Origin of the sequence: Streptococcus sp. HMSC34B10 (assembly GCF_001839505.1) — a bacterium.
Taxonomy (GTDB): Bacteria; Bacillota; Bacilli; order Lactobacillales; family Streptococcaceae; genus Streptococcus; species Streptococcus peroris.
Window position 1 is genome coordinate 56,109 of the sequence record NZ_KV841541.1, and the last position, 57,671, is coordinate 113,779.

The following is a 57,671-nucleotide window of genomic DNA, read 5'->3' on the forward strand; positions in this document are numbered from 1 at the left end:
CTTTGGTGCGTTTTGCAAACAATGCCGGAGGACTTGACAACATTACTGTTGCCTTGATTGCGATTGAGGAGGAATCAAAATGATTCAGATCGGCAAGATATTTGCCGGACGATATCGGATTATCAAACAAATTGGTCGTGGAGGCATGGCAGATGTCTACCTGGCTAAAGATTTGATTCTGGATGGGGAAGAAGTAGCAGTAAAGGTTCTAAGGACCAATTACCAGACTGACCCTATCGCTGTTGCACGTTTCCAGAGAGAAGCGCGTGCGATGGCGGACTTAGATCATCCTCATATCGTTCGAATTACGGATATCGGTGAAGAAGATGGTCAGCAGTACCTAGCTATGGAATATGTAGCGGGTCTTGACCTCAAACGCTATATCAAAGAACACTATCCTCTCTCAAACGAGGAAGCTGTTCGTATCATGGGGCAAATTCTTTTGGCTATGCGTTTGGCACATGCTAAAGGCATTGTTCACCGTGATTTAAAACCACAAAATATTCTTTTGACTCCTGATGGCACTGCAAAAGTTACAGACTTTGGGATTGCAGTGGCCTTTGCGGAAACTAGTTTGACACAGACCAACTCCATGTTAGGTTCTGTCCACTATCTATCACCTGAGCAGGCGCGTGGTTCTAAAGCGACTGTACAGAGTGATATCTATGCAATGGGAATCATTTTCTTTGAAATGTTGACGGGACATATTCCTTATGATGGAGATAGTGCCGTTACTATTGCACTTCAGCATTTCCAAAAACCTCTTCCATCTGTTATAGCTGAAAATCCTTCAGTCCCACAATCGTTGGAAAATGTAGTTATTAAAGCGACGGCTAAAAAGTTAACAGACCGTTATCAAACAGTTTCAGAGATGTATGTGGATTTATTAAGCAGTTTATCCAATAATCGTCGCAATGAGCCAAAGTTGGTATTTGATGATTCAAGTAAGGTTGATACAAAAACCTTACCAAAGATTCCTCAGTCTACTTTAACTTCAATTCCTAAGGTACAACAGCCAGTTGATCGTCCTCAGACACAAAAACCAAATAAAAAGGCAACAAGTAAAGAAGTTGCTCCAAAACCAGTCAAGAAACGTCGTTTTAGAGCAAGATACTTAGTGCTTTTAGCTAGCTTTGTACTTGTTTTAGCTTCTCTCTTCTGGATTATATCAAAGACACCAGCTACTGTTGAAATTCCAAAAGTCGCTGGTCAAACCGTCGCTGAAGCTAAGGAAAACCTTAAAAAAGCGAATTTTGAAATTGGTGAGGAAAAGACAGAAGCGAGTGATACGGTAGAAGAGGGACGAGTTATTCGAACAGATCCAGATGCTGGTTCAGCTCGCAAGGAAGGGACTAAAGTCAATCTCATCGTCTCTTCAGGTAAACAATCATTTAAGATTGGAAACTATATTGGACGCAAATCTACTGATGTTAAAGCAGAGTTGAAAGAGAAAAAAGTTCCTGAAAATCTGATTAAGATTGAGGAAGAAGAGTCCAACGAATTCGAAGTCGGTACAATCATGAAACAAAGTTTACCGGAGGGAACAACTTACGATCTCAGCAAGGCAACACAGATTGTCTTGACTGTAGCCAAAGAGAAGACGACCATGACCATGCCAAACTATGTTGGATATAGTCTTGAAGTTGCTAAAAAAGATCTTAATAGTAGGGGTATTACTAATATTGAGATAAAAGAAGTGGATACTGTACAAGAAAAGATTAGTGAAGGAGAGGTTGCGCAACAAATTCCCGCACCAAATGGTAAATTAGATATAAATAACCCGATCGTTAAATTATATATTTATAAACCTAAAACAACGACAACAAATCCTACCATCAGCAATCCTAACCGTGCAGAAACATCTCCACAGTCTAATCAAACTACCTCAAATCCATCAGGTGGACATTGAGGGGATAACTAATCAATCTTTGTCACAGTTTTTGTGACAAAGATTTTTTTTCCTCCGAATTTATGATAAAATAAAAGGGAGTTTTGAAAGGAGGGAAACATGGACGAATCTAAAAAGCTGAATGCAGTTATTGATGTCATCATGCTAGCAGGAACGATACTGCTTCGAAATGGATCTGAGATTTATCGTGTTGAAGATACCATGATTCGGATTGCTCATTCACAGGGTATCATGGATTGTAATGTTTTAGCTATGCCTGCAGCCATTTTTTTCTCCATTGAAAATACAAATATTTCTCGAATGAAGCGAGTAACCTCTTCGGCTTACAATATTGAGAAGGTTTGTGATGTCAATCAAATTTCAAGGCAACTTGTGTCAGGGCAGATTGATTTGGAAACAGCTTTTAATCAACTAAAGGAATTGAATGCCAAAGCATCTCCCTACACCAATGTTCAGTTAACTATTGCAGCAACACTCAGTGCCCCCTTCTTTTCAATTATGTTTGGTGGGAATCCCTACGATGCCATTGGAGCAGGGGTGGCGACCTTATTTGCCTTCACTTTTTCTCTCTATGTAGAAAAGTTTATTCGCATTCCTTTTATGACAGCTTTTGCAGGAGCTCTGGTCTTTGGCCTGATTGCACAATTTTGGGCGCGTTATTCTGGCTTGCCATCTACAGCTGATTTAGTCATTGCTGGTGCGGTCATGCCATTTGTACCTGGGATTGCCCTGACAAATGCTGTTCGAGATATTATGACCAATCACATTAACTCTGGTATGAGCAAGATGTTTGAATCCTTGCTGATTACCCTTGCCTTAGGGGCTGGAACATCAGTCGCCCTTGTACTCATGAACTAATATGACAGTAGCAACATTTTTATTGCAAGCTCTAGCAAGTCTGCTTGCCATTATCACTTTTTTAATCGTTTTAAATGTCCAACGTTCTATGCTTGTCCCTGGTGGAGTTTTAGGAATGTCTATCTGGCTACTCTATCTATTACTCAAGGAGCCAACTAATGTTATTTTGGCGACCTTTATTGCTGCTGTAATTGGTTCTTGTATCAGTCAGATTATGAGTATTCTCTACAAAACACCAGCCGTTGTTTTTGCTTTAGCAATACTGGCACCACTAGTACCAGGTTATCTGTCTTATCGAACGACTTCCTTCTTTGTGACAGCTGACTTTAGCCATGCTATTTCTAGTGCCATGCTAGTCATGATGTTAGCCCTTGTTATTTCCATAGGGATGGCAAGTGGAACAGTTTTATTGAAATTGTATAATTATCTTAGAAAGGGTCGAGCTAGCTAAGACTTGATTTTTTCTTGGCTCTACATTTTAGAGAGTTAGTATAGAAAAATGGGATAAGATTTTAAACACAAACTTGATTTGGGGATTCAAGTCTTTTTTCGCTCATTTGACCTTAATTGTGATAAAATAGGGTGAGCGAATTTTTACAATGAATGATAAAAATAGAGGTAAATATGACAATCGGTATTGATAAGATTGGTTTTGCAACCAGTCAATACGTTTTGAAATTACAAGATCTAGCAGAAACCCGAGGAATTGATCCTGAAAAATTGAGTAAAGGGCTACTTTTAAAAGAATTGAGTATTGCTCCTTTGACAGAGGATATTGTGACATTGGCGGCTAGTGCAGGAAATTCAATCCTGACTGAAGAAGATAAGCAAGAGATTGATATGGTTATCGTAGCGACAGAATCTGGAGTCGATCAGAGTAAAGCAGCTGCGGTTTTTGTACATGGTTTGCTTGGAATTCAACCATTTGCTCGTAGTTTTGAAATCAAGGAAGCTTGCTATGGCGCAACTGCGGCACTTCACTATGCTAAGTTACATGTAGAAAATTCTCCAAAATCAAAAGTTTTAGTACTTGCCAGTGATATTGCAAGATATGGGGTCGAAACTCCTGGGGAACCAACTCAAGGTGCAGGTTGTGTTGCTATGTTGATTAGCCAAAATCCACGTATTATGGTTTTCAATAACGATAACGTTGCGCAAACTCGTGATATTATGGATTTTTGGCGTCCAAATTATTCAACGACACCATTTGTAAATGGGGTCTACTCAACGCAACAGTATCTTGACAGCCTAAAAACGACTTGGGTAGAGTATCAAAAACGTTATGAATGTAGCCTGGATGATTTTGAAGCAGTATGTTTCCATTTACCATATCCCAAGCTGGCTCTCAAAGGATTGAAAAAAATCCTTGATAAGTCCTTGCCTCAAGAGAAGAAAGATGTGTTGCAAAAACACTTTGATGAGTCTATTATTTATAGCCAAAAAGTTGGAAATATCTATACTGGTTCACTCTTCTTAGGTTTACTATCTCTGTTGGAAAACGCAGACAGCCTTAAAGCTGGGGATAAGATTGCTCTCTACAGTTATGGTAGTGGTGCAGTATCCGAGTTCTTTAGTGTGGAATTAGTTGAAGGTTTTGAAAAGCAGTTGCAGAAAAATCGCCTAGCACTTCTAGATAGACGCCAAGCTTTGAGTGTTGCCGATTATGAACGAATGTTCTTTGAAGAAGCGAAATTGGATGATTCAGGTTCTGCGACGATGTCAGGTTATGAGGGACAAGATTTTGCCCTCGTTGAGATTGTAGATCACCAACGTCGCTACAGCAAGGTCGAAAAATAATGAAAAAAAATTGGAATGGATTTGCTAAAAAATCTACCGAAGAGCGCCTGGAGCTAGTAAAAGCTCAGGCGCTCACTTCTCTAGAAGCCCAACAAAGTTTAGAGCGAAATGAAAACCTCAGTCTAGCAGTCGCGGACCAGCTGAGTGAAAATGTAGTGGGTACCTTCTCCCTTCCTTACTCAGTAGTTCCAGAAGTTCTGGTAAACAGTCAGGAGTACACAGTCCCTTACGTGACAGAAGAACCCTCTGTTGTTGCTGCAGCTAGTTTTGCTAATAAAATTATTAAACGGGCAGGGGGCTTTACTGCTCAGGTTCACCAACGACAAATGATTGGTCAGGTTGCCCTTTACAATGTTCCAGATGAAGAGCAGGCTCGTCAAAATATTCTTGATAAAAAAGCAAGTCTCCTTGAAATGGCTAATCGAGCTTATCCCTCTATTGTAAAACGAGGCGGTGGTGCGCGTGATTTACATGTGGAGCAGATTTCTGGAGAAACAGACTTTTTAGTGGTTTATCTTCATGTGGACACCCAGGAAGCCATGGGGGCCAATATGCTCAATACCATGCTTGAAGCTTTGAAACCTAGCTTAGAAGAGTTAAGCCAAGGACAAAGTTTGATGGGGATTTTGTCAAATTACGCAACGGATTCTCTAGTGACAGCCACTTGTCGCCTTGGTTTTCGTTATCTGAGTCGTCAAAAGGATGAGGCGCGAGAGTTAGCCCAAAAAATGGTTCTCGCTAGTCAATTTGCTCAGGCTGATCCCTATCGAGCAGCCACCCATAACAAGGGAATTTTCAATGGGATTGATGCCCTCTTAATTGCTACTGGAAATGACTGGCGAGCTATCGAGGCGGGTGCTCATGCTTATGCAAGTCGCGATGGTAGCTATCGAGGTCTCAGTCGTTGGACCATAGATTTAGAAACCGAAGAGTTAGTTGGAGAAATGACACTTCCAATGCCAGTTGCAACCAAGGGCGGCTCTATTGGTCTCAACCCTCGTGTTGTGCTTAGTCATGAATTACTCGGTCATCCAACTGCTAAAGAATTAGCTCAAATCATAGTATCTATGGGGTTGGCCCAAAACTTTGCAGCTCTCAAGGCCTTGGTGAGTACAGGTATTCAGTATGGACATATGAAATTACAAGCCAAGTCCTTAGCTCTCTTAGCAGGAGCCGGAGAATCAGAAGTCTCTCAGCTAGTAGCAAAATTGATTACTGAAAAAATTTTTAATCTTGAAAAAGCACAGGAACTTTTATATGAAATACGTTCCTCCACAAAAGAAAACTCAGACAAATAAAGTCTGAGTTTTTTAATGCTATTAAATGCTTTTCCCTGGTAAGAGGGTGACGGGTAAAAAGTAACCAGTTGTTGCTACTTTTTTGCCATCAATCTTTTGTAGTAGTAACTCAACGCACAAAAAGGCGATTTCTTCTAGAGGTTGCTTAACAGTTGTTAATTGTGGGTAATAATTTTCAATAAAGTAAGTGCCATCATAGCCGATGACCTTGAGTTGGTCTGGAACAGAAATTCCAAGCTCTTTTGCGATGTTGATGATTAAAATAGCAGTCAAATCATCTGAAGCAAAAATGGCATCTGGTTTTTGCTGAGTAAGGATGTTTTTTATTTCCATTTCCTTCCTTACAGGTGAAAAGTCACTAGAAACATTGATGATAGGAGCGTCCGGTAAAATTGAAGCAAATCCAGCGTGACGGAGTCCCGTTGGAGAATTGGAGTTATCGTTTCCGGTAATCATGATGATGTCCTTAGCTCCAGTTTTGACTAGAGTCTGGGCTGCCAGGACGCCCCCTCCATAGTTATCGGAAGATACGACAGGAATATCAGGAGAAAGGTTTCGGTCAAAGGAAATGATAGGTGCTGTAACTCGGTTGTAGTCTTCGATTCCTAGGTTGTGACTTCCTGAAATAATGCCGTCGACTTGATTAGCCTCTAGCATCTCAATGTATTCTCGCTCCTTTTCAGAGTCGTGCTCGCAATTACAGATAATCGTTTTATACCCTTTTTTAAAGAGTTCATGCTCGAGTTTATCAATCAATTCCGCATAGAAAACATGACGTATATTAGGGAAGATTAAACCGATTAGTTTAGCGGATTTACCTTGAAGACTACGAGCCAGGTTATTGGGTTTATAGCCCAGCTCACGCATAGCATCATTGACCTTTTGAATAGTTTTCTCTGAAAGATAGCCCTTTTTATTAATCACACGTGAGACGGTAGTTGGGCTGACGCCTGCTAATTTTGCGACATCAGTTAGTTTTGCGACCATAATCTAATTCATAGTAAGTTCCAGTTGGATTTCCAGACTTAATCAAAATTCCATTTTGATCCTCATGTGGGAAAACACGACCAGAAAATACTTTTTCTCCTTTATTGATGAAAATTTCAAAGACAGAGTTGTCGATGAAGATAGTTACAGTAGTAGCTTGGTTGTCAATTGAACATGAGCGAGTCGTTCCAAATTCTTGAGCATATTGCTCACCTGCTTGACTGCGATCAACAATTACTTGACCATTGACAAGGTCAAAGTTGATAGAAAGTCCCTTGCCATCCTTATCAGCAAGAAGAACGATTTCACTTTGACTATTAGTTTCTAGGTTAAACTCAAGTTCGTAGGTGTTTTTGGTTTCAGAACGATTTGAAAATTCTTCTTCTGAAGCTCGGAGGTCCTGGATAGCTGCTACAGGATACTGATAGAGTTTGCCATCCTTGATTGTAAGTTCTTTGACCAATGAGAAAGTTCCCTGATGATCGAAACGATCAGATGGGTAAGAAACATCTGGTAGGCCAAGCCAACTAACAGCAAGAGCACGTCCATCAGGAGCATTAAAGGCCTGAGTAGCGTAGGCTTCAAATCCATAGTCAAGGTTGTGAAGTTCTGATACATCTACCATACGAGCATTTTCTGGGTCAAAGGAAGCACCAATTTTATACATATTTGGATAGATGTTATCATAGTCAAGAACCTTTTTATCCAAACCTTGTGGACAGTAGAGAAGGACAGGCTGTTCTCCAACAAAGACAAGATTTGGACACTCCATCATGTAGGCAGTGCGGTCATTGTTAAAGTCAAGGTCACCAACTTCTTGCCAGTTTTTATAATCATTATTGACAGCCTTATAGAGACGGACAAAGCCTTTTTTCTCCAAGTCTTGACCACCAACAATAGCGTAGTATTGACCTTTGAAGTTAAAAATTTGTGGATCGCGGAAGTGGTCAGTAGCATCAGCAGGTTGATCAATCAAGACCTTGTCAATCTTTTCAATCTTACCGTCTTTATCCATCAAGGCACCAATCTGGTAAGGGTGGCGTACCCAATTTTCATCACGGACATTTCCAGTATAAAAGAGGAACAATTGATCCCCAAACTGCATAGCAGAACCAGAGTATGCGCCATGACTATCAAGAGGTGTATCAGGCAAAAGTTTCACTCCTGTTTCCTTAAAGTGAATGAGATCATTACTTTCAAGTTGTACCCAAGATTTCAAACCATGAGCTGCACCAAAGGGGAAGTTTTGGTAAAAGACAATCCACTTACCATCAAAATAAGAAAAGCCGTTTGGGTCGTTGAGGAGACCTTCCTTTGGCTCAATGTGATAGCTGACATGCCATGGGGATTGTGCCATCTTTTCTTGGATTTCTTTTCTTTCTTCTTGTGTCCAATCTTCATAACGTCTGTAACGACGTTCAGTAGTCCATTCCATTTCTATTTCCTCCATAAATTCTACTATCTTAATAGTAAACGTTTCCTTATAAAAAAGCAAGTCTTTCACACTAAATTTAAGAAAAAAATGTCAAACGGTTGACAGAGTTCAGAAACGAAATTTTATAAAAATTGATGAAAATATGAAAGTTTTTGAAAACTTTAAAGTAAAAACCTTGAATTCAGAGGATGTTTACTGCTATGTTAATGAAAAAATAGCAAAAACAATCAAAATCGGAGAATTGACAAAATTTTTTCTGCAAAACGCTTGACATATTTTTTAAACGTGATAGAATAATATTCGTAGGGCGGATAAAATCGCTTTCAAACAAGAACAAAATTTTTTATAAGGAGATTTTTGCAAATGACGAATACAGAAATTGCAAAAAAAGTCATCGAAGCCTTGGGCGGACGTGAGAATGTTAACAGTGTAGCCCACTGTGCAACTCGCCTACGTGTTATGGTGAAAGATGAAGCGAAGATCAACAAAGATGCTATCGAGAGCTTGGAAAAAGTTCAAGGTGCTTTCTTTAACTCAGGTCAATACCAAATTATCTTTGGTACTGGTACAGTAAACAAGATGTACGATGAAGTCGTAGCTCTTGGTTTGCCAACATCATCTAAGGATGAGATGAAGGCAGAAGCTGCTAAACAAGGAAATTGGTTCCAACGTGCTATCCGTACTTTCGGTGACGTATTTGTACCAATTATTCCAGTTATCGTAGCAACGGGTCTCTTCATGGGTGTTCGTGGTCTCTTGAACGCTCTTGGAATGACGCTTCCAGAGGATGTAACAATTTATACTCAAATCTTGACTGACACAGCCTTTATCATCTTGCCAGGTTTGGTTGTTTGGTCAACCTTCCGTGTATTCGGTGGTAACCCAGCCGTTGGTATCGTTCTTGGTATGATGCTCGTTTCAGGTTCACTTCCAAATGCCTGGGCTGTTGCTTCTGGTGGAGAAGTAACTGCTATGAACTTCTTCGGATTTATCCCAGTTGTTGGTTTGCAAGGTTCAGTTCTTCCAGCCTTCATCATCGGGGTTGTCGGAGCTAAATTTGAAAAAGCTGTTCGTAAAGTGGTTCCAGATGTACTTGATCTCTTGGTAACACCATTCGTAACACTCCTCGTAATGTCAATTCTTGGTTTGTTTGTTATCGGACCAGTCTTCCACGTTGTTGAAAACTATATCCTTCTTGGAACAAAAGCTATCCTTAACTTGCCATTTGGACTTGGTGGTTTCTTGATTGGTGGAGTTCACCAATTAATCGTCGTATCAGGTGTTCACCATATCTTCAACTTGCTTGAAGTTCAATTACTTGCTGCTGACCATGCTAACCCATTCAACGCTATCATCACAGCTGCCATGACTGCTCAAGGTGCTGCGACAGTAGCCGTTGGTGTGAAAACTAAAAATCCTAAACTTAAAACACTTGCTTTCCCAGCTGCTCTTTCTGCCTTCCTTGGTATTACTGAGCCTGCTATCTTCGGGGTTAACTTACGTTACCGTAAGCCATTCTTCCTTTCATTGATTGCTGGTGCAGTCGGTGGTGGATTGGCATCTATCCTTGGACTCGCTGGTACTGGTAATGGTATCACAATCATCCCTGGTACAATGCTTTACATTGGTAACGGACAACTTGCACAATACCTTCTTATGGTAGCTGTATCATTTGCACTTGGTTTTGCACTTACTTACATGTTTGGCTACGAAGATGAAGTAGAAGAAGTTTCAGGAGCAATTTCTGAAGCTGAAACTGACCGTTTAACAGAGGAAGCAGTGACTGGTACTGTTGTTGCACCTAGCGAAGGTATCATCCAAACACCAATCGTTGGTGATGTAGTTGCCCTTTCAGATGTCAATGACCCAGTCTTCTCAAGTGGAGCTATGGGACAAGGTATCGCTGTAAAACCTAGCCAAGATGTTGTTTACGCACCAGCTGATGCTGAAGTGACAATCGTCTTTCCAACTGGGCATGCTTATGGTTTGAGAACATCTAACGGTGCTGAAATCTTGATTCACGTTGGTATCGACACTGTTTCAATGAACGGTGAAGGCTTCAACCATAAAGTTGCTCAAGGTGACAAGGTTAAAGCTGGAGATGTTCTTGGAACATTTGACTCTGCTAAGATTGCTGCTGCAGGTCTTGATAACACAACAATGGTTATCGTGACGAACACTGCTGACTTTGCTTCAGTAAATCCAGTTGCTTCTGGATCAGTTGCTAAGGGAGATGTAATCATCGAAGTTGAAGCTTAATAGATTCATAAAAACGAACGAATGTCATGTTTGTTCGTTTTTCTTGAATGGTAAAATTTACAGAAGAAAATCTGAAATATAGAGTAACTTTCATTCTGGAAAATGCTATAATAGAAAAATAAATACAAGAGGTTTGTCATGACAAAATTATATGGAAGCTTGGAAGCAGGTGGTACGAAATTTGTCTGTGCTGTCGGTGATGAAAACTTTAACGTTGTAGAAAAAGTACAATTTCCAACAACAACTCCTATCGAGACAATCGATAAAACCATCGAATTCTTTTCAAAATTCGATAATCTTGCAGGACTTGCCATTGGTTCATTTGGTCCTATAGATATCGATAAAAACTCTAAAACCTATGGTTTTATCACAACAACTCCAAAATCTCACTGGGCAAATGTTGACTTGCTTGGTGCCCTTCGTCGCGCTTTAAATGTACCAATGTACTTCACAACAGACGTAAATAGCTCTGCCTACGGTGAAGTGGTTGCTCGTAATAATGCTGGTAGTCGTATCGAAAACTTGGTTTATTACACAATCGGTACAGGTATCGGTGCTGGAGTTATCCAGCGTGGGGAATTTATTGGTGGTGTTGGCCACCCTGAGATGGGGCACTACTATGTGGCAAAACACCCAATGGATGTTGAAAAAGAATTTAACGGTGTATGTCCTTTCCATAAAGGTTGTTTGGAAGGGCTTGCAGCTGGCCCAAGCTTGGAAGCTCGCACAGGAACTCGTGGTGAAAACATTGAACTGAATAGTTCTGTTTGGGATGTTCAAGCTTACTATATTGCTCAAGCTGCAGTAAACGCAACTGTAACTTTCCGTCCAGACGTTATCGTATTTGGTGGTGGGGTTATGGCTCAACAACACATGCTTGACCGTGTCCGTGAGAAATTCACATCCTTGCTCAATGGTTACCTACCAGTTCCAGATGTGCGCGACTATATCGTGACTCCAGCTGTTGCTGGCAATGGTTCAGCTACACTAGGAAACTTCGTTCTTGCTAAGAGCATTGCAAAATAAGAATATAAAAACTCCCAACTGAGAAAGTTGGGAGTTTTGCTTTAGTCTTTTTCTATTTTTGTTTCCTGATGGAAAATATTTTGCCAAGTTTCATGACGGCGCCAGATACTGGTATGAATGGTATCGCCGACTTGGTAGCGGATGAGTTTAGTCTTTTGACTGATAGAAGTTAAATGAAGCTCCTTGATAGCAGAGGTTAATTCTTTTTCAGCCTTATAGGCATCCTTGTCCAGTTCTTGCCCGTCTTGGCGGATATAAATGAAGTCTTCAGTCAATAACTCTTCCAGTTGATTTCCTTGGTCGATTAGTTGCTCTCTCATGAGCAATTTTTTATAGACATTATCTAGAATTTCATCCTCAGGGATTGGTGCTGGTTCGATATGAATGTCTGTATCAAAGACACCAAATTGTTCTGTCAGCATAGATTCGACCTGGTCCGCAATTTCGTGACTTTCAAAAACAGACAGATCTGGGTTCATCTCAAGTGTGATGTCCAGATAAATATTGCTTCCGTAGGTACGACCGCGTTGTGATTTGACCTTGCTAATCTTAGGAATTTCCATGATAGCCTTTTGGTAATCTTCGAGCAAATGCTCATCAAAACCATCTGAAAGACTGAAGGATGACTCAATAAAAATGTCATAGGCTGTTTTGAGGATAAAGAAGGTGATGATAATCGCAACCAACTTATCCACGATTGGATAGTTAAAACTACTAGCCAGGATAGCAATAGAAGTTCCAAGAGATGTCACGGCATCTGACAGATTGTCCTTAGCTGCAGCCTTGAGGGCTTTTGATTTAGCTTGCTTACTCAGATGGGTATTGTAGAGATAAACGGCGAACATGATGAAAGCAGAGATGACTCCCAGAGTCGCACCAAGTGGGTCAATGACCGTTTGTTCTTGGCTGAGTATTTTTTGGATGGTATCACGCAGAACATCAAAGCCAACGTAAAACATAATGATGGAAGTGATGAGACTTGCCAAATCCTCTATTTTCCAGTGGCCGAAGCGATGATCTCTATCTGCCGGTTGGCGAGCCAAGCGAATCCCGATTAGGAGGGCCACGTTTCCAACAATATCTGAAACGTTGTTAAAACCATCAGCTACCAAACTGGATGAATGGAGGAGGTGTCCGGTTGCTAACTTAGCTGCTGATAAGAAAAAGTAGGTCAAAATGCTGATAATGGCACCACGCTCAGCTAATTTCAAGTTTGAAACTGATTGATTCATCTAACTCTCTTTCTAGAATTTTTGTATTCTATCATTATACTGGTTTTCCATAGAAAATTCAAATAAGATAGAGGAATAACAAGGATATAAATTAAAAAATGCTTTTTTAAAAAAAGAAAACATGATAGAATGAGAGTGGAATATTTTTTTAGAGAGAATTTTTCATGAATTACAAACTAATTCTAGATAAAGTGATTCGAGTAGGATTGCTAGTGATACCGTTTCTTATATTTTACATATATAGACTGATGAAGGGGTTTGATTATCCTGTAATCGATGATATTATGATTAATCAAACGATATTATCAGGTGAAAATATGTTGCTCCCTTATATAGGGATTTTATTATCATCTACACTAGTCTTTTTTCAGCAGTTGTTTACAACGTTGAATATTTATTTTATTTTTTTATCTATAGGTTTTTGTTTAAGTTTTAGCGTTTATTTAGAATTTTTTTTCAGAAAGAAATTTTATTTTGTACTCCCTTTGCTAGTTTTACTTCAAATGGTTTTAATGAAGTACTTCTCGTTTTCAGTAATTGCTTACTTGTTATCGACAGCAGCTATGCTTTTATTATTTGATAGAAAATATGTAACGGGAGTGCTCTTGTCTTTGATAGGGTTGTCGATTAGACCGCAAATTATAACCAGTTTATTATTGCTTTTACTCCCCTTCTTAGTTTTTGAAGTAATCAAAGGGAAAAAGAAAAAAGAATTATTCTTGTTATTTTCTGTAATTTTGCTTATTTTTGCTTCCAATAAAGTTTATACCTTAATGAGACCAGATGTTCAAGAATACCTAACTTGGAATACTCTGAGTACTAATTTGAGAGATTTCCCTGCGATTGATTATGAGAAGCATGCCAAGGAATTTCAGCAATTAGGAGTCAGTGAAAACGACTTATCTGCTTCAACCTACTGGTTGTTTGCTGAAAAAGCAGCTTTAAACAATGAGTTATTAACGAAAATTCAATCCGTACGTTCTTTCTCTGAAAAGTACTCCTTTAATGTACTTCAGATGGTGTCGGATTATTTCCAAAATATCATTTTGACAACTTTTCTTTTTGTTATGATTGGCTGGTTTCTGTTCTTCAAACCCAAGAAATTCTATGGATGGCTACTTCCTCTTGTTCCATTTGCATTGATAGGTGCTCTGTTTGTTAGGCAAAGAGTAGTAGAACGTGTCTATATCCCAATAATCATTAGCTATTTAATCTTTTTTGTCTATCAGGCGCCCTTGTTTTATACTAAGAGAAGACTGTTAGAAAAAAGAGGAATTTTTTATAGCCTCCAACTAGTAGGAATAGTGGCAAGTATGGTCTGGGTGAATAGTGTAGCAGGAGAACTCTATTGGTTTCCAGATATTCAATCATCTATGGTTTCAGAATATCATGATGTTGTGGAAAATTATTCTGATAAGTTAATTGTTTTTGGTGGATATGGAACACTTGTAAATTCTCAACCAAGTTTGGCAACTCTTAGATTTAAGCCGAATCAGTTGATTGAAAATACGACAACTTTAGGAAATTGGCAGACTTTTTCTCCACATTACTATGACTTGATGAAAAGGTATCAAGCGGTAGAACCTAGTAACCTTTTGACATCTGCTCTAGATAGGGATGATATCCTATTTTTTTGGTCACCTGCTTCAGGAAATATGGATAGTGTTAAAAAAATTATGAGTGAACATTATCATAAACATGTTCATTTTGTAGAAATTGAGAAGATAACTTCTGATATGAGCGTTTTTAAATTAGAACAGGACTAAGGAAAGTAAGATGAAAAAACGTATTGGATACATTGATATGACAAAGGGGCTAGCGATTATACTTGTTATTATAGGGCATAGCAGTTTTGTGCCTCTTCGTGCAAAAATACTTCTCTATGTTTTTCATATCCCCTTATTTTTCTTCTTGTCAGGTTTTACTTTAAATGTCACTAAATATAAAACATTTAAGGAATATTTTCTTAGCAAGGTGAAAAGTTTGGTCGTTCCCTTTTTTTGCCTGAATATTTTTGTTTTTCTCTTTCAACTCTTTGTCATGTATCCTGAACAAGTGTTTAGTTTTAATCTTATTCATTTTACTAAACAATTGTTATTGTCAGATCGGTTGCATGTTTATTTTCAGTTATGGTTTCTAAATGTCATGTTTTTAGCACATGTTTTTAGTTACTTTATTCTCAGAAGAAAATGGTCTATTGGTCTATGGCTATTGATTCTTGTATCACTCTTGCTTCTAGTCTTTTTAGGACAAAAAATCTATACTTGGAATTTTTATCTAATCTGGAATCTTGATTTGGTCCCTGTAGCCGTTGTCTTCACTCTTCTAGGTGTTGGAGTAAGGAAATATTTACCTCAGCTGGAAAAGTTTTTTGCAATATACTATCTGCCAGTTGCCTTCTTTCTAACTATATTTGTGGGCAGATTGAACTATCATTTGAGTGGAAAACAGATTGTTGATCTTTACTATCAACAGATAGGAAACCATCTCTTGTTTTACATTGCTGCAATTTCAGGTATATGGTCCACCTTCATATTCTTTAAGTCAATTCCTGAAATGACTCTCTTGAAATCAATCGGTCAAAGAACCTTGATTTACTATGGTGTCCATGCCCCAATTGTTTTAGTATTGGTAGAAAAATTAGTTTTACAACTGTCTACAAGATATACTGGTATTTTTGTGAATGGCTACGTTACAACAAGTGTTGTAACAATATTGACTTTGGTAGGGTGTGAATTGATTGTCAGAGTATTTAGAGGGACTAATTTTCCTTTTGGATTTAAAAGGTTAGGTGACAAAAATGAGTAGAAATAATCCAATTTTATATATCGTGATTCCATGTTATAACGAAGAGCAAGTGTTGCCTCATACCAATCCGATGTTTGTTGGGAAAATTGAGGAATTAGTAAAAAATCAAGAGGTTCATCCAAATAGTAAGGTCATGTATGTGAATGACGGCAGTAAGGATAAAACTTGGGAACTAATCCAAGCATATGCTTCATCGAATCCATATGTTGTAGGTATTTCTCAAAGTCGGAACCGTGGTCATCAAAGTAGTGTTTTGGCTGGGATGTACGAAGCTGCAGAATTTGCGGATATCGTGATTACCATTGACGCAGATGGTCAAGATGATATCAACTGCATGGATCAAATGGTTTCTGAATATAAGTCAGGTTCAGAGATTGTTTACGGGGTTCGAGACAATCGTGATACTGATTCAGCATTTAAGAGAATCACAGCTGAAGGATTCTATAATGTGATGCATTTATTTGGAGCAGATGTCGTTTTTAATCATGCGGACTATCGTTTAGTCTCTAAACGGTTTATTCATGAGCTTGCTAAGTTCAAAGAAGTAAACTTATTCCTTCGTGGAATTATGCCTCTTGTAGGATTTAAGTATTCCTACGTGACTTATAAACGTCATGAACGAATTGCAGGAGAAAGTCACTATCCACTCTCTAAAATGCTTGGTTTAGCAATGGATGGGATTACTAGTCTGTCTATTAAGCCCATTCGCTTGATTACTAGCTTGGGAGTTATGACTTCACTTTTTAGTTTTTTGTTGATCATCTGGGTTTTGTGGAGCAAATTTGCTGGTAATGTGGTAGCTGGATGGGCCAGTACCTACGCCATTGTAAGCTTACTTGGCGGAGTTCAGCTAATTAGTCTCGGTGTAATCGGGGAATATATTGGAAAAATCTATCTAGAAACGAAGCAACGTCCAAGATACATTATTAGTGATCGTACTTATGATGGGAATGTTGACTAACTCCACCCCAGCACTTGAAAACTTTTGAAATTCTGATATAATAGAACTACTCAAGGGAGTAGCTGGCGGTTAACCGCGATAGTGTCGTCATTACGAATTATTTCCGGCACTATATTAAACAGCGAGACTTGTTTTTTTAAAAAACAGGTCTCTTTTTTTGTAAGAAAGAGACCAAAAAGGAGGAGACTATTTTGTCTAAAGAACAAAATAAAGACTTGTTTTATACGCAAACTACAGAGGATGTCTTAAAGAAATTGGATTCATCTGTAGAAGGCTTGTCGAGTGTACAAGCTCAAGAACGCTTGGCGACTTATGGACATAATGAACTGGATGAAGGTGAAAAACGTAGTATCCTGTCTAAGTTTATTGACCAGTTTAAAGATTTGATGATTATCATCTTGCTTGCGGCAGCCGCACTTTCTGTAATTACAGAAGGGATGGATGGTTTAACAGATGCCATTATTATCTTGGCCGTTGTTGTCTTGAATGCTGCCTTCGGAGTTTACCAAGAAGGTCAGGCAGAAGCAGCCATTGAAGCTTTGAAAAATATGTCTAGCCCGATGGCTCGTGTTCGTCGTGATGGTCATGTGATTGAAATTGACTCAAAAGAATTGGTACCTGGAGACATCGTCTTGCTTGAAGCGGGAGATGTCGTGCCTGCAGATATGCGCTTGTTTGAAGCAGCTTCTCTTAAAATCGAAGAAGCAGCTCTTACAGGGGAGTCTGTCCCAGTTGAAAAAGATGTGACAGGACTTGTTGAAGCTGATGCTGGTATCGGGGATCGTGTTAACATGGGTTACCAAAACTCAAACGTAACTTACGGTCGTGGTATCGGTGTCGTAACCAATACTGGTATGTACACAGAAGTTGGTAAGATTGCCGATATGTTAGCCAACGCAGACGAAACAGAAACACCATTGAAGCAAAGCTTGGAACAATTATCTAAAGCCTTGACTTATTTGATTGTTGTGATTGCGATTATCACTTTCCTGGTTGGTGTCTTCATTCGTGGGGAACATCCATTGGAAGGATTGATGGTAGCAGTTGCCCTTGCGGTTGCTGCAATTCCAGAAGGTCTCCCTGCCATTGTTACCATCGTTCTATCTTTGGGAACTACAACTCTTGCTAAACGTAATTCGATTGTTCGTAAATTGCCAGCGGTTGAAACTCTTGGTTCAACAGAAATCATCGCATCTGATAAAACAGGTACTTTGACCATGAACCAAATGACGGTTGAAAAAGTTTATACCAACGGTCAATTGCAAAGCTCGGCATCTGAGATTGCTGCTAGCAACAATACCCTTCGTATCATGAACTTTGCCAATGATACCAAGGTGGATACATCTGGCAAATTGATTGGTGATCCAACGGAGACAGCTCTTGTACAGTTTGGTTTGGACCACAACTTTGATGTTCGTGAAGTCTTGGAAGATGAGCCACGTGTAGCTGAATTGCCATTTGACTCAGACCGTAAACTCATGTCTACCATTCATAAGGAAGCAGACGGTTCTTACTTTATCGCTGTCAAGGGTGCGCCTGATCAATTGCTCAAGCGTGTGACGCGTATTGAAGTCAATGGGCAAGTTCGCCCTATCACGGATGAAGATAAGAAAGCTATCCTTGCTACCAACAAAGATTTGGCCAAACAAGCCCTTCGTGTCTTGATGATGGCTTATAAGACAAGCCATGAAATTCCAACCTTGGAATCTGAAATTGTTGAGTCTGACCTTATCTTCTCTGGTTTGGTCGGTATGATTGACCCTGAGCGTCCAGAAGCTGCAGAAGCTGTTCGTGTCGCTAAAGAAGCAGGTATCCGTCCAATCATGATTACGGGTGACCACCAAGATACAGCAGAAGCTATTGCTAAACGTCTTAGTATTATCGATCCAAATGACACAGAAAACCATGTCTTTACGGGTGCTGAGTTGAATGAACTAACGGATGAAGAATTCCAAAAAGTCTTTAAGCAATACTCAGTTTATGCGCGTGTATCACCTGAACACAAGGTTCGGATTGTCAAAGCATGGCAAAATGAAGGTAAAGTTGTTGCCATGACAGGAGACGGGGTTAATGACGCACCATCACTTAAGACAGCGGATATTGGTATCGGTATGGGGATTACAGGTACAGAAGTTTCTAAGGGTGCTTCTGATATGGTCCTTGCTGATGATAACTTTGCAACCATTATCGTAGCGGTAGAAGAAGGACGTAAGGTCTTCTCCAATATCCAAAAATCCATTCAATATCTCTTGTCTGCCAATATGGCTGAAGTCTTCACCATCTTCTTTGCAACCCTCTTTGGTTGGGATGTATTGCAACCAGTGCACCTTCTCTGGATCAACTTGGTAACTGATACGCTTCCAGCCATCGCCCTTGGAGTTGAGCCAGCTGAACCAGGTGTCATGACCCACAAACCTCGTGGACGTAAATCTAACTTCTTTGATGGTGGTGTCTTCGGTGCCATTATGTATCAAGGAGTCTTCCAAACTTTACTCGTTCTTGGTGTTTATGGTTGGGCCTTGTTATGGCCAGAACATGCTACACGTGCGGAAATCCATGCGGATGCACTGACTATGGCCTTTGCGACTCTTGGTTTGATCCAATTGCTCCATGCCTTTAACGTCAAGTCGGTTTACCAATCCATCTTTAAAGTGGGTCTCTTCAAGAACAAAACCTTTAACTGGTCCATTCCACTTGCCTTCGTTCTTTTAATGGCAACGATTGTTGTTCCTGGATTTAATAAACTCTTCCATGTCTCTCATTTGAGTTTGACACAATGGTTAGCTGTTTTAACAGGATCCTTCTTGATTGTTGTCCTTGTCGAGATTGTGAAAGCTATTCAGCGCGCACTTGGAAAAGATAAAAATGCCATTTAGGCATAAAAAAGTCATCTTCGGATGGCTTTTTTGCTTTTATATATGGTAAACAGAGATAGATTTTATGCTATAATCAAGTTGAGAAAAAGATGGAGGAAAGAGTCTTGAAAAAGAAAATTGTAACAGATATTTTATTTCTATCGCAAGTATCCCGACCTGCTAGTCAGGAGGATTTACCTCTAGCAAAGGACTTACAGGATACCCTACAGGCCAATAAAGAGACCTGTGTCGGCCTAGCAGCTAATATGATTGGGGTGCAAAAGCGCGTGATTATCTTTAATCTTGGAATGATTCCCGTGGTTATGTTTAATCCAGTTCTCAAATCTTTTGAAAATCCATATGAGACGGAAGAGGGTTGTTTGTCTCTGACAGGTATGAGACAAACAAGGAGATATGAGAAAATTACCGTATCCTATAGAGATATTCATTGGCAAGAACAGACCATTACCTTGACAGGATTTCCGGCTCAGATTTGTCAGCATGAACTCGATCATTTGGAGGGGATTATCATTTAGGCTTAAATCCTTGGTAGTCCTAAAAAAATATGCTACACTAACACTATGAAAATTCTAATCCCAACTGCAAAAGAAATGAACACTGAAATCTCTAGTTTAGAAGCAAAACCCTTGCGTCCTGAAAGTCAGGCTATTCTGGAGGAGTTAGCAACATACTCTGTCCAAGAGCTGGAGAGTTTTTACAAGATATCATCTGAAAAAGCGCAAGAGGAGTATGAACGCATCCAGGCCTTGAAAAATGGGACTGCAAAATCATATCCAGCCTTGCAACTCTTTGATGGGCTCATGTATCGTAACATCAAACGAGAAAAACTAAGCAAGGCAGAGCAGGCCTATCTAGAGGAACATCTCCTAATTACGACTGCTTTTTATGGAGTAATTCCAGCCTTTGAACCGATTGCTCCTCACCGACTGGATTTTTTAATGAAGTTGAAGGTGGATGGTAAAAGTTTGAAGACACATTGGCAAACGGCATACAGTGAAGCTTTGGAAGGTGAGAATCTCATTTTTTCACTGTTATCCTCAGAGTTTGAGACTGTATTTCCAAAAGAAATCCGTGAAAAAATGGTGACCTTCAAGTTTATGGAAGAAAGAGATGGAAAACTAAAAATCCACTCTACCATTTCAAAGAAAGCTAGAGGGGCCTTCTTAACAGCTTTGATGGAACATCAAGTGACCTCAGTTGAAGAAATTAAAAATCTTAGCTTTTCGGGATTTAACTATCAGAGGGATTTGTCTACCCAAAATGAGTATATTTTTGTCAAATAAGAAAGGCGAAAGCTTGCGATGATACTACTAATCGTAAGCTTTTTTGTTTGCGAAGTCTTTTCGGTTGGAGTGGTAGGAATTTTCACAAAATTCTGGTATAATGTTTTTATTATAAAATTTCAAGGAGACACAGATGTCAGTTAAGATTGCATTACTTGGATTTGGTACAGTTGCGAGTGGTGTTCCTTTCCTTCTCAAGGAAAATGGAGAAAAAATAACCCAATCAGGTCGTTCAGAGATTGAAGTAGCAAAGGTTTTAGTTAAAGACGAGGAAGAAAAAAATCGTTTATTTGCTGCTGGAAATGATTTTCATTTTGTAACAAATATTGACGAAATCTTGTCAGACAAAGATATTACAATTGTTGTTGAATTAATGGGGCGTATCGAGCCAGCGAAAACCTTCATGACACGTGCTTTAGAGGCAGGAAAACATGTCGTTACTGCCAATAAGGATCTTTTAGCGATGCATGGAACTGAATTGTTAGAGATTGCTAAGAAAAATCACGTTGCTCTTTATTATGAGGCGGCAGTTGCCGGAGGAATTCCAATCCTTCGTACATTAGCGAATTCCCTAGCTTCTGATAAAATTACGCGTGTCCTTGGTGTTGTCAACGGTACTTCCAACTTTATGATGACCAAAATGGTAGAAGAAGGCTGGTCTTACGAAGATGCGCTTGCTGAAGCTCAACGTCTTGGATTTGCTGAAAGTAACCCAACCAATGACGTTGACGGGATTGATGCGGCTTATAAGATGGTCATTTTGAGCCAGTTCGCTTTTGGGATGAATGTCAAGTTTGAAGATGTTAGTCATCAAGGAATTCGCAATATCACTCCAGAAGATGTAGCAGTTGCCCAAGACCTTGGTTATGTAGTCAAACTGGTTGGCTCAATCGAAGAAACACCTTCTGGAATCGCTGCCGAGGTTACTCCAACCTTCCTTCCGAAAGCTCATCCACTTGCAAGTGTTAACGGTGTTATGAATGCGGTCTTTGTGGAATCCATCGGTATCGGTGAGTCTATGTACTATGGACCAGGTGCAGGTCAAAAACCAACTGCAACAAGCGTTGTAGCTGATATTATCCGTATCGTTCGTCGTTTGAATGACGGTACCATTGGAAAAGACTTTAATGAATACAGCCGTCCAGTAGTTTTGGCTCAGCCAGAAGATGTCAAAGCCAACTATTATTTCTCAATTTTGGCTCCTGATTCTAAAGGCCAAATCTTGAAATTGGCTGAGATTTTTAATGCAGAAGATATTTCCTTCAAACAAATCCTACAAGATGGGAAACAAGAAGGCAAGGCTCGTGTCGTTATCATCACTCATAAAATCAACAAGGCACAGCTTGAAAATATTACAGCAGCTTTGAAGGCCTTGGCTGAGTTTGAACTTCTCAATACCTTCAAGGTTTTAGGAGACTAAGATGAAGATTATTGTACCTGCTACAAGTGCCAATGTGGGTCCAGGGTTTGACTCTGTTGGTGTAGCTGTAACTAAGTATCTAGAAATTCAGGTTTGTGAAGAACGTGAAGAATGGATGATTGAACATCAACTAGGCAAATGGATTCCACGTGACGAGCGTAATCTATTACTGAAGATTGCTCTACAAATCGTTCCAGACCTTCAACCAAGACGTTTGAAAATGGTCAGTGATATTCCACTTGCACGTGGACTAGGTTCATCTAGCTCTGTCATCGTTGCAGGGATTGAACTGGCAAATCAACTTGGAAACTTGAAATTGAGCAAGCATGAAAAATTGCAATTAGCGACTAAGATTGAAGGGCATCCTGATAATGTTGCGCCTGCTATCTATGGAAATCTCGTGATTGCTAGCTCAGTCGAAGGTCAGGTTTCTGCTGTTGTGGCACCTTTCCCAGAGTGTGCCTTCCTAGCCTACATTCCAAACTATGAATTGCGTACTCGAGATAGCCGTGGTGTCTTGCCCAAGAAACTTTCTTATAAGGAAGCTGTTGCAGCAAGTTCTATCGCCAACGTAGCCATTGCAGCCCTATTGACAGGAGATATGGTCAAAGCTGGTCAAGCTATTGAGAGTGACCTCTTCCACGAGCGTTACCGTCAAGAACTGGTACGAGAATTTGCGACGATCAAGAAAGTTGCCAAGAGAAATGGCGCTTATGCGACTTACTTGTCCGGTGCTGGTCCAACTGTCATGGTATTGGCTGAGCCTGACAAGATGCCTAAGATTAAGGCAGAACTTGAAAAACAACCGTTGAAAGGCAAACTTCATGACTTGCAAGTAGATACACAAGGCGTTCGCGTCGAAGAAAAATAAAGATAGCGATAGGATGGGGAAACTCTTTAAGAGGGCTTCCTATCCTTTTTTTGAAAATGAAATAAGGAAAGTTAACTCTTTCCAAAATTTAGAGACCATTCTTGGTCAAGGAGGATTTGAAATGGCAGAAATATATTTAGCAGGTGGCTGCTTTTGGGGCTTAGAAGAATACTTTTCACGTATTTCTGGAGTACTTGAAACGACTGTTGGTTATGCCAATGGTCAGGTAGAAACTACCAATTATCAATTAATCAAAGAAACAGATCATGCAGAGACTGTGCAAGTTATCTATGATGAAAAGATAGTGTCGCTCCGTGAGATCTTGCTCTATTATTTCCGAGTCATTGATCCACTGTCTATCAATCAACAAGGAAATGACCGTGGTCGTCAATACCGCACAGGGATTTATTATCAAGACGAAGAGGATTTGCCAACTATCTATGCAGTCGTTCAAGAGCAGGAGCGTATGCTTGGACGCAAGATAGCAGTAGAAGTGGAGAAACTCCGTCACTACATCTTGGCTGAGGACTATCACCAAGACTACCTCAAGAAAAATCCTGGTGGCTATTGCCACATCGATGTGAGGGATGCAGAGAAACCACTGATAGACGCTGCTAACTACGAAAAACCGAGTCAGGCAGTTTTACGAGAAAATTTGTCAGAAGAATCCTACCGAGTTACCCAAGAGGCAGCGACGGAAGCTCCTTTTAGCAATGCCTACGACCAAACTTTTGAGGAAGGAATTTATGTCGATATCACGACTGGTGAGCCCCTCTTCTTTGCCAAGGATAAATTTGCCTCAGGCTGTGGTTGGCCAAGCTTTAGTCGTCCTATTTCCAAGGAACTCATTCATTACTACCAGGACTTGAGTCATGGTATGGAGCGAATCGAAGTCCGGTCACGTTCAGGCAATGCCCACTTGGGGCACGTCTTTACAGACGGACCTCAGGAACTGGGTGGATTGCGTTATTGTATCAATTCTGCTTCTTTACGATTCATTGCTAAGGATGAAATGGAAGAGGCTGGCTATGGCTACCTACTTCCATATTTGAACAAATAAAAAAGATGGTGGTTTTTCCACCTTCTTCATTTTGAAAATAGAAGGGACGTATGAAACAATTACTTTCTTACTTTAAACCCTACATTAAGGAGTCTTTCCTAGCGCCCTTGTTCAAGTTGCTAGAAGCCGTTTTTGAACTCTTGGTTCCCATGGTGATAGCAGGGATTGTTGACCAATCTATCCCTCACAAAAATCAGGGTCATCTGTGGCTGCAAATGGGGCTCCTCTTTTTGTTTGCAGTTATTGGTGTTTTGGTAGCTTTAGTGGCTCAGTTTTACTCAGCCAAGGCAGCAGTAGGATTTGCTAAGGAGTTGACCAATGACCTCTATCGTCATATTCTTTCCTTGCCCAAGGATAGTAGAGACCGTTTGACGACCTCGAGTTTGGTGACGCGTTTGACTTCAGATACCTATCAGATTCAGACAGGGATCAATCAATTTTTACGCCTATTTTTAAGGGCCCCTATTATTGTTTTTGGTGCCATTTTTATGGCTTATCGTCTCTCGCCTGAATTGACCTTCTGGTTTTTGGTCATGGTTGCCATTTTGTCCTTTGTCATTGTCGTGTTATCACGCTTGGTCAATCCTCTCTATAGTATTTTGAGAAAGAAAACAGACCAGCTGGTTCAGGAAACACGCCAACAGATACAAGGGATGCGTGTAATTCGTGCCTTTGGCCAAGAAAAACGAGAAATCGAGAACTTCCAAGTACTTAATCAAGTCTATACGGCTATCCAAATGAAAACAGGCTACTGGTCCAGTCTCTTGACACCCTTGACCTATTTGATCGTCAACGGAACTTTGCTGGTGATCATCTGGAATGGCTATATTTCTATCCAGGGAGGCTGGCTCAGTCAAGGTGCCTTGATTGCCTTAATCAACTATCTCCTGCAAATCTTGGTAGAGTTGATAAAACTAGCCATGCTCATTAATTCACTCAACCAGTCTTATATTTCTGCCAAGCGAATTGAAGAAGTCTTTGCAGAAAAGCCTGAAGATATACTGGCAGAAATTGCTCAAAAAGAAACTTCCTCGAACCAGTCCTTACGAGTTGAACACTTGAGCTTTACCTATCCAGATGCTGCTCAACCATCCTTGCGAAATCTTTCTTTTGCTATGCAACAAGGAAAAATTCTTGGAATCATCGGGGGGACTGGTTCTGGTAAGTCAAGTTTGGTACAGGTCCTACTTGGCCTTTATCCGGCAGATAAGGGAAGCATTTCCCTTTATCGAGATGGACGTAGTCCTCGCAATCTTTCTGAATGGCGATCTTGGATGGCCTATGTTCCTCAAAAGGTTGAACTCTTTAAGGGAACCATTCGTTCTAACTTGACTCTGGGTATGGAAGAAACAGTCTCCAACCAAGAACTATGGCAGGCCTTAGAAATTGCCCAGGCCAAGGATTTTATTAGTGACAAGGAAGGTCAGCTGGACGCAGAGGTTCAAGCAGGTGGTCGTAATTTCTCAGGTGGGCAAAAGCAACGTTTGTCTATCGCCCGAGCAGTTTTACGACAAGCTCCTTTTCTCATCCTCGATGATGCGACGTCAGCCCTTGATACCATCACTGAGTCCAATCTTCTCAAAGCTGTTCAAGATAACCTACCAAACACCAGTTTGATCTTGATTTCCCAACGAACTTCAACCTTGAAGATTGCTGATCAAATTCTCCTTTTAGAGAAAGGGGAGCAATTAGCACTTGGAAATCATGAGGAATTGATGAAGACTAGCCAAATCTATCGTGAAATCAATGTATCCCAACATGGAAAGGAGGACTAGAATGAAAGGCAAACATGCAAGCCAAGCCTTCAAACAATTAGCAAAAGATTTAGCTGGCCATCCCGTCCTTCTTTTCCTAGCTTTCTTGGGAACCATTGCTCAGGTAGCCCTATCAATCTATCTGCCAATCTTGATTGGGCAGGTGATTGACCAAGTCTTAGTGACGGACTCATCTCAGGTATTCTGGCAGATTTTCCTCCAGATGATTTTGGTGGTCATCGGAAATACGCTGGTACAGTGGGTCAATCCCCTCCTATATAATCGACTGATTTTCTCCTACACCAAAGATTTGCGCGAAAAAATCATTGAAAAGCTCCATCGTCTTCCGATTGCCCTTGTAGATAGACAAGGTAGTGGGGAAATGGTCAGCCGTGTAACGACAGATATCGAACAGTTGGCAGCGGGATTGAATATGATTTTCAACCAATTTTTCATCGGAGTTTTGATGATTTTGGTCAGCATTCTTGCTATGCTCCAAATCCATCTATTGATGACTCTCTTGGTTCTGCTCTTAACCCCTCTATCTATGGTCATTTCACGCTTTATCGCAAAGAGATCCTACCATCTCTTTCAAAAGCAGACAGAGACTAGGGGAATTCAGACTCAGTTGATAGAAGAATCGCTCACCCAGCAAAACATTATCCAGTCCTTCAATGCTCAGGAAGAATTTATCGAGAGACTTCATGAGGCAAATGACAATTACGCAGGTTATTCTCAGTCGGCTATCTTTTATTCATCGACAGTCAATCCTTCCACCCGTTTTGTCAATGCCCTCATTTATGCCCTACTAGCAGGTGTTGGAGCTTTACGCATCATGGCGGGTTCCACTTTGACGGTTGGTCGTTTAGTGACCTTTTTGAACTATGCGCAGCAGTACACTAAGCCTTTTAACGATATTTCATCAGTCTTAGCCGAGTTGCAAAGTGCCTTAGCTTGTGCAGAACGTGTCTATACTGTTTTAGAAAGTCCTGAGATTACAGAAACAGGTTTTAAAGAATTGAACAGTGACCAAGTCAAGGGAGCTATTTCCTTTAAGCAAGTTTCTTTTGGTTACAATCCTGAAAAGATCTTGATTAAGGATCTGTCTATTGATATTCCAGCTGGTAGTAAGGTTGCTATCGTTGGCCCAACGGGTGCTGGGAAGTCTACCCTTATCAATCTCCTAATGCGTTTTTACCCGATTAACTCAGGAGCTATTTTGCTAGACGGTCGCTCGATTTATGATTATACCCGAGCATCATTGAGACAGCAGTTTGGGATGGTGCTCCAAGAAACTTGGCTCAAGCAGGAAACCATTCATGACAATATTGCTTTTGGCCATCCTCAAGCAAGTCGAGACCAGGTCATTGTCGCAGCCAAGGCAGCAAATGCGGATTTCTTTATCCAACAATTGCCACAGGGTTATGATACCAAGCTTGAAAATGCAGGGGAATCTTTGTCTGTTGGTCAAGCTCAGCTTTTGACCATTGCCCGCGTCTTTCTAGCCATTCCTAAGATTCTCATCTTAGACGAAGCAACTTCATCCATCGATACCCGGACAGAGGTGCTGGTTCAGGACGCCTTTGCCAAACTCATGAAGGGACGGACAAGCTTTATCATTGCCCACCGTTTATCGACCATTCAAGATGCTGATTTGATTCTTGTCTTGGTGGATGGAGATATTGTCGAGCACGGCAATCATCAGGAACTCATGACGAGAAAAGGCAAATACTATCAAATGCAGCAAGCAGCAGCTTTTAGCCCAGAATAAATGGGAAAGCCGTTATAATGCTAATGAACAAACAAGAAAAGTTGCCTTCGGGTGACTTTTTTGTTACAATAGCTAGAAAAATTATCCAGTATGAATACTTATATAGAAAAGGAGCCTAGGGATGAAAGTCTTTCAGCATGTGAATATCGTGACTTGTGACCAAGATTTCCCTGTCTATCTAGATGGGATTTTAGCTATTAAAGAAACCCAAATCGTCTATGTCGGTCAGGAAAATCAAGAGATTCTTAAACAAGCAGATCAAATCATAGACTATCAGGGGGCTTGGATCATGCCTGGATTGGTTAACTGCCATACTCACTCTGCCATGACAGGCTTGAGAGGCATTCGTGATGATAGCAATCTCCACGAATGGCTAGAGGACTATATCTGGCCAGCAGAAGCAGAATTCACACCAGAGATGACTACAAAGGCCGTCAAAGAGGCGCTAACAGAGATGCTCCAGTCAGGGACAACAACATTTAATGATATGTACAATCCTAATGGAGTGGATATAGCTGAGATTTATGAGGTGGTTAAGGCATCCAAGATGCGTTGCTATTTTTCTCCAACCCTCTTTTCTTCAGACGTGGAGACGACGGCTGAAACTATAGCAAGAACGCGAGCTGTCATCGAGACAATCAAAGGTTATCAAGACCCAAATTTCAAGGTGATGGTGGCTCCTCACTCGCCCTACAGTTGTAGTCGAGATTTGCTGGAGGCAAGTCTTGAGCTAGCAAAAGAAGAAAACATTTCCCTTCATATCCACGTGGCAGAAACACAGGAAGAGTCAGGCATTATCCTGAAACGCTATGGCAAACGCCCATTAGCATTTCTAGATGATCTTGGCTATTTAGATCATCAGGCTGTATTTGCCCATGGTGTGGAGTTAAATGAAGCAGAAATAGAACGCTTGGCAGATTCGCAAGTCGCTATCGCCCACAATCCTATCAGCAACCTCAAACTAGCCTCAGGGATTGCACCAGTTGTCCAACTTCAGAAAGCAGGAGTACCAGTTGGTATCGCAACGGACTCAGTTGCTTCTAATAATAACCTTGATATGTTTGAGGAAGGACGCACAGCAGCCCTTTTACAGAAAATGAAAAGTGGCGATGCCAGTCAATTTCCAATCGAAACCGCCCTCAAGGCACTGACAATCGAGGGTGCTAAGGTGTTAGGAATGGAAGATGAGATTGGTAGTCTAGAAGTTGGCAAGCAAGCAGATTTTCTCGTTATCCAGCCCCAAGGAAAAATCCATCTCCAACCTCAAGAAAACATGCTATCTCACCTCGTTTATGCTGTCAAATCCAGTGATGTTGACGACGTCTACATCGCTGGTGAACAAGTCGTGAAAGACGGTCAAGTGCTGACAGTTAACTTGTAAAATTAAGTATAAATTTACGAAATCTCATGAGAAAATTCTTGTGAGATTTTCTAGTTTTTAGGTGAAATTATGGGCCTTACTTCTTGCCTAAATATTTTGATAATAAAATAAAAAAAACACCGATTAGATAAATAAGAAAAATTATGGTATAATAAAACGATACAATTAAAGGAGTATGTATGGACATTTCAGAAATCCGTCAAAAAATTGACGCAAATCGTGAAAAATTAGCTTCTTTCAGGGGGTCTCTTTGACCTCGAAGGTTTAGAGGAAGAGATTGCCATTTTGGAAAACAAAATGACAGAACCTGATTTTTGGAACGATAATATTGCGGCCCAAAAAACATCGCAAGAATTAAACGAACTAAAACATACCTATAATACCTTCCACAAGATGGATGAGTTGCAGGATGAAGTTGAGATTTTACTGGACTTTTTGGCGGAGGACGAATCCGTTAAGGATGAGTTGGTTGAAAAACTCGATGAGTTAGCTCAGATGATGACCAGCTACGAAATGACCCTTCTCTTGTCAGAACCTTATGATCACAATAATGCTATCCTTGAAATCCATCCAGGTTCAGGGGGAACAGAGGCTCAAGACTGGGGCGATATGCTCCTTCGTATGTATACTCGCTATGGAAATGCCAAAGGCTTCAAGGTTGAGGTCTTGGACTACCAAGCAGGTGATGAGGCAGGAATCAAGTCAGTAACCTTGTCTTTTGAAGGACCAAATGCTTATGGTCTTCTCAAGTCTGAGATGGGAGTTCACCGTTTGGTTCGTATCTCACCATTTGACTCTGCTAAACGTCGCCACACCTCATTTACTTCTGTAGAAGTCATGCCAGAGTTGGATGATACCATCGAAGTTGACATCCGTGAGGATGACATCAAGATGGATACCTTCCGTTCAGGAGGAGCAGGTGGACAAAACGTCAACAAGGTTTCAACAGGTGTCCGCTTGACTCACATTCCGACAGGTATCGTCGTAGCATCAACTGTTGACCGTACCCAGTATGGGAACCGTGACCGTGCTATGAAGATGCTTCAGGCAAAACTCTACCAGATGGAGCAGGAAAAGAAAGCTGCTGAGGTAGACTCGCTCAAGGGTGAGAAAAAGGAAATTACATGGGGAAGCCAAATCCGCTCCTATGTATTTACGCCTTATACAATGGTAAAAGACCATCGTACAAACTTTGAAGTAGCGCAGGTCGATAAAGTTATGGATGGAGACCTAGATGGTTTTATCGATGCTTATCTGAAATGGCGTATTAGTTAAAAGAAAGGAAGTCACATGTCAATCATTGAAATGAGAGATGTTGTCAAAAAATACGACAACGGGACAACAGCCCTACGTGGCATCACTGTAAATATCGATGCAGGAGAATTCGCCTACATTGTAGGACCTTCAGGTGCTGGTAAATCAACTTTTATCCGTGCCTTGTATCGTGAGGTCAAAATCGACAAAGGAAGTTTGCAAGTCGCAGGTTATAACCTGGTTAAGATTAAAAAGAAAGATATTCCGTTCTTGCGTAGAAATGTCGGAGTAGTCTTTCAGGATTACAAACTTTTGCCAAAGAAAACCGTTTATGAGAACATTGCATACGCAATGGAGGTTGTCGGCGAAAGCCGTCGTAACATCAAAAAACGTGTTATGGAAGTCTTGGACCTTGTCGGTTTGAAGCACAAGGTTCGTTCATTCCCAAATGAGCTTTCAGGTGGTGAGCAACAACGTATCGCCATTGCGCGTGCTATCGTAAACAATCCTAAAGTATTGATTGCCGACGAACCAACAGGGAACTTGGACCCAGATAACTCATGGGAAATCATGAACCTCTTGGAACGTATCAATCTCCAAGGGACAACTGTTTTGATGGCGACCCACAACAGCCAAATCGTAAATACCTTGCGCCACCGCGTTATTGCCATCGAAAATGGTCGCGTGGTACGTGATGAAGCGAAAGGAGAGTACGGATACGATGATTAGTAGATTTTTCCGCCATCTGTTCGAAGCTTTAAAAAGTTTAAAGCGTAATGGATGGATGACCATTGCTGCTATCAGTTCAGTAATGATTACCTTGACCTTGGTTGCTATTTTTGCGTCAGTTATTTTCAATACTGCAAAATTGGCAACTGATATCGAAAACAACGTCCGCGTCATGGTTTATGTTCGTAAAGACGTTGAAGACAATAGTGAAACCATTGTAAAAGAAGGCCAAACCGTCACGAACAATGACTACCACAAGGTCTACGATGCCCTAAAAGCTTTGCCAGCTGTAAAAAATGTAACCTTCTCAAGTAAAGAAGAGCAGTACCAAAAGCTGACTGAAACTATGGGTGACGAGTGGAAGGTGTTTGAAGGAGATGCAAACCCTCTTCATGATGCCTACATCGTAGATACCAATTCACCAAGTGATGTAAAACCTGTAGCTGAAGAAGCTAAGAAAATCGAAGGTGTCTCTGAAGTTCAAGACGGTGGTGCCAATACCGAACGTCTCTTCAAGTTGGCTTCCTTCATCCGTGTATGGGGATTGGTCATCGCAGGACTCTTGATCTTTATCGCAGTCTTCTTGATTTCAAATACCATCCGTATTACTATCATTTCACGTAGCCGTGAAATCCAAATCATGCGTTTGGTTGGTGCCAAGAACGGTTATATCCGTGGCCCATTCTTGCTAGAAGGTGCCTTTATCGGATTGTTGGGAGCAGCTCTTCCATCAGCATTGGTTTACTTTATCTATAACCGAGTGTTCCAATCTGTCAACCCATCCTTGGTTGGTCAAAACTTATCTTTGATTACACCGGATCTCTTTATTCCATTGATGATTGCTCTCTTGTTCGTCATCGGAATCTGTATCGGTTCACTTGGTTCAGGAATCTCAATGCGTCGATTCTTGAAAATTTAAATCAAATATCTTGATAAAACATATAAAAGTGGGATGTCATCAAGACTTTATAGTGCTTGATGCCCCGCTTTTTCTTTTGGTCTCATTACTTAGTCACTTGCCAATTTTTGGGAAACAGTGTATGATAGGAAAGGACCTTTTTTACTAACATGAATCATGAATGAGGACAAGATGAAACAATTTTTAGAAAAAGTGAGTATACTCTCTCTGTCGTTAGTATTAATCACATCGTTTTCAATTTCGAGTGCCCTGCCAGCTATGTTTGACTATTATCAGGGCTACTCAAAAGGCCAGGTCGAGCTCTTGGTCAGCCTTCCATCCTTTGGAATTATGGCTATGCTTTTATTGAATGGAGTTTTAGAGCGGATTTTTCCAGAACGTCTCCAACTGACTCTAGGACTTTTAGTTTTGTCAATTAGTGGAACAGCCCCCTTCTGGTATCAGGGTTATTACTTTGTCTTTGCGACACGTCTTCTCTTTGGACTTGGAGTTGGAATGCTGAACGCCAAGGCAATCTCTATCATCAGTGAGCGTTATCAAGGCAAGACTCGTATTCAAATGCTTGGTTTTCGTGGCTCAGCTGAGGTAGTAGGTGCTTCTATCTTGACGCTGGCGGTGGGGCAACTTTTGGCTTTTGGTTGGACCGCTACTTTCTTAGCCTATGCAGCAGGTTTAGTGGTTCTTGCACTCTTCCTTCTCTTTGTACCCTATGGTAAAGCTGAAATATTCGCTTCAAAGCAAAAGACAGAAGAAACAGTGAGTTTGACTCGTTCTATGCTACAGCTAATTTTCTTCCTAGCCATTGGGGCTGCAGTCATTGTATGTACCAATACAGCCATTACATTCCGAATTCCTAGTCTCATGATTGAGGCAGGTTTCGGAGATGCTCAGTTGTCTAGTCTAGTATTAAGTGCCATGCAGTTGATCGGGATTTTAGCGGGAATTAGCTTTTCTTTCCTCATATCTGCCTTCAAGGAAAAATTGTTATTGGTTGCAGGAGTCACCTTTGGAATTGGGCAAATCATTATTGCCATAGCACCATCACTCTGGGTGGTTGTTGCAGGATCTATCCTGGGAGGATTTGCCTACAGCATTGCTCTGACGACAGTCTTTCAGTTGATATCTGAGAAAATTCCAGCTAAACTCCTCAACAAAGCAACTTCCTATGCTGTTTTGGGCTGTAGTTTTGGTGCATCTTTAACGCCATTCATTCTTTCAGGGATTAGCTTTGTGACTTTAGATGGTCGCATGACATTTATCATTCTAGGAGCATGGATGATTGCCACATCAGTCCTTGTTTCCTTTTTATTGAAAAAAGAAGTCTAACAAAGAAAAACTCAAGGATTCTCCTTGAGTTTTTTGTGTATTAGCCAACCATTTGCCAAAAGAAATCGATGATATAGGTCAAGCCATAGGTGTAAACGACCAGGGTAAAGGGTTTGGTCAGGATGATAATGGTCATATACCGCTTGAAGCTCATTTTAGTCAGAGCGGCTAGCATGCAGAGAAAGTCAGCTGGACTAACTGGCCAAATCATCATAAAGATAAAGAATCGGTCAAAGCGATTGTCCTTATCCAACCAGCCAATGTACTTATCATAGGTCCGCTTGCTGACGACAGACTGAACAAAGGGGGCTCCGTAGAGACGCACCAAGTAAAAGATAATGGCGCAACCAATAACAATGCCAATATAGTTGTAAATCGTCCCCACGATATGCCCGTAGATAAAGACACCGGCAACGGATGTCAGAGCACCAGGAATGATAGGAACAACTGTCTGCAAAATCTGTAGAAAGATAAAGAGCGGTGGCCCCCAGAAACCAGCCTGTTGGATAAAAGCAGATAGGGTTTCCTTGGAGTGCAAAATTCCAGCCTGATAGGCCCAGATACAGAATATCACCGTACCAACTCCACCGATGATGGAGGAAATATTGATTGCTTGCTGTAGAAGGGGAGAAACAGCTTTCATTTCTTTATCGTGTGACATGTAAACTCCTCTTGTGTAGTATGATTCTACTATACCATATTTTAGGGAGAAAGACTATATGGGATACTTCGTGTGACTTTGCCTCAAGTATGGTAAAATGGGAATAAGAAAATGACAGCTTAGAATGAGGAAAATCATGTTAGGATTGAAGTTTAATGGCACTTGGCGCAACTACCAAAAACAGGTCTTGGATAACTTCCAAGAATACCAAGCAGATGGTCATGTTCACTTGGTGGCAGCGCCAGGTTCAGGGAAAACAACCATAGGAATCGAGTTGATTGCTCGCTTTGATAAGCCTGCTCTCGTTTTGGTACCGACGGTGACCATTCGGGAACAATGGGTGGATAGGATTCGCCAGGCCTTTTTAGAGGATGAGGACCAGGTCACAAGTCTCGTGTCTCAAAATCTCAAGGACATGAAGCAAATCACCATCGCCACCTACCAAGCTTTTCACAGTGCTATGCAACAGGTACAATCTCAAGAAGATAACGGCGAGGTTGAGGATTTTGTAGGCTTTGACCTGCTTGCCAGACTCAAGGAAAGGGGTGTCGAAACCCTCTGTCTGGACGAATGCCATCACTTGAGAAATGAATGGTGGAAAAGTCTAGAAGATTTCCGTAAAAACTATCCGCAACTGCAAGTCATCTCTCTCACTGCGACACCGCCTTATGACAGTGAGCCAGAACTCTGGGATCGCTATCTCCAGATGTGTGGCGAGATTGACCAAGAAATCACGGTGCCAGAACTGGTCAAGGAAGACACTCTTTGCCCTCATCAGGACTTTGTCTATATCTGTTTTCCGACTAAGGAAGAGGACAAGCGCTTGGAAGAGTTTGAGGATACCAAGTGGCAGTATGTCAGCCAACTAGTCGTTGATCCTGACTTCCAAGAGTTGATTCGGAGTTCCAAGGTTCTCAAAGGGGAAATTTCTGCGGATATGCTCCTCGAAGATCCTAAGTATCTCTCAGCGCTCCTCATTTATCTACAAGCTCAAAAGCTGGAAATTCCCAAATATCTACGAGATTTACTAGGAGCTGAAGGCTTGCCTGCCCTTAATTACTATTGGTTAGAAGTTCTCTTGCAAGGCCTTCTCTATCAGACTCCTGACTGGTATGAGGATCCGCAGGAGACAAAGAAAAAAATAGAAGCAGAACTGAAATCAAGAGGGTTGATTGAAAAACGTCAGGTTTTCTTGGTCAAATCCAAGGCCAATGACCAAATTCTCAACCAATCTCTAGGAAAACTAGCTGGGATTGCATCTATCTTTGAGACCGAATATGCCAGTCTAGGTCAGGGCTTGAGACAGTTGGTCTTAGCGGACTATATCCGTAAGGATTTTGCCAGTTATCTGGGAGATGACCAAGCACCAATCACGCAATTAGGCGTCCTCCCATACTTTGAAACCATTCGCAGAAGTGCGCAGAAGCAAGGCTTGTCTGTCCCTATAGCAGTCCTTTCTGGTAGTGTCGTGATCATACCTGCCAGTGTCAAGGCAGAACTTCAAGCACTCATTCCAAACACTAGCTTAAGCTTCTCTGTCATTGGAAAACTCGACCAAGAGTCCTATCTCCAAGTAGGCTTTCCATCCAGCTTTAAGGGGATGGTCGCAGCTGTGACCGAGCTCTTCCAACGTGGTTCTATCCAGGTCTTGGTCGGAACCAAGTCTCTCTTGGGAGAAGGATGGGATGCCCCTTGCGTCAACTCTCTCATCCTCGGAAGTTTTGTCGGAAGCTTTATGCTGAGTAATCAAATGCGGGGCCGTGCCATCCGTATCTGGCCAGGACATCCAGATAAGACTAGTAATATCTGGCACCTAGTAGCCATCAAACCTTATAAAAATCCAACCTTTTCTAAGGAGGATCAAGAGGAACTAGACCTCAATCCATATCAGGACCTGCAGACCCTTGCCCGCCGTATGGACCATTTCCTTGGCTTGTCCTATAAGGAAGATACCATCGAAACAGGTCTGGACCGCTTAAACTTTCCTGAGTTCCCATTTAAGAAAAAGAAACTCGAAGAGTACAACGAGAAGATCATGGAACTATCCAAGGATCGTGCCTCCCTTCGTAAAAAATGGCAGGAATCTCTCATTGTTGCTGACAAGATTGAGATTGTCAATGAAGTGGCGACCGACAGCAAACGAATCCCTCTGCTTGCCTTAGCGGATGCTGAAAAGTGGCTTCGCTACGCTCTGATGGTATTTGCTATTAGTCTCCTGGCTTATGTCGTTCGACTAACCTTCTTTGCCTTGCCATGGTTGACAGCTCTTTGTGTCCTCTTCCTAGCTATCACTGCCTTTCGCTTTTACAGCTACAAGAGTCCTTATAAACGCTTGCGCCAGATCGGTGAAGCTATTCGCAAAGTCATGGTGACTGCCGGACATTTGTCTGATGACCAGTCGCGCGTGCAGGTCGATGAGGACAAGGACAGCTTTAACGTTTTTGCCTATCTAAAAGGTGGCAGTATGCGAGACAAGGAGCTCTTTTCGAAGGTTTTAGGAGAATTCTTTGCCCCAGTGGACAATCAACGCTACCTTTTAGTCGCTAAAAAAGCTCCAGCAGGTCAGTCCAAGTATTTCGTAGTCCCTAGCCTCTTTGAAAAACGCAAGGAAGATGCCCAACTCTTCCAAAATGCCGTTGCACCACACATAGGTAACTATCAACTCGTCTACACCCGCAACGAAGCAGGCCGAAAAATCCTGCTCGAAGCCAGACTCAAATCCCTAGCTAACAAAAACGACTGCATTATCACCAAGAAAAAGGTCAAAAGTGCATTGAAATAGAAAAGGTGTTTTTTGCCTCAATCATGGTATAATGTTACATATGAATAATAACAACCAACGTGCCCTTTGTCAGCAACTCTGGGCGGAAAACAAATACCTTGTTTTGAGTCATTCCAGCAATATTTACAAGGATATTCGCCAGTATCTCAAGCAAGAAGTGGTGGAAGTGAGTCAGGTTCAAGAGATGATTGACCGTGCCTGCCAGATTCCAGAACACAGGGGTCAGGTTTGCAATGCCTTCCAGCATATTTGGGGCTATTTTAAAAAGCAAGCCAGCCTTGATGAGCGCAAAGACTATATGCTCTTGCTGGATCGCTACCGCTTTGGTCAAGCTTCCAAGGAGGACTTGATTGCAAAGTCGAGAGATTTGCTTAAGCGTTACCCAAATGCTTATCTGCAACATTCTACCTTGCTGAAAGGAGACTCCCATGAGACTTTGGCATGAGGCTTTGATTTCACAACTTCCCCGTCCTCAGATCTTGGGGCAACATCGAGAGTGCTGTGCTCTGCGTGGCAATGGCTGGGGCAGAAAGCATGCGACGGTGGACTATGTCTTTACCCACTCGCCCTATCGTCTCTATGCCTATCATGACTTGATCATGGAGGAGATGGCTAGCCGTGGCTACAAGGTCAGTCCAGAGTGGCTGGACAAGAACTACCGTGGCAAGACCTGCCCTCCGTATCAAGACTTAGCAGAGGAAAAGCTGAAAAGTCCTATCTATAGCGAACATGATGCTAGCTACTATGAGGAGTGTCTGGCAAATCTCCGTGACAAGGGGATCAACCTATAGTCTTTTCTAATAACAAGCCATAGTCAGTCTCCTAATTTCAAATCTAGGACTGTAAACGTTGTTTGTGTGAAAGGCTACTAATCTATATCTATCAAAGGATTTGGGGAATCTTCTCTAAATCTTTTTTTGTCTTTTAAATCGAGATATAGTTTCAAACTATATCAAAGCCTAATTTTTTACAATTATACAGACGCTTTCTTTTCTGTTAAGATAGTTTCAACAACAATTTTTGGAGGACAAAACATGTCAACTACAATTATCGGTTTCCCTCGTTTGGGTGAATTCCGCGAATTAAAATTTACAACTGAAAAATACTTTAGAAAAGAAATCTCAGAAGAAGAACTCTTGGCTGCTGCGAAAGAGTTGCGTGCAAAACACTGGAACATCGTCAAAGAAAAAGGCATCACTGAAATCCCATCAAATGACTTTTCTCACTATGACAACTTCCTTGATGCTGCTTTCCTTTTCAACGTAGTTCCTGCATCTGTTCAAAACTTGGAATTGTCTGATCTTGAACGCTACTTTGCTTTGGGACGTGGTTACCAAGGAGAAAAAGGGGATGTTCGTGCCCTTCCGATGAAGAAATGGTTTAACACTAACTACCACTACATTGTTCCTAAATTTGAAAAAGACACTCAAGTAAAATTGGCTGGTCACAAAATCTTTGATGAGTTCCAAGAAGCTAAAGAGCTTGGACTCAACACTCGTCCTGTCCTTGTAGGTCCATTCACGTTCCTTCAATTGTCAGACTTTGAAGAAGGTGTGAAAGCAGAAGACTTCGTAGATAGCTTAGTAGCTGCTTACCAAGATGTTTTTGCAAAATTGTCTGAACTTGGTGCAACTCGTATCCAACTCGATGAAGCTGCTCTTGTCAAAGACTTGACAGAAGAAGAAAAAACACTCTTCTTGAACATCTACAACAAACTCTTGGCTGATAAAAAAGGTCTTGAAGTCTTGCTTCAAACATACTTCGGTGATGTTCGTGACGTTTACGCTGACCTTGTGAAATTGCCAGTAGATGCTATCGGTCTTGACTTCGTTGAAGGTAAGAAAACTCTTGAACTCGTTAAAGGCGGATTCCCAGCTGACAAGACTCTTTATGCGGGTATTGTCAATGGTAAAAACATCTGGCGCAACAACTACGAAAAGAGCTTGGCTGTTCTTGAGCAAATCCCAGCTGAAAACATCGTATTGACTAGCTCATGCTCACTTCTTCATGTGCCATTTACAACAGCTAACGAAGACTTTGAACCAGCTATCTTGAACCACTTTGCATTTGCAGTTGAAAAATTGGAAGAACTTCGTGACTTGGATGCTATCCGCAATGGTCAAGGTGCAGAGGCTCTTGCAGCAAACAAAGAACTCTTTGCGACTGAACGTGTTGGTGAAAATGCGGAACTTCGTGCGCGTATTGCTGCTTTGACAGACGCAGACTACACTCGTTTGCCAGCCTTCGCAGAACGTGAAGCTATCCAAGAAGAAGCATTCAAACTCCCACCTCTTCCAACAACAACCATCGGTTCATTCCCTCAAACCAAGGAAGTTCGTGCTAAACGTTTGGCCTTCCGCAAGGGTGAATTGTCACAAGAAGAATATGATGCTTTCCTTGCTAAAACCATCGATGAATGGATCAAATGGCAAGAAGAAGTTGGATTTGACGTGCTTGTACACGGTGAATTCGAACGTAATGACATGGTTGAGTACTTTGGTCAAAACTTGTCAGGTTACCTCTTCTCTAAGAATGGTTGGGTACAATCATACGGTATGCGTGGGGTGAAACCACCAATCATCTGGGGTGATGTCACTCGTCTCAACCCAATCACTGTGAAATGGTCTAGCTACGCACAAAGCCGTACGGACAAACCTGTTAAAGGTATGTTGACTGGACCAGTTACAATTCTTAACTGGTCATTCCCACGTGAAGACATCTCTATCAAGGATTCTACTCTTCAAATCGCTCTTGCAATCAAGGATGAAGTTCTTGACCTTGAAGCTGCAGGCGTGAAAATCATTCAAATCGACGAGGCTGCTCTTCGTGAGAAATTGCCACTCCGTCGTAGCGACTGGTACGAAGACTACCTTGACTGGGCTATTCCGGCCTTCCGTTTGGTACACTCAACAGTAGCACCAGACACACAAATCCACACTCACATGTGTTACTCAGAATTTACAGATATCATCCCAGCTATCGACAACTTGGATGCAGACGTTATCTCATTTGAGGCTAGCCGTTCAAACCTTGAAATCTTAGACGAACTCAAAGCGAAAAACTTCCAAACAGAAGTTGGACCAGGGGTTTACGATATCCACTCACCTCGTGTGCCTAATGAAGGCGAAATCGACCACACTATCGAAGCAATCCTTGCTAAAGTTCCAAGCAAAAAAGTTTGGATTAACCCTGACTGTGGTTTGAAAACACGTGGTATTCCAGAAACGAAAGAAAGCTTGATCCGCCTTGTAGAAGCTGCCAAAGCTGCGCGTGAGAAATTGTAAGAAAAGACAGTTCTCCCTACTTGGTTAATCAGTAAGAAATCAACTAGAAAAAGGTTATTACATATGTCGCGTCAAACACCGTCACTCTCATTTGAAGTTTTCCCTCCAAACCCAGCAGTAGGCAATGAAAAAATTATTGCAGCCCTAAAAGATATGCAGGGCTTGGCTCCCCACTTCATCAGTGTGACTGCCAGCAATAATAAATTTAATATCAAAGAGACGACGGTTCGTTTGGCAGACTATATCCAAAATGACTTGGAGATTCCGACCATTGCTCACTTGCCAGCTATCTATCTGACCAAGGATAAGGTGGCTGAGACCATTTCGGATTTGGATAAAGTTGGTGTTCAGAAAATCTTGGCTCTTCGTGGAGATATCATTCCGGATGTGGAGCCACAAAAAGATTTTCGTTACGCGACTGATTTGATCGAATTCATCAAGGAACAGGCTCCGAACTTTGATATCATTGGAGCTTGTTACCCAGAAGGGCACCCGGATTCACCAAACCAAATCTCAGATATTCAAAATCTCAAGAGAAAAGTGGACGCAGGCTGTTCAAGTCTTGTCACTCAGCTATTCTTTGACAATGAGCGTTTCTACGATTTCCAAGACAAGTGTACCTTGGCAGGAATTGATGTGCCAATTCATGCAGGAATCATGCCAATCCTCAACCGTAACCAAGCGCTTCGTCTCTTGAAGACTTGTGAGAATATTCATCTTCCACGTAAGTTTAAGGCTATCTTGGACAAGTATGAGAATGACTCTGAGTCACTCAGAGCAGCAGGACTTGCCTATGCCGTAGACCAAATCGTGGACTTGGTAACGCAAGACGTAGCAGGTGTGCATCTCTACACTATGAACAATGCAGAAACTGCCCAATATATCCACCAAGCAACTCATGCCTTGTTCAATCACCAGTCTTTAGGATAATAAAAAGCAAACCATTCTTCTTTTCATGGAGGAATGGTTCCTTTTTAATAGAAAAGCCAGCACTTTTTAAGAAAAATATGATAAAATAAACTCTGTACGTACTTGATACAAAGATGAGGGTATTAAATAATACAATACATTTAAACTGCAAGGTTTAGATGCTTTAGTATCAAACCTTTCTAATGATTTGTATCTTGAGAATTGAACACGCCTACAACTCTGTGGAAAAAGATAAATCTGCCTAGGAGCAGTCGCTCCGTCGTCCGATTTCCTATTTTCCTTTGAGTTGCTTAACGGCTTTGTATCTTGATCTTTGTAGGCAAGGCGTATAATTTTATCAATCCAAAGGGGATTACAATGACAAAACAAGTGTTTCAAACGACTTTTGCGGGTCGTGAGTTGATCGTAGAGACTGGTCAGGTTGCTAAGCAAGCAAATGGCTCTGTTGTCGTGCGTTACGGTGAGTCAACTGTCTTAACGGCAGCTGTCATGTCTAACAAAATGTCAACTGGGGATTTCTTCCCTCTTCAAGTCAACTACGAAGAAAAAATGTATGCAGCTGGGAAGTTTCCTGGTGGCTTTATGAAACGTGAAGGACGTCCTTCAACAGATGCGACTTTGACAGCGCGTTTGATTGACCGTCCAATCCGTCCAATGTTTGCGGAAGGTTTCCGTAATGAAGTGCAAGTGATTAACACGGTTCTTTCTTATGATGAAAATGCATCTGCACCAATGGCAGCTATGTTCGGTTCATCCTTGGCGCTTTCTATCTCAGATATTCCATTTGACGGACCAATCGCTGGGGTACAAGTAGGATATGTCGATGGGGAAATCATCATCAACCCAACTCAAGAGCAAGCAGAGCGCTCGCTTCTTGAATTGACAGTAGCAGGTACCAAGCATGCTATCAACATGGTAGAGTCTGGTGCCAAAGAATTGTCAGAAGAAATAATGTTGGAAGCTCTTCTTAAAGGACACGAAGCTGTCAAAGAATTGATTGCCTTCCAAGAAGAAATCGTTGCGGCAGTCGGTAAAGAAAAAGCAGAAGTAGAATTGCTTCATGTAGATGCTGCATTGCAAGCCGAAATTATCGCAGCCTACAATAGTGACCTTCAAAAAGCTGTTCAAGTTGAAGAAAAATTGGCGCGTGAAGCTGCAACTCAAGCAGTGAAAGACCAAGTCATTGCTGCTTACGAAGAAAAATATGCAGACCACGAAGAATTTGACCGTATCATGCGTGATGTGGCTGAAATCTTGGAACAAATGGAACATGCAGAAGTGCGCCGTTTGATTACTGAAGACAAGGTTCGTCCTGACGGCCGTAAGGTTGATGAAATCCGTCCGTTGGATGCGCAAGTCGACTTCCTTCCTCGTGTGCACGGTTCAGGTCTATTCACTCGTGGACAAACTCAGGCCCTTTCTATCTTGACCTTGGCACCAATGGGTGAAACCCAAATCATCGATGGTTTGGATCCAGAGTACAAGAAACGCTTCATGCACCACTATAACTTCCCTCAATACTCTGTAGGGGAAACGGGTCGTTATGGTGCGCCTGGTCGTCGTGAAATTGGTCACGGTGCTCTTGGTGAGCGTGCCCTTGCTCAAGTCTTGCCAAGCTTGGAAGAATTCCCATATGCTATTCGTCTGGTGGCGGAAGTCTTGGAATCAAATGGTTCTTCATCTCAAGCCTCTATCTGTGCGGGAACACTTGCTCTTATGGCTGGTGGTGTGCCAATCAAGGCTCCTGTAGCAGGTATTGCTATGGGTCTCATCTCAGATGGAAACAACTATACAGTATTGACAGATATCCAAGGTTTGGAAGACCACTTTGGAGATATGGACTTCAAGGTTGCAGGTACTCGTGACGGGATTACAGCCCTACAAATGGATATCAAGATTCAAGGGATTACTGCAGAAATCTTGACAGAAGCTCTTGCTCAAGCCAAGAAAGCTCGTTTTGAAATCCTTGACGTCATCGAAGCTACCATTCCAGAAGTTCGTCCAGAATTGGCACCAACTGCTCCGAAAATTGATACCATCAAAATCGATGTGGACAAGATTAAGATTGTCATCGGTAAAGGTGGAGAAACAATCGATAAGATCATCGCTGAAACAGGCGTTAAGATTGATATCGACGAAGAAGGAAATGTATCTATCTACTCTAGCGACCAAGATGCCATCAATCGTACCAAAGAAATCATTGCTGGTTTGGTTCGTGAAGCCAAAGTGGACGAAGTTTATCATGCCAAAGTTGTTCGTATCGAAAAATTCGGTGCCTTTGTCAACCTCTTTGATAAGACAGATGCCCTTGTTCATATCTCTGAAATGGCTTGGACACGTACCAATCGTGTCGAAGACGTTGTTGCCATTGGTGATGAAGTGGATGTCAAGATCATCAAGATTGATGAAAAAGGACGGATTGATGCTTCTATGAAAGCTCTCTTGCCACGTCCACCAAAACCTGAAAATGCAGAAGAAAAAGGGGAAAAGGGACCTCGTCATCATCATAAGGACCACAAACCTAAGAAAGAATTTACAAATACACCAAAAGACTCAGAATAAGAAAGGAGAAATGTATGGGATGGTGGCGTGAAACCATTGACATCGTAAAAGAAAATGATCCAGCGGCTCGCACCACTTTGGAGGTTTTGCTGACCTATCCAGGTGTGAAGGCTTTGGCTGCCCACCGTCTCTCTCATTTTCTCTGGAATCATGGTTTTAAAATATTGGCTCGGATGCACAGCCAATTTTGGCGCTTTTGGACGCAAATTGAGATTCACCCTGGAGCCCAGATAGACTCAGGGGTCTTTATCGACCACGGTTCCGGTCTAGTGATTGGAGAAACGGCCATTGTCGAAAAGGGAGTCCTTCTCTATCACGGGGTAACCCTTGGTGGGACAGGTAAGGATGTTGGGAAACGCCACCCAACTGTTCGTAAAGGAGCGCTTATATCTGCTCATGCCCAAGTTATCGGACCGGTGGAAATCGGTGAAAATGCCAAAGTCGGTGCTGCTGCGGTCGTTGTGGCAGATGTTCCTAGTGATGTGACGGTTGTCGGTATTCCTGCCAAGATTGTCCGTGTTCATGGACAAAAGGATGAACCAACCATTCATGAAGTCGAAGAAAAACGGGAATATTATGTCAATAAACTCGAGCAGGCTAGAGAAGCAAGTCATCGTTCATCCAGTTTGTAAGGAGATATTTACGTGATTCAATCAACCAATACATTGAATGACCACCAACTACTGGAAGCAAAGGCCCTTATTGCCGTTTGTCAGAACTATGACGGTACTTTTCGGGAGCCTTATCTCTCCAATATGCTCAATTTTGACCCCAACATGCCCGCCTTTTTTCTTTATTACGAAAAAGGTGAACTTGTTGGCCTATTAACCGTCTATGCAGATGACCAAGATGTGGAAGTAGCGATACTGGTCCATCCAAATCATCGCCGTCAGGGAATTGCACGTGCATTGTTTACGAGTTTTGAGAAAGAAACGGCTTCTTTCCATATTCGTTCAGTGACTTTTCAGACAGAACGTATTTTTCTAGACCGTCATCCTGATTTTGTCAGCAATTGGGGACTGGTTGAGGATGAAGAGACAGAAACTTGGTTAGGTAAGGATAGAAGACCTTATCTGTTAGCAACTGTCTCTAATCTTGAAGTTTTGTTAGCAGATAGTTCGTATCAGGAGCAAATTAGTCAGTTAAAATTTCAGGCATTTTCAGAGGAACATGAATCGAGAGAAGTTGTGGATAGATATGTCGCTGAGGCTCTGAAAGATCCAGAAAGTCGCCTATATATTTTATTAAAAAATGGTCAGGTTATTGGGACTTGCACGGTTGATTTATCGAGTAATACCAATTACTTCTACGGTTTAGCAATATCTGAACTTGAACGTGGAAAAGGCTACGGAAGTTATTTAGCAAAATCCCTCGTCAACCAACTTATTGAGCAAAATGATAAGGAGTTCCAAATTGCAGTAGAAGATAGCAACGTAGGTGCCAAGCGATTGTATGAAAAAATTGGCTTTGTCAAACAGACTCAGGTGGTTTATTTAGACAGGAAAGAGTGAATAGATGTTACTAGAAGAATTTGAAAATGTACCTGCGGTTATAGAGCCAACTGATCGAAGCCTTCTTAGTGGTGGAGAGATTTGTCAGACGATTATTCTGTCTTTTAATGGAGAGATAGTGGAAAGAGTCAAGCAGATGGACGGAGTCTATGAAGGTGGCTACCTTACCAATCTAAATGGCAAATTTCCATGGTACATCTATGAAGTAGATGGACTTAAACTTGCAGTTACTATGGCTACTATTGGTGCTTCAATGGTTGTGGGTTTCTTAGAAGAACTCAAAGCGAGAGGTTTCAACAACTTTATCGTTTTAGGATCTTGTGGAGTTCTGGACCAGTCCATCCAAGCAGATAAGATTATCCTACCAAGTTCAGCTTTACGTGATGAAGGGACCAGTTACCATTATGCTCCAGCAAGTGATGAGATTTCTTATGATGAAACGCTTCTCTCAACTATAGAGAACGCTTTGAACAAAGCTGGTATTGAGCATATTCGAACAAAGTCTTGGACAACAGATGCCTTCTATCGTGAAACAGCAGCTAAGGTTAAACGAAGACTAGCAGCAGGAGCGACAGTTGTAGATATGGAAGCTTCAGCTATTATGGCTTGGGCCCAATATCGACAAGCCAAGGTTTATCAATTTTTCTACACGGCTGACTATGTGGATCATCACAATCACGAATGGGATGCTAGACGTGAGGATAGAAAAACGGATGCTATGACTTTCTTTGAGATTGCTGTCAGTATAGCGTTAGCATTGGAAAAATAAGTATATAGATTCAAAATCTAGAAACAGAAAGGAAATGAAGCGTGTTAAAAATTTATGATACCATGTCTCGTGATTTGCGAGAATTTATTCCCATCGAGGAAGGGAAGGTCCGCATGTATGTTTGTGGGCCAACTGTTTACAACTATATCCACGTTGGGAATGCCCGCTCGACGGTAGCTTTTGACACGATTCGTCGCTACTTTGAGTATCGTGGCTACGAAGTTGCCTACATTTCCAACTTTACCGATGTGGATGATAAGATCATTAACCGTGCCAAAGAAGAAGGCATTACTCCTCAGGAAGTGGCAGACAAGTACATCGCTGCATTTCGTGAGGATGTGACGGCTCTTGGCGTGAAACCTGCAACTCGTCATCCGCGTGTGGTTGAGTTTATGGATGACATTATCCGCTTTGTAGAAGACTTGATTGAAAAAGGATATGCCTATGAGAGCCAAGGAGATGTCTATTTTCGTGTAGAAAAATCCCACAACTATGCTAAGTTGGCTAACAAAACATTAGAAGACTTGGAGTTAGGTGCTTCAGGTCGTACAGATGAAGAAACAGCTCGCAAGGAAAATCCAGTAGATTTTGCCCTTTGGAAAGCTGCCAAACCAGGTGAGATTTCTTGGAACAGTCCTTGGGGCCCAGGTCGTCCAGGCTGGCACATCGAGTGTTCGGTCATGTCTACTGAGATTTTGGGTGATACTATTGATATTCACGGTGGTGGTGCTGACCTTGAGTTTCCGCACCATACCAATGAAATTGCCCAGTCTGAGGCTAAAACAGGCAAGACCTTTGCCAATTACTGGATGCACAACGGCTTTGTCAATATCGACAATGTCAAAATGTCCAAGTCCTTGGGTAACTTTATCACCGTACATGATGCCCTCAAAACGATTGACGGACAAGTGTTACGTTTCTTCTTTGCGACCCAGCACTACCGCAAGCCTATTAACTTCACGGAAAAGGCAGTGCGTGATGCGGAGACCAATCTCAAGTATCTAAAAAACACTTATGAGCAACCATTTACTGGAACTGTAGATGCGGGGGAGTTGCAAGCTTTTAAAGATAAGTTTGTAGCGGCCATGGATGAGGATTTCAATACAGCTAATGGAATCACAGTTGTTTTTGAAATGGCCAAATGGATCAACTCAGGCAACTATGATGCAGCTGTTAAGGAAGCTCTTGCAGCTATGTTAGAAGTCTTTGGAGTGGTCTTTGTTGAGGAAGTTTTGGATGAAGACATTGAAGCCTTAATCCAAAAACGCCAAGAAGCGCGTGCCAATCGTGACTTTGCGACAGCTGACCAAATCCGTGACCAACTAGCTGCACAAGGGATTAAATTGCTTGATACCAAGGATGGAGTGAGGTGGACACGTGATTGATGTCAATCTCATTAACGGGATTGCTCTAGCCTTTGAAGGAGATGCGGTTTATTCGATGTATATTCGTCGCCATCTGATTTTTAAAGGTATGACCAAGCCCAATAAACTCCATAAAGAAGCGACTAAGTATGTATCGGCTAAGGCTCAAGCACACTTGATTTCTCTCATGATTGAAGAAGAAGTCCTAACGGAAAAAGAGGAAGAAATCTACAAACGAGGTCGCAATACCAATAGCCACACCAAGGCAAAAAATGCAGATGTGGTGACCTACCGAATGTCTACAGGTTTTGAAGCGGTTATGGGTTATCTTCATATGACTGAAAATGTGGAACGCCTAGAAGCTTTGATTTCTTGGTGCATTCAAAAAGTGGAGGGCTAGGAAATGATTGCAACAGAACTATTGGACTGGTTTCCGCAAGCTCAAATTGTAGAACAGCCAGTCGATAAGGAAGGTTTTTTGACACTTCCAGTGTCCTCTCAACAGTGGATGTTACTAGAAGAAGCAAGTCTTAGTGAACGTGAAAGACACTTGGTGGCTCTCTTAACCCAGCAGGAGCAAAGAATTTCTTTAAATCCCTGGTATCATTACCTAATTGAGGGCAAGGGACAAGCACCGCAAAGTTTTAAAAAGCTACAAGTTGTCTATTGTCACCTTTCTTATTACCAACAGGAAAACCTAACTTCTTGGCTAGATATGATGAGAACTCTCTTTCCTAATTGCGAGACAGTGCTTCAGGTGGGAGCTCAGGATTACCTATTTGTTCTCCAACAGGACAAATACACTTCTGTTCGGTCTATCTTAACAGATACCTTGGAAGCCGTAGAGTATGACTTTGGTGTACGTCTGTCCATCATGCTTGGACAGGTCTGGTCACAGTCAGGACATCAGGCTCTGCCAGATCTCATCAAAGAGGAGCGGGATTTGTTTAAAAGCTGGTGGCGACAGGGTCATCAAGGTGTTCATACTTTTTCCCAACTCTATCTTTGGAGTACGGGAGAAAGAATGGTGAATCTCAACCTTATCAAGGAATATCTCCATCAACTAATCCTAGATCAGGATCAGATCCAGGAAATTATTCTCTCTCTTTGGGAAAATGGTGCAGTTCTTACCAAGACAGCCCAGAAGCTCTATTTGCACCGTAATTCTCTCCAGTACAAGATTGATAAGTGGGAAGAATTAACAGGGCTTCAGTTGAAGGAATTAACCGATCTTACCTTGTGTTATCAACTGATATTAGCAGATGTTTTATGAGTTTTGTGCAAGTTGCACAGAACTTTTTTATTTTTTTGGTCATCTTGCCATAGAAATATAAAGCGTTTTCATCTATAATAAAATTATAAAAAAACAAAAGGAGTTCACCGAAATGGTAGAATTAAATCTTAAAAATATTTACAAAAAATATCCAAACAGCGAACACTACTCAGTTGAAGACTTCAACTTAGATATCAAAGACAAAGAATTTATCGTTTTCGTAGGACCTTCAGGATGTGGTAAATCAACTACTCTTCGTATGATTGCAGGTCTTGAAGACATCACAGAAGGTGAATGTTCAATCGATGGCGTTGTTGTTAACGATGTAGCTCCAAAAGATCGTGATATTGCCATGGTATTCCAAAACTACGCTCTTTACCCACACATGACTGTATACGATAACATGGCTTTCGGTTTGAAATTGCGTAAATATAGCAAAGAAGACATTGATCAACGTGTACAAGAAGCAGCTGGAATCCTTGGATTGAAAGAATTCTTGGATCGTAAACCAGCTGACCTTTCAGGTGGTCAACGTCAACGTGTTGCCATGGGTCGTGCAATCGTCCGTGATGCAAAAGTATTCTTGATGGACGAACCTTTGTCAAACTTGGATGCAAAACTTCGTGTATCCATGCGTGCTGAAATCGCTAAAATCCACCGTCGTATCGGAGCTACAACTATCTACGTAACTCACGACCAAACAGAAGCGATGACACTTGCTGACCGTATCGTTATCATGTCAGCTACTAAAAACCCTGCTGGTACAGGTACTATCGGACGTGTAGAACAAATCGGTACTCCTCAAGAAGTTTACAAAAACCCAGTTAACAAATTTGTAGCAGGATTTATCGGAAGCCCAGCTATGAACTTCATCAACGTTACATTGAACGGTGACCACATCGTTGCTGACGGCTTGAACTTGAAAGTTCCAGAAGGTGCTTTGAAAGTTCTTCGTGAAAAAGGTTATGAAGGTAAAAAATTGATCTTCGGTATTCGTCCAGAAGATGTGAATTCTGAACCTGCTTTCCTTGAAACATTCCCAGAATCAGTTGTGAAAGCTACTATCTCTGTATCAGAATTGCTTGGTTCTGAGTCTCACCTATACTGCCAAGTTGGTAAAGATGAATTCGTTGCTAAAGTTGATGCACGTGATTACTTGCAAGCTGGTGCAACAGTGGAACTTGGATTTGACTTGAACAAAGCACACTTCTTTGATGTAGAAACTGAAAGAACAGTTTACTAAGATAGATTTTAATCAATCAACACTACTAGAGTTTCTCTAGTAGTGTTTTTTTAGAGTTCGGCAAAGTCTTACAGAATAGGCTTTTCTAGTTTTCATATCTACAAAAAAGTGTTAAAATGGTAGGAAGAACTGGAGAATATGCATGCCAAAAGAAGTAATTTATTCAGGCGATGAAGTCGTCGCTTTAACGCAAAAATATTTATCGAAGGAAGATGTGGCTTTTGTACATAAGGCTTTGGTTTATGCTGTAGAATGCCATAGTGGACAGTATCGTAAATCAGGCGAACACTACATTATCCACCCTATTCAGGTAGCAGGTATCTTGGCTAAGCTTAAGTTGGATGCTGTCTCTGTTGCCTGTGGTTTTTTGCATGACGTGGTCGAAGATACAGATGCTACCCTGGATGACTTAGAGCGTGAGTTTGGTCATGATGTTCGGGTGATTGTAGACGGCGTTACCAAGCTTGGTAAGGTTGAGTACAAGTCTTTTGAAGAACAGCTCGCTGAAAATCACCGCAAGATGCTCATGGCTATGTCTAAGGATATCCGCGTTATCTTGGTTAAATTGGCGGATCGCTTGCATAATATGCGTACCCTTAAGCATTTACGTAAAGACAAACAAGAGCGAATTTCACGAGAAACGATGGAAATCTACGCACCGCTTGCTCACCGACTAGGGATTTCAAGTGTGAAGTGGGAACTGGAAGATCTCTCTTTCCGCTATCTCAATCCAACTGAATTTTACAAGATTAGTCACATGATGAAGGAAAAACGTCAAGAACGTGAAGCTTTGGTCGATGAAGTTGTGACGAAGCTTGAGGAATATTCATCTGAGCGCCACCTTACAGGAAAAATCTATGGCCGTCCAAAGCATATCTACTCTATCTATCGCAAGATGCAGGACAAGAAAAAACGATTTGAGGAAATCTATGACCTGATTGCCATTCGTTGTATTTTAGACACTCAGAGTGATGTTTATGCGATGTTGGGTTACGTTCATGAACTTTGGAAACCAATGCCAGGCCGTTTCAAGGATTATATTGCCAATCGTAAGGCCAATGGTTACCAGTCTATCCATACGACTGTTTATGGACCAAAAGGACCGATTGAGTTCCAGATCCGTACCAAGGAAATGCACGAGGTTGCTGAGTATGGGGTTGCGGCTCACTGGGCCTACAAAAAAGGAATGAAAGGCCAAGTTAATAGCAAGGAATTTGCTATCGGGATGAACTGGATCAAGGAGATGATGGAGCTCCAAGACCAGGCAGATGATGCCAAGGAATTTGTAGATACTGTAAAAGAAAACTATCTGGCTGAAGAGATTTATGTCTTTACTCCAGATGGAGCGGTTCGTTCTCTGCCAAAGGATTCTGGACCGATTGACTTTGCCTATGAGATTCATACCAAGATCGGGGAAAAAGCAACTGGTGCCAAAGTTAATGGCCGTATGGTTCCGTTGACGACCAAGCTGAAAACGGGTGACCAGGTTGAAATCATCACCAATCCAAATTCATTTGGACCAAGCCGTGACTGGCTCAATATGGTTAAGACCAGCAAGGCCCGTAACAAAATTCGTCAGTTCTTTAAAAACCAAGACAAAGAATTGTCTATCAATAAAGGTCGTGAATTGCTGATTAGTCAGCTTCAAGAAAACGGCTATGTGGCCAATAAATTTATGGACAAGCGCCACATGGATGAAGTCCTTCAAAAAACCAGCTACAAGACTGAAGAAGCACTCTTTGCTGCGATTGGTTTTGGAGAAATTGGAGCTATCACTGTCTTTAACCGTTTGACGGAGAAAGAACGTCGTGAAGAAGAACGTGCCAAGGCTAAGGCAGAAGCAGAAGAACTGGTCAAGGGTGGCGAAGTCAAGGTTGAAAACAAGGAAACTCTAAAGGTTAAGCATGAAGGTGGCGTTGTCATCGAGGGTGCCTCTGGTCTCTTAGTGCGGATTGCCAAATGTTGTAATCCTGTTCCAGGTGATGATATCGTTGGTTATATTACCAAAGGTCGAGGTGTTGCTATCCATCGTGTGGACTGTATGAACCTTCGTTCACAGGAAAACTACGAGCAGCGTCTACTTGATGTTGAGTGGGAAGACCAATTCTCAAGCAAGGAATATATGGCTCATATCGACATCTATGGACTCAACCGTTCTGGTCTTTTGAATGATATCTTGCAAGTCCTATCCAATACAACTAAGAATATCTCAACGGTTAACGCCCAGCCAACCAAGGATATGAAATTTGCTAATATCCATGTATCCTTTGGAATTTCAAATCTTTCAACGTTAACTACTGTAGTTGATAAGATCAAGAGTGTACCAGAAGTCTATTCAGTCAAACGGACCAATGGTTAAGTTGGCTCGATAGATCTAGAAAGGATTTCTATGAGAATTATCGTTCAGCGTGTCAAGGAAGCTCAGGTTTCTATTGATGGGCAGATTCATGGTCAAATCAAACAAGGGCTCTTGCTCTTAGTGGGTGTTGGACCTGAGGACCAACAGGAAGATTTGGATTATGCAGTCAGAAAACTTGTCAATATGCGGATTTTCTCAGATACTGAAGGCAAGATGAACCTATCTGTTAAGGATATCCAAGGAGAAATTCTGTCAGTATCCCAGTTTACACTTTTTGCCGATACCAAAAAAGGCAATCGCCCAGCCTTTACAAGTGCTACTAAACCAGATATGGCTGAAGCTTTCTATCAAGAATTTAACAAGGAACTAGCCAAGGAAGTTTCTGTTGAGACAGGAGTCTTTGGAGCAGATATGCAGGTGGAACTGGTCAATGATGGCCCGGTAACCATCATCCTTGATACTAAAAATAGATAAAAAATAGGCTCTATCTTATTTGCAATAAGCAGATGAGATAGAGCCTTTATTTGTCAAAGCTAGAGATAACAATTCAGTATGATGATTGAGTAAGATACAGGTTAATGTTTTTTAGTTTACTCTTTATCATTCCATACGAATAGAGCACCTACAGCATTGATAATGTAAAAGATGTATTTACCAATATTGGCAAAATTTCCTTGGATACTAGCTTTTGATAATTGAACGAAATTGTAAACCAACCAAAATTCCCATTGGGTCGTTAATTTAAGAGCGTTCAAGGCATTTGCAATCAATGAAAGTCCAAATGCAATCGTTGTGACGTATGCAAGAAGGTTCATCTTGCCCCCATAGCCAATATAGTTTGTTGCAAAGGCAAATAGGAAGGCTAGGACTGAAATAATGATGGCTGCCCATTTCAATTGTTTTTGGCTCATCTTGTTTGGTCTACCTTCTTGTGAAGCCTCCCATTTCTTAATGGCAAAGGTATAAATAAGAAAGGTGACGGGATAGGTGATAATCGCAGCCTTATTTCCGAGGATATAATCAATAGTACCAGATAAGATTGTATTGACAATTCCGTAATAATTCCCCCATTTACTCAATTTACCAGTAAAACGAGTGGACAACATTGAAATCCCAACGTTAGTAACTGAAATCAGTCCAAATGGAACAAATGCAGTCCATGCTCCCCAATCAACAAACTTGTCTAATCTTGAGTTAAGATAGCCTGATGCAATCGCTATGCCGACAACTAAAGCCACACCAAATAGGTCAAACCATTTTGATGTAGCGAAAATTTTGAGTGATTTTTTCATAAGATGGTCTCCCTCCTCTTTGTTGCGTCCATTCTACACCTAAGAAAAAGCAAAGTCAAGTCATATAGCAATATAAAACCCTGAAAATAGAGCTTTCAGGGTTTTATGTTGATTCGTTCGGAAATCAGTTCTAAAAACTTAGTTGATTCTTTCTACATAAAGTTGTTTAGCGATTTCTAGACTTACTTGCAGTTCCTCATTTTTGTGAATCAAAGTATAGGTGTTAGAGAAGTTATCAAACTGTTTGACTTGGAGTTTGTCTCCAATATTGATGCCGTGTTTTTCAAGATATTTGAGGAGGTCAAAGTTATCATGAATCCGAGTCAGGAGATAGGTTCCAGTTTCTTTAGTATCTGCTAGAGGTAGGTGGTTGATTTCTACCAGAAGCTCGCCCTTAGAGGGAATTGTTCCACCATGTGGGCACATTTTTGGGAAACCAAGCATACTTTCTAATCTCTCCACAAAAAGGTCTGAAACCGTATGTTCTAGAACTTCGGCTTCCTCATGAATTTGGTCACTAGTATAGTCTAGATGATGAACTAGGAAAACCTCAATTAAGCGGTGTTTACGGTATAATTCTGAGACTATCATTTGTCCAAAATCAGTCAGTGAATAACCATTTCCCTTGTCTTTAAAGATGAGATTTTCAGTTTGCATGCGCTTGATCATTTCGGTTACAGCTGGAGGTGATACCTGCATTCGCGCAGCTATTTCCTTATTAGTAACTTTAGGAAGTTCCATGCCAATTTCATAAATACATTTCAAATAGTCTTCTTTATTTGGTGTCATTCGTATTTCCTTGTCTATTATCTGTATCTAGTATACCAAAAAAAGCTAGATTTCTCTAGCTTATTGCTACAAGAGCTGAACTTAGTTGAGTTCTTTTACAGCTGCAATAGCTGCTTCAAAATCTGGCTCGCTATTAATATTGTCTACGTATTCAACGTAACGGATGATGTTGTCACTATCTAGCACCAACACTGCACGAGCGAGCAGGTGCCATTCTTTGATTAAGAGAGCATAATCGCGTCCAAAAGAGTGGTCGAAGTAGTCTGATAGCATGATGGCATTTTCAATTCCTTCTGCACCACACCAGCGCTTTTGAGCAAATGGAAGATCCATTGATACTGTTACGACTACAGTGTTGTCTAAACTGGCTAGCTCTTGGTTAAAGCGACGAGTCTGAAGTGAACAGATACCAGTGTCAATAGAAGGAATGACACTCAAAATCTTTATCTTACCTTCAAAGTCAGCTAGTGTTTTTTTTGAGAGATCAGTCGTAGTGAGAGAAAAGTCAAGTGCCTTGTCTCCAACTTGTAGTTGTTTTCCAGTAAAAGTCACAGGGTTTCCAAGGAATGTAGTCATAAGCTACTCCAATCTTTTTTTCTTTTATTTTACATTGAAACATTAGATTTTCCCAATAATTTGACCGGAAATTGAACAGATAAAAACGTCAATTCAAGGAGAATGACGTTTTTATTGTTTATTTAGACAAACCTTCAGCAATCTTTTCAAGATTGTATTTCATCATGTTGTAGTAGCTATCGCCTTCTTTACCTTCTTCAGCGATTGAATCCGTAAAGATTTGAGCGTAGATTGGGATGTTTGTGTCTTTAGAAACAGTCTTCATTGGACGGTCATCGACACTGGATTCGACAAAGAGAGATGGTACCTTTGTTTGGCGAAGTTTTTCAACCAGAGTCTTGATTTGGTCAGGTGTTCCTTCTTCTTCGGTGTTGATTTCCCAGATGTAGGCGCTTGGGACACCGTAAGCTTTAGAGAAGTATTTGAAACATCCTTCGCTGGTTACGATGAGTTTCTTGTCAGCAGGGATCGTGTTAAATTTCTCTTTGGCTTCCTTGTCAAGCTTGTCTAGTTTTTCAGTGTATTCTTTGAGATTTTTTTCGTAGAATTCCTTGTTGTTAGGATCTTTAGCGATGAGCTGTTTGGCAATGTTTTGAGCATAGATGATCCCGTTTTCGAGGTTGAGCCAAGCATGTGGGTCTTCTTTGCCTTTTTCGTTTTGGCCTTCAAGGTAGATAACATCAACGCCTTCGCTGACTGCAAAGTAGTCTTTGTTTTCAGTTTTCTTAGCATTTTCTACCAATTTTGTAAACCAGGCATTTCCACCTGTTTCAAGATTGATGCCATTGTAGAAGATCAAGTCAGCTTGTGAAGTTTTCTTGACGTCTTCTGGTAGTGGTTCGTACTCGTGTGGATCTTGTCCAACAGGCACGATACTGTGAAGATCAATCTTATCTCCTGCAATGTTTTTAGTAATATCAGCAATGATTGAGTTTGTAGCAACAACTTTTAGTTTTTGACCAGAAGCTGCATCTTTCTTTCCAGTAGAACATGCTACCAGAGCAATGACGGAAAGAAAGAGAATGACTAATGTACCTAATTTTTTCATTTGATCCTCCAATTTATTGGGGTTTTTCCCCTTATTTTAACAAATGTTTATTTTTCAGTTTCAAATATCGTTGTTTTGGAGCGATAAAGAAGCTAATGAGAAAGAAACTAGCGGCTGTAAGCACGATACTAGAACCTGCCGCAACGTTAAAGCTATAGCCGATAAAGAGTCCCAAAACTGAAGCTGTTGCTCCAAAGGTTGAGGAAAGAAAAATCATGCTTTTCAGGCTATTAGCATAGAGATAAGCAGTCGCAGCTGGGGTAATCAGCATGGCTACGATAAGTATGGTTCCGACACTTTGCATGGCTGTCACAGACACGAGAGTTAGGAGTACCATGAGTAAGTAGTGATAGAAATTGACAGGCATTCCCATGGCTTTAGCCAAGAGTTCATCAAAGGACGTTATCAAGAGTTGCTTGAAGAAAATCCAGATTAACAAGAGAATGGCTGCCCCTACACCCATAGTAATAAACATATCTGTATCTTGAACAGCAAGAATATTACCAAAAAGGATATGGAAAAGGTCAGTTGAACTTTTAGCGACACTAATCAAGATGATACCGAGGGCTAAGAAAGAAGAAAAGGTAATGCCGATGGCGGTATCGCTTTTGACAATCGAGTTTCCCTTGATGTAGGTAATGATGATAGCAGCTAGCAGTCCAAAGACAATGGCTCCGATAAAGAAGTCAACGCCTAAGATAAAGGAGAGGGCTACACCTGGCAAGACAGCATGTGAAATGGCATCTCCCATGAGTGACATCCCGCGTAGAATGATAAAGCATCCGACCGCTCCAGCCACAATACCGATGACAATGGCTGTTATCAAGGCATTTTGTAAGAAATGGAATTTTTGCAATCCATCGATAAATTCTGCAATCATAGGTCACCTCCATTGAAAAAGAGTCGATTACCGTAAGCTTCTTTGAGATTGGCTTCGGTAAAGGTTTCTTTGGTTGGACCAAAGGCAATCACTTCTCGATTGACAAGCAAGACTTGATCGAAGTAGTGGGGAACCTTGCTGAGGTCGTGGTGAACGATGAGAACCGCCTTCCCAGCCTTTTTAAGATCTCTCAGCGTATTCATGATGATTTCCTCACTGACAGAGTCAATCCCAACAAAGGGCTCGTCTAAGAGAATATAATCAGCATCTTGAACTAGACAGCGGGCAATCAAGACACGCTGGAATTGGCCACCAGAAAGTTGACTAATCTGACGATCTGCGTAGTCAGAAAGTCCAACAATTTCTAGTGCTTCAGCCACCTTTTCCCAGTGCTTTGCCTTCAAGGTATGAAAGAGTGGAATGGATGGATAGAGTCCCAGAGAGACACATTCTTTTACCTTGATAGGAAAGTTGTAGTCAATATGAATTTTTTGCTCGACATAGGCAACTTTCTTTAGAGATTTGTTCATTTCTTTATCATCGATAAAAGCATGTCCTTCATGTGGGATAATGCCCAACATCCCTTTTAATAAGGTTGATTTTCCAGCGCCGTTTGGACCAATAATCCCGGTAATCGTTGGTCCTTGGAGCACTAGTGAAATATCCTTTAGTGCCAACGTTTCTTTGTAGGAGACACTGAGGTTTTCGATACGTATCATACACTTGTATTCCTCCTGTTTTTTAATATACCTTAATTTTATTTTTAAGTCAAGTTAATTTTGGAAAAAATTTAAAATATTAATGATTAAAATAAGAAGGCAACTCGGCATTTTTAATTGCAATCCCTAGGGATTTTTGCTAAGCTAAGAATAAGTGAAAATAGGAAAGCGAGAACAAGATGACACGTTATCAAGATGATTTTTATGATGCCATAAATGGTGAGTGGGAAAAGACTGCTGTTATTCCAGCAGATAAATCGAGAACAGGTGGTTTTATCGACCTTGACGAAGAAATCGAAGAGTTGATGCTAACAACAACCGACAAATGGTTGGCAGGTGAAGATGTGCCAGAAGATGCTATCTTGGCAAACTTTGTTAAGTACCATCGTATGGTCAGAGATTTTGACAAACGAGA

General features: G+C 41.3%; 50 protein-coding genes (2 of these 50 cut by a window edge). 40 read left to right on the top strand and 10 right to left on the bottom strand.

The features are described 5' to 3' along the window. The 6 genes from HMPREF3237_RS00325 to HMPREF3237_RS00350 form a co-directional block, all read left to right on the top strand. On the top strand, positions 1-83 hold the end of the coding sequence (locus tag HMPREF3237_RS00325) for a Stp1/IreP family PP2C-type Ser/Thr phosphatase (protein WP_070888433.1). The gene continues 655 nt to the left of window position 1, outside the view; only the last 83 of its 738 coding nucleotides appear in the window; its start codon lies off the left edge, out of view; it ends in the stop codon at positions 81-83. Then, on the top strand, positions 80-1,909 hold the full coding sequence (gene pknB / locus HMPREF3237_RS00330; RefSeq protein ID WP_070888434.1) for a Stk1 family PASTA domain-containing Ser/Thr kinase: 1,830 nt from the start codon (positions 80-82) through the stop codon (positions 1,907-1,909). The genes HMPREF3237_RS00325 and pknB overlap by 4 nt, the downstream gene beginning before the upstream one ends. Positions 1,910-2,008: 99 nt before the next feature. Beyond that, positions 2,009-2,767 carry a threonine/serine exporter family protein gene (locus HMPREF3237_RS00335; protein ID WP_006145966.1) on the top strand — a complete coding sequence of 253 codons (759 nt, stop codon included), beginning with the start codon at positions 2,009-2,011 and terminating at the stop codon, positions 2,765-2,767. Between the two features lies 1 nt (position 2,768). Next, a complete protein-coding gene (locus HMPREF3237_RS00340) occupies positions 2,769-3,218 on the top strand; it encodes a threonine/serine exporter family protein (RefSeq protein ID WP_070888435.1) in 450 nt (149 codons plus the stop codon). 173 nt (positions 3,219-3,391) lie between these two features. After that, positions 3,392-4,564: a hydroxymethylglutaryl-CoA synthase gene (locus tag HMPREF3237_RS00345; RefSeq protein ID WP_070888436.1), complete on the top strand. Its 1,173-nt coding sequence runs from the start codon at positions 3,392-3,394 to the stop codon at positions 4,562-4,564. Then, entirely contained in the window at positions 4,564-5,862 is a 1,299-nt protein-coding gene (locus tag HMPREF3237_RS00350; RefSeq protein ID WP_070888437.1) for a hydroxymethylglutaryl-CoA reductase, degradative, read from the top strand. Before HMPREF3237_RS00345 ends, HMPREF3237_RS00350 begins: the two co-directional genes overlap by 1 nt. A 21-nt stretch (positions 5,863-5,883) precedes the next feature. Here HMPREF3237_RS00350 and HMPREF3237_RS00355 read toward each other — a convergent pair whose 3' ends face one another. Both HMPREF3237_RS00355 and HMPREF3237_RS00360 read right to left on the bottom strand, forming a co-directional pair. Beyond that, positions 5,884-6,849, bottom strand: a complete 966-nt coding sequence (locus HMPREF3237_RS00355) for a LacI family DNA-binding transcriptional regulator (protein WP_070888438.1) — start codon at positions 6,847-6,849, stop codon at positions 5,884-5,886. Continuing rightward, positions 6,830-8,284, bottom strand: coding sequence for a sucrose-6-phosphate hydrolase (locus HMPREF3237_RS00360; protein ID WP_070888439.1), 1,455 nt, complete (start codon positions 8,282-8,284; stop codon positions 6,830-6,832). The genes HMPREF3237_RS00355 and HMPREF3237_RS00360 overlap by 20 nt, the downstream gene beginning before the upstream one ends. Before the next feature lie 363 nt (positions 8,285-8,647). On the opposite strand from HMPREF3237_RS00360, the gene HMPREF3237_RS00365 reads away from it, so the two are divergent. Both HMPREF3237_RS00365 and scrK read left to right on the top strand, forming a co-directional pair. Next, a complete protein-coding gene (locus tag HMPREF3237_RS00365) occupies positions 8,648-10,543 on the top strand; it encodes a sucrose-specific PTS transporter subunit IIBC (RefSeq protein WP_070888440.1) in 1,896 nt (631 codons plus the stop codon). Positions 10,544-10,681: 138 nt separating this feature from the next. Then, a complete protein-coding gene (gene scrK, locus HMPREF3237_RS00370; RefSeq protein WP_070888441.1) occupies positions 10,682-11,569 on the top strand; it encodes a fructokinase ScrK in 888 nt (295 codons plus the stop codon). A gap of 41 nt (positions 11,570-11,610) precedes the next feature. Here scrK and HMPREF3237_RS00375 read toward each other — a convergent pair whose 3' ends face one another. After that, positions 11,611-12,801: a cation diffusion facilitator family transporter gene (locus HMPREF3237_RS00375; protein ID WP_070888442.1), complete on the bottom strand. Its 1,191-nt coding sequence runs from the start codon at positions 12,799-12,801 to the stop codon at positions 11,611-11,613. A 248-nt stretch (positions 12,802-13,049) separates the two neighbouring features. On the opposite strand from HMPREF3237_RS00375, the gene HMPREF3237_RS00380 reads away from it, so the two are divergent. From HMPREF3237_RS00380 to HMPREF3237_RS00455, 16 genes are all read left to right on the top strand, one after another. Further along, positions 13,050-14,567 (top strand): thioredoxin domain-containing protein, encoded by a 1,518-nt coding sequence (locus tag HMPREF3237_RS00380; protein ID WP_257364328.1) that lies wholly within the window; start codon positions 13,050-13,052, stop codon positions 14,565-14,567. A gap of 10 nt (positions 14,568-14,577) precedes the next feature. Continuing rightward, complete coding sequence (locus tag HMPREF3237_RS00385) at positions 14,578-15,609, top strand: acyltransferase family protein (RefSeq protein WP_070888444.1); 1,032 nt, start codon at positions 14,578-14,580, stop codon at positions 15,607-15,609. Next, on the top strand, positions 15,602-16,570 hold the full coding sequence (locus HMPREF3237_RS00390; RefSeq protein ID WP_070888445.1) for a glycosyltransferase family 2 protein: 969 nt from the start codon (positions 15,602-15,604) through the stop codon (positions 16,568-16,570). Before HMPREF3237_RS00385 ends, HMPREF3237_RS00390 begins: the two co-directional genes overlap by 8 nt. A gap of 191 nt (positions 16,571-16,761) precedes the next feature. After that, the gene (locus tag HMPREF3237_RS00395) at positions 16,762-19,446 is read left to right on the top strand and encodes a cation-translocating P-type ATPase (protein ID WP_070888446.1); all 2,685 of its coding nucleotides are present in this window, start codon (positions 16,762-16,764) and stop codon (positions 19,444-19,446) included. 104 nt (positions 19,447-19,550) lie between these two features. Beyond that, positions 19,551-19,961, top strand: coding sequence for a peptide deformylase (locus HMPREF3237_RS00400; RefSeq protein ID WP_070888498.1), 411 nt, complete (start codon positions 19,551-19,553; stop codon positions 19,959-19,961). A 45-nt stretch (positions 19,962-20,006) separates the two neighbouring features. After that, positions 20,007-20,729, top strand: coding sequence for a peroxide stress protein YaaA (gene yaaA / locus HMPREF3237_RS00405; protein WP_070888447.1), 723 nt, complete (start codon positions 20,007-20,009; stop codon positions 20,727-20,729). A 133-nt stretch (positions 20,730-20,862) separates the two neighbouring features. Next, entirely contained in the window at positions 20,863-22,149 is a 1,287-nt protein-coding gene (locus HMPREF3237_RS00410) for a homoserine dehydrogenase (protein WP_070888448.1), read from the top strand. A 1-nt stretch (position 22,150) separates the two neighbouring features. Continuing rightward, positions 22,151-23,020, top strand: coding sequence for a homoserine kinase (gene thrB / locus HMPREF3237_RS00415; RefSeq protein WP_070888449.1), 870 nt, complete (start codon positions 22,151-22,153; stop codon positions 23,018-23,020). 121 nt (positions 23,021-23,141) lie between these two features. Continuing rightward, on the top strand, positions 23,142-24,080 hold the full coding sequence (msrB, locus tag HMPREF3237_RS00420; RefSeq protein ID WP_070888499.1) for a peptide-methionine (R)-S-oxide reductase MsrB: 939 nt from the start codon (positions 23,142-23,144) through the stop codon (positions 24,078-24,080). A 50-nt stretch (positions 24,081-24,130) separates the two neighbouring features. Then, positions 24,131-25,855 carry an ABC transporter ATP-binding protein gene (locus tag HMPREF3237_RS00425; RefSeq protein ID WP_070888450.1) on the top strand — a complete coding sequence of 575 codons (1,725 nt, stop codon included), beginning with the start codon at positions 24,131-24,133 and terminating at the stop codon, positions 25,853-25,855. A gap of 1 nt (position 25,856) precedes the next feature. Beyond that, positions 25,857-27,605: an ABC transporter ATP-binding protein gene (locus HMPREF3237_RS00430; protein ID WP_070888451.1), complete on the top strand. Its 1,749-nt coding sequence runs from the start codon at positions 25,857-25,859 to the stop codon at positions 27,603-27,605. A 121-nt stretch (positions 27,606-27,726) separates the two neighbouring features. Then, the gene (locus HMPREF3237_RS00435; protein ID WP_070888452.1) at positions 27,727-28,986 is read left to right on the top strand and encodes a TRZ/ATZ family protein; all 1,260 of its coding nucleotides are present in this window, start codon (positions 27,727-27,729) and stop codon (positions 28,984-28,986) included. A gap of 179 nt (positions 28,987-29,165) precedes the next feature. Then, a protein-coding gene (prfB, locus tag HMPREF3237_RS00440) for a peptide chain release factor 2 (RefSeq protein ID WP_142350548.1) occupies positions 29,166-30,261 on the top strand; the annotation gives its coding sequence in 2 pieces (ribosomal slippage) (positions 29,166-29,237 and positions 29,239-30,261; 1,095 coding nt in all). 15 nt (positions 30,262-30,276) lie between these two features. Next, complete coding sequence (ftsE, locus tag HMPREF3237_RS00445; RefSeq protein WP_004251332.1) at positions 30,277-30,969, top strand: cell division ATP-binding protein FtsE; 693 nt, start codon at positions 30,277-30,279, stop codon at positions 30,967-30,969. Beyond that, complete coding sequence (ftsX, locus tag HMPREF3237_RS00450; RefSeq protein WP_070888454.1) at positions 30,962-31,888, top strand: permease-like cell division protein FtsX; 927 nt, start codon at positions 30,962-30,964, stop codon at positions 31,886-31,888. The genes ftsE and ftsX overlap by 8 nt, the downstream gene beginning before the upstream one ends. Positions 31,889-32,059: 171 nt before the next feature. Continuing rightward, complete coding sequence (locus tag HMPREF3237_RS00455) at positions 32,060-33,214, top strand: MFS transporter (RefSeq protein WP_070888500.1); 1,155 nt, start codon at positions 32,060-32,062, stop codon at positions 33,212-33,214. Positions 33,215-33,254: 40 nt separating this feature from the next. Here the strand turns inward: HMPREF3237_RS00455 and HMPREF3237_RS00460 are convergent, their stop codons facing one another. After that, positions 33,255-33,875: a TVP38/TMEM64 family protein gene (locus HMPREF3237_RS00460; RefSeq protein WP_006145943.1), complete on the bottom strand. Its 621-nt coding sequence runs from the start codon at positions 33,873-33,875 to the stop codon at positions 33,255-33,257. A gap of 136 nt (positions 33,876-34,011) precedes the next feature. Here HMPREF3237_RS00460 and HMPREF3237_RS00465 point away from each other — a divergent pair, with 136 nt between their 5' ends. The 15 genes from HMPREF3237_RS00465 (at position 34,012) to dtd (ending at position 52,426) form a co-directional block, all read left to right on the top strand. After that, the gene (locus HMPREF3237_RS00465; protein ID WP_070888455.1) at positions 34,012-36,657 is read left to right on the top strand and encodes a DEAD/DEAH box helicase family protein; all 2,646 of its coding nucleotides are present in this window, start codon (positions 34,012-34,014) and stop codon (positions 36,655-36,657) included. 40 nt (positions 36,658-36,697) lie between these two features. Further along, positions 36,698-37,102 carry a YbgA family protein gene (locus HMPREF3237_RS00470; protein WP_070888501.1) on the top strand — a complete coding sequence of 135 codons (405 nt, stop codon included), beginning with the start codon at positions 36,698-36,700 and terminating at the stop codon, positions 37,100-37,102. After that, positions 37,086-37,448, top strand: a complete 363-nt coding sequence (locus HMPREF3237_RS00475) for a TIGR02328 family protein (RefSeq protein ID WP_070888456.1) — start codon at positions 37,086-37,088, stop codon at positions 37,446-37,448. Before HMPREF3237_RS00470 ends, HMPREF3237_RS00475 begins: the two co-directional genes overlap by 17 nt. 243 nt (positions 37,449-37,691) lie before the next feature. After that, positions 37,692-39,941: a 5-methyltetrahydropteroyltriglutamate--homocysteine S-methyltransferase gene (gene metE / locus HMPREF3237_RS00480; protein WP_070888457.1), complete on the top strand. Its 2,250-nt coding sequence runs from the start codon at positions 37,692-37,694 to the stop codon at positions 39,939-39,941. A 63-nt stretch (positions 39,942-40,004) separates the two neighbouring features. Beyond that, entirely contained in the window at positions 40,005-40,871 is an 867-nt protein-coding gene (gene metF / locus HMPREF3237_RS00485; protein ID WP_070888458.1) for a methylenetetrahydrofolate reductase [NAD(P)H], read from the top strand. Between the two features lie 357 nt (positions 40,872-41,228). Beyond that, on the top strand, positions 41,229-43,433 hold the full coding sequence (pnp, locus tag HMPREF3237_RS00490; RefSeq protein ID WP_070888459.1) for a polyribonucleotide nucleotidyltransferase: 2,205 nt from the start codon (positions 41,229-41,231) through the stop codon (positions 43,431-43,433). A gap of 14 nt (positions 43,434-43,447) precedes the next feature. After that, the gene (cysE, locus tag HMPREF3237_RS00495; protein ID WP_006145928.1) at positions 43,448-44,065 is read left to right on the top strand and encodes a serine O-acetyltransferase; all 618 of its coding nucleotides are present in this window, start codon (positions 43,448-43,450) and stop codon (positions 44,063-44,065) included. Positions 44,066-44,077: 12 nt separating this feature from the next. Further along, positions 44,078-44,944 carry a GNAT family N-acetyltransferase gene (locus HMPREF3237_RS00500; protein WP_070888460.1) on the top strand — a complete coding sequence of 289 codons (867 nt, stop codon included), beginning with the start codon at positions 44,078-44,080 and terminating at the stop codon, positions 44,942-44,944. A 4-nt stretch (positions 44,945-44,948) separates the two neighbouring features. Beyond that, entirely contained in the window at positions 44,949-45,713 is a 765-nt protein-coding gene (locus HMPREF3237_RS00505; protein ID WP_006145926.1) for a nucleoside phosphorylase, read from the top strand. A 41-nt stretch (positions 45,714-45,754) separates the two neighbouring features. Then, the gene (cysS, locus tag HMPREF3237_RS00510) at positions 45,755-47,098 is read left to right on the top strand and encodes a cysteine--tRNA ligase (protein WP_070888461.1); all 1,344 of its coding nucleotides are present in this window, start codon (positions 45,755-45,757) and stop codon (positions 47,096-47,098) included. Beyond that, entirely contained in the window at positions 47,091-47,477 is a 387-nt protein-coding gene (locus HMPREF3237_RS00515; protein ID WP_070888462.1) for a Mini-ribonuclease 3, read from the top strand. The genes cysS and HMPREF3237_RS00515 overlap by 8 nt, the downstream gene beginning before the upstream one ends. A gap of 3 nt (positions 47,478-47,480) precedes the next feature. Further along, complete coding sequence (locus HMPREF3237_RS00520; protein ID WP_070888463.1) at positions 47,481-48,350, top strand: helix-turn-helix domain-containing protein; 870 nt, start codon at positions 47,481-47,483, stop codon at positions 48,348-48,350. Positions 48,351-48,462: 112 nt separating this feature from the next. Then, the gene (locus tag HMPREF3237_RS00525; protein ID WP_006145922.1) at positions 48,463-49,593 is read left to right on the top strand and encodes an ABC transporter ATP-binding protein; all 1,131 of its coding nucleotides are present in this window, start codon (positions 48,463-48,465) and stop codon (positions 49,591-49,593) included. Positions 49,594-49,735: 142 nt separating this feature from the next. After that, positions 49,736-51,952: a RelA/SpoT family protein gene (locus HMPREF3237_RS00530; RefSeq protein ID WP_070888464.1), complete on the top strand. Its 2,217-nt coding sequence runs from the start codon at positions 49,736-49,738 to the stop codon at positions 51,950-51,952. A 30-nt stretch (positions 51,953-51,982) separates the two neighbouring features. Further along, complete coding sequence (gene dtd / locus HMPREF3237_RS00535; protein ID WP_070888465.1) at positions 51,983-52,426, top strand: D-aminoacyl-tRNA deacylase; 444 nt, start codon at positions 51,983-51,985, stop codon at positions 52,424-52,426. 116 nt (positions 52,427-52,542) lie between these two features. Here the strand turns inward: dtd and HMPREF3237_RS00540 are convergent, their stop codons facing one another. The 6 genes from HMPREF3237_RS00540 to HMPREF3237_RS00565 form a co-directional block, all read right to left on the bottom strand. Next, positions 52,543-53,244: a nicotinamide mononucleotide transporter gene (locus tag HMPREF3237_RS00540; protein ID WP_070888466.1), complete on the bottom strand. Its 702-nt coding sequence runs from the start codon at positions 53,242-53,244 to the stop codon at positions 52,543-52,545. 138 nt (positions 53,245-53,382) lie between these two features. Further along, the gene (locus tag HMPREF3237_RS00545) at positions 53,383-54,033 is read right to left on the bottom strand and encodes a metal-dependent transcriptional regulator (RefSeq protein ID WP_006145918.1); all 651 of its coding nucleotides are present in this window, start codon (positions 54,031-54,033) and stop codon (positions 53,383-53,385) included. Between the two features lie 81 nt (positions 54,034-54,114). Next, positions 54,115-54,609: a thiol peroxidase gene (gene tpx / locus HMPREF3237_RS00550; RefSeq protein WP_006145917.1), complete on the bottom strand. Its 495-nt coding sequence runs from the start codon at positions 54,607-54,609 to the stop codon at positions 54,115-54,117. Between the two features lie 118 nt (positions 54,610-54,727). After that, complete coding sequence (locus tag HMPREF3237_RS00555; protein WP_070888467.1) at positions 54,728-55,657, bottom strand: metal ABC transporter substrate-binding protein; 930 nt, start codon at positions 55,655-55,657, stop codon at positions 54,728-54,730. Positions 55,658-55,688: 31 nt separating this feature from the next. Next, on the bottom strand, positions 55,689-56,537 hold the full coding sequence (locus tag HMPREF3237_RS00560) for a metal ABC transporter permease (protein ID WP_006145915.1): 849 nt from the start codon (positions 56,535-56,537) through the stop codon (positions 55,689-55,691). Next, a complete protein-coding gene (locus tag HMPREF3237_RS00565) occupies positions 56,534-57,256 on the bottom strand; it encodes a metal ABC transporter ATP-binding protein (protein ID WP_006145914.1) in 723 nt (240 codons plus the stop codon). The genes HMPREF3237_RS00560 and HMPREF3237_RS00565 overlap by 4 nt, the downstream gene beginning before the upstream one ends. 179 nt (positions 57,257-57,435) lie before the next feature. Between HMPREF3237_RS00565 and HMPREF3237_RS00570 the strand changes: the two genes are divergently transcribed. Then, positions 57,436-57,671: the beginning of a M13 family metallopeptidase gene (locus HMPREF3237_RS00570; protein ID WP_070888468.1), read on the top strand. Its footprint extends 1,657 nt past the window's final position; the window shows 236 of its 1,893 coding nt (coding positions 1-236); it begins with the start codon at positions 57,436-57,438; its stop codon lies beyond the right edge, outside the window.

What these genes read in the sequence shown, in the direction of transcription:
- pknB (WP_070888434.1), top strand. Translation starts at nt 80, where the DNA reads ATGATTCAGATCGGCAAGATATTTGCCGGACGATATCGGATTATCAAA.
- HMPREF3237_RS00335 (WP_006145966.1), top strand. Translation starts at nt 2,009, where the DNA reads ATGGACGAATCTAAAAAGCTGAATGCAGTTATTGATGTCATCATGCTA.
- HMPREF3237_RS00340 (WP_070888435.1), top strand. Translation starts at nt 2,769, where the DNA reads ATGACAGTAGCAACATTTTTATTGCAAGCTCTAGCAAGTCTGCTTGCC.
- HMPREF3237_RS00345 (WP_070888436.1), top strand. Translation starts at nt 3,392, where the DNA reads ATGACAATCGGTATTGATAAGATTGGTTTTGCAACCAGTCAATACGTT.
- HMPREF3237_RS00350 (WP_070888437.1), top strand. Translation starts at nt 4,564, where the DNA reads ATGAAAAAAAATTGGAATGGATTTGCTAAAAAATCTACCGAAGAGCGC.
- HMPREF3237_RS00355 (WP_070888438.1), bottom strand. Translation starts at nt 6,849, where the DNA reads ATGGTCGCAAAACTAACTGATGTCGCAAAATTAGCAGGCGTCAGCCCA.
- HMPREF3237_RS00360 (WP_070888439.1), bottom strand. Translation starts at nt 8,284, where the DNA reads ATGGAATGGACTACTGAACGTCGTTACAGACGTTATGAAGATTGGACA.
- HMPREF3237_RS00365 (WP_070888440.1), top strand. Translation starts at nt 8,648, where the DNA reads ATGACGAATACAGAAATTGCAAAAAAAGTCATCGAAGCCTTGGGCGGA.
- scrK (WP_070888441.1), top strand. Translation starts at nt 10,682, where the DNA reads ATGACAAAATTATATGGAAGCTTGGAAGCAGGTGGTACGAAATTTGTC.
- HMPREF3237_RS00375 (WP_070888442.1), bottom strand. Translation starts at nt 12,801, where the DNA reads ATGAATCAATCAGTTTCAAACTTGAAATTAGCTGAGCGTGGTGCCATT.
- HMPREF3237_RS00380 (WP_257364328.1), top strand. Translation starts at nt 13,050, where the DNA reads ATGAAGGGGTTTGATTATCCTGTAATCGATGATATTATGATTAATCAA.
- HMPREF3237_RS00385 (WP_070888444.1), top strand. Translation starts at nt 14,578, where the DNA reads ATGAAAAAACGTATTGGATACATTGATATGACAAAGGGGCTAGCGATT.
- HMPREF3237_RS00390 (WP_070888445.1), top strand. Translation starts at nt 15,602, where the DNA reads ATGAGTAGAAATAATCCAATTTTATATATCGTGATTCCATGTTATAAC.
- yaaA (WP_070888447.1), top strand. Translation starts at nt 20,007, where the DNA reads ATGAAAATTCTAATCCCAACTGCAAAAGAAATGAACACTGAAATCTCT.
- HMPREF3237_RS00410 (WP_070888448.1), top strand. Translation starts at nt 20,863, where the DNA reads ATGTCAGTTAAGATTGCATTACTTGGATTTGGTACAGTTGCGAGTGGT.
- thrB (WP_070888449.1), top strand. Translation starts at nt 22,151, where the DNA reads ATGAAGATTATTGTACCTGCTACAAGTGCCAATGTGGGTCCAGGGTTT.
- msrB (WP_070888499.1), top strand. Translation starts at nt 23,142, where the DNA reads ATGGCAGAAATATATTTAGCAGGTGGCTGCTTTTGGGGCTTAGAAGAA.
- HMPREF3237_RS00425 (WP_070888450.1), top strand. Translation starts at nt 24,131, where the DNA reads ATGAAACAATTACTTTCTTACTTTAAACCCTACATTAAGGAGTCTTTC.
- HMPREF3237_RS00430 (WP_070888451.1), top strand. Translation starts at nt 25,857, where the DNA reads ATGAAAGGCAAACATGCAAGCCAAGCCTTCAAACAATTAGCAAAAGAT.
- HMPREF3237_RS00435 (WP_070888452.1), top strand. Translation starts at nt 27,727, where the DNA reads ATGAAAGTCTTTCAGCATGTGAATATCGTGACTTGTGACCAAGATTTC.
- ftsE (WP_004251332.1), top strand. Translation starts at nt 30,277, where the DNA reads ATGTCAATCATTGAAATGAGAGATGTTGTCAAAAAATACGACAACGGG.
- ftsX (WP_070888454.1), top strand. Translation starts at nt 30,962, where the DNA reads ATGATTAGTAGATTTTTCCGCCATCTGTTCGAAGCTTTAAAAAGTTTA.
- HMPREF3237_RS00455 (WP_070888500.1), top strand. Translation starts at nt 32,060, where the DNA reads ATGAAACAATTTTTAGAAAAAGTGAGTATACTCTCTCTGTCGTTAGTA.
- HMPREF3237_RS00460 (WP_006145943.1), bottom strand. Translation starts at nt 33,875, where the DNA reads ATGTCACACGATAAAGAAATGAAAGCTGTTTCTCCCCTTCTACAGCAA.
- HMPREF3237_RS00465 (WP_070888455.1), top strand. Translation starts at nt 34,012, where the DNA reads ATGTTAGGATTGAAGTTTAATGGCACTTGGCGCAACTACCAAAAACAG.
- HMPREF3237_RS00470 (WP_070888501.1), top strand. Translation starts at nt 36,698, where the DNA reads ATGAATAATAACAACCAACGTGCCCTTTGTCAGCAACTCTGGGCGGAA.
- HMPREF3237_RS00475 (WP_070888456.1), top strand. Translation starts at nt 37,086, where the DNA reads ATGAGACTTTGGCATGAGGCTTTGATTTCACAACTTCCCCGTCCTCAG.
- metE (WP_070888457.1), top strand. Translation starts at nt 37,692, where the DNA reads ATGTCAACTACAATTATCGGTTTCCCTCGTTTGGGTGAATTCCGCGAA.
- metF (WP_070888458.1), top strand. Translation starts at nt 40,005, where the DNA reads ATGTCGCGTCAAACACCGTCACTCTCATTTGAAGTTTTCCCTCCAAAC.
- pnp (WP_070888459.1), top strand. Translation starts at nt 41,229, where the DNA reads ATGACAAAACAAGTGTTTCAAACGACTTTTGCGGGTCGTGAGTTGATC.
- cysE (WP_006145928.1), top strand. Translation starts at nt 43,448, where the DNA reads ATGGGATGGTGGCGTGAAACCATTGACATCGTAAAAGAAAATGATCCA.
- HMPREF3237_RS00505 (WP_006145926.1), top strand. Translation starts at nt 44,949, where the DNA reads ATGTTACTAGAAGAATTTGAAAATGTACCTGCGGTTATAGAGCCAACT.
- HMPREF3237_RS00520 (WP_070888463.1), top strand. Translation starts at nt 47,481, where the DNA reads ATGATTGCAACAGAACTATTGGACTGGTTTCCGCAAGCTCAAATTGTA.
- HMPREF3237_RS00525 (WP_006145922.1), top strand. Translation starts at nt 48,463, where the DNA reads ATGGTAGAATTAAATCTTAAAAATATTTACAAAAAATATCCAAACAGC.
- HMPREF3237_RS00530 (WP_070888464.1), top strand. Translation starts at nt 49,736, where the DNA reads ATGCCAAAAGAAGTAATTTATTCAGGCGATGAAGTCGTCGCTTTAACG.
- dtd (WP_070888465.1), top strand. Translation starts at nt 51,983, where the DNA reads ATGAGAATTATCGTTCAGCGTGTCAAGGAAGCTCAGGTTTCTATTGAT.
- HMPREF3237_RS00540 (WP_070888466.1), bottom strand. Translation starts at nt 53,244, where the DNA reads ATGAAAAAATCACTCAAAATTTTCGCTACATCAAAATGGTTTGACCTA.
- HMPREF3237_RS00545 (WP_006145918.1), bottom strand. Translation starts at nt 54,033, where the DNA reads ATGACACCAAATAAAGAAGACTATTTGAAATGTATTTATGAAATTGGC.
- tpx (WP_006145917.1), bottom strand. Translation starts at nt 54,609, where the DNA reads ATGACTACATTCCTTGGAAACCCTGTGACTTTTACTGGAAAACAACTA.
- HMPREF3237_RS00555 (WP_070888467.1), bottom strand. Translation starts at nt 55,657, where the DNA reads ATGAAAAAATTAGGTACATTAGTCATTCTCTTTCTTTCCGTCATTGCT.
- HMPREF3237_RS00560 (WP_006145915.1), bottom strand. Translation starts at nt 56,537, where the DNA reads ATGATTGCAGAATTTATCGATGGATTGCAAAAATTCCATTTCTTACAA.
- HMPREF3237_RS00565 (WP_006145914.1), bottom strand. Translation starts at nt 57,256, where the DNA reads ATGATACGTATCGAAAACCTCAGTGTCTCCTACAAAGAAACGTTGGCA.